This window comes from Nocardioides sp. (genome assembly GCF_036267815.1).
Lineage (GTDB): Bacteria > Actinomycetota > Actinomycetes > Propionibacteriales > Nocardioidaceae > Nocardioides.
Map to the genome: position 1 here is coordinate 1 of NZ_DATAVI010000094.1, position 48,460 is coordinate 48,460.

The following is a 48,460-nucleotide window of genomic DNA, read 5'->3' on the forward strand; positions in this document are numbered from 1 at the left end:
ATGCCGCTGTCGCCCGAAGAGTTCTACTCCCACGCCCTCGCCGCAGCCGACGATGAGCAGCGCCTACCGCTGTCCCGGATGACGGACTGGGACATCAGTCCTTTCGAGCCGGAGGGCTTGCGGGTCTCGCGGTTGCGGCGACCCGTGCTGCCCGAGCCGCCTCGTCATGGCGAGGACCCCACGGACTGCGGCTCGTGCAGGCGGCGCGACGAGGGCATCTGGCTCGACGACCGCTGGCGGCTGACCCAGATCACCGGGGTCGGCGTACCGCTCGTGCTCATGCTGCACCCACGCGAGCACCACGACCTCACAGACCTCACCGACGATCTCGCCGCCGAGCTGGGAGTCCTCACCACCCACATCACCCGGCACGTCGAGGCCCTCCCCCATATCAGCCGCTGCCACGTCTACCGCATCGGCGACGGCGGTGCCCACCTCCACGTGTGGTTCTTCGCCCGCCCCGAAGGGCAGTCCCAGCTGTTCGGGTCCTGGCTGGTGGTCTGGGACGACCTGCTGCCCGAGTACCCGTCGTCTCCGGCCGAGACGGACGCCGCGGCAGTGGCGAGTGCGCTCGCCACGTCCTACCAGGGCCAAGGCCCGGTGGGCTGACGGGTCGCGCCCTTGGAGCGCCGCGTCATTGCGTCTGGGTGGGTCAGGCATGACCTGCGGGTCTCACACGCCGCGTCGTCCGCGACGAGGCCGCGGCTTGTGGTGCCATGGTCAGATGAGCGTGACGGATCGGTGGGTCGACCTGCTCGACCCCACCGCTGAGGAACTCAGCGAGCAGGTCCCGAGCAGCATCCACGCGAGGGCGTTGGAGCAGCTGCTGGCTCCCAGCACCCACGACGACGAGCCGCGAGCCAAGCTGGAAGGGCACGGTGACTACATCTTCGGCGTCCTCCTGGTCGCCGTCGACGTCCCCGACGAGGACCTGGTGTTCTACCAGGAGCTCAACCTCTTGTTGACCCGCGAAACCCTGCTCACGGTCCGCAAGTCACCACCGGACGGGCGGCCACCATACGACCCCTCGCCGGCCCTGTCGTCCTGCCGGGGCCTCGACGCCATCGGCATGGTCGTCTACCACCTGATCGACGACGTCACCGAGCGTTTCCTGGACCTGGTCGACGCACTCACCGAGGAGATAGAGGAGCTCGAGGAAGGGATCGACCAGTGGGGCCCGGACCGCGTCCGCCGGCGCATCTCGGACCTACGTCACGACATGTTGAACATCAGGCGGACGGTGTCGCCGCTTCGCGACGCGGTCAGACAGGTCGTCGACGATCGCATCGACTTCGACGGCGAGGAGGTGTTCACCCGGGACGTCGAGCTGAACTTCGCCGCCGCCTACGACAAGCTGCTGCGAGCCACCGACGGGATCGACCTCTGCCGGGACCTTGTCGCGGGGGCTCGGGACTACCACCAGGCGAAGGTGGCCAACGACCAGAACGACGTCATGAAGGTGCTCACCGTGATCGCGTCGGTGCTGCTGCTCCCGACCTTCATCGTCGGCCTCTACGGCCAGAACTTCGTCGACATCCCCGAGCTGCACTGGCACTACGGCTACGCCTACGGGTGGGCTCTGATCCTCGCGACGACGGCCGCTCAGCTCGCGTTCTTCAGATGGAGGAGATGGCTATAGGCGATGACCGACGACAAGGCGTACCGTCCGCGTGCCCGCGAGGCACCTGACCTCTGCTGCCCCTCGGGGCGAGGGCTTCACAACGTGAGCATCGCGGTAGCGACCTCGCCCGCGGCATCGTCTCGGAGGGCAGTGCCCATGTCGTGAAGCACGACGAGCTTCGCACCCGGGATCTCGGCGGCAAGTGCCTCGCCGTTGCCCAGGGGGAAGAACCGGTCACGGGCTCCGTGCACGACCAGTGTCGGCAGTCTGAGCTCACTGAGGCGCTCGCGCCACCGAGGTGCGCAGTCGAGCCGGGCGAAGGACAGTGCCAGCTGATTGGCCTGGTGCACCGAAGAGTCTCTGGACGGGGTCCGGTCCCAGATGCGTGCCGCGGTCCGGCGCGCCTGCTCGGGGTCGTTGCCCAGTCCTTCGGCGCCATCGGCTGCGAAGGCGGCGACGGCAGCCCGGTCGGTCCAGTCCGGCATCGGGCGCGAGAGCAGCGCCTCCATGGTCGCGGCGTCGTGGTCTGGTAGATCGTCGTCGACCGGCCCGGGAGCGACCGGTCGAGTGCTCACCAGTGTCAACGCCGTGAAGGCCGCCGGATGGGTGAGTGCCGCGACCTGGCCCACCATCCCGCTCACCCCGACGCCGCCGAGATGGGCTGCCGCCGCACCGAGCTCGACGACGAGCGCCGCCGCGTCCGCGGCGAGATCACCCAGGTTGTACGCCGGCGCCTCCGGGTCGTGGGTGGTCGAGGCGCCGCAGTCGCGCAGGTCGTAGCGGACCACTCGCCGGCCAGCCGACGCCAAGCGCTCACACAGCGAGTCTGGCCACGACAACATCGTGGGCGCGCCAGCCAGCAACACCAGCGGATCCTCGTCGCGGCCAAAGCTCTCGACGCCGAGCTCGACCCCGTTCACCCGCGCGGTCTGCGCAGACTCGTACCGATCCGTTGCACCGTCACTCGTCACATCGAGTCCCTCCCGGAGATCCCCTGAAGCGCGACAGTTCCCTCACTCCGTCTGGTGGGTGGAGAACTGCTCTCTGCGCCTACGTCGAACAGGGGGCCCGCCTTTCGACGTCGATCTCGACACCTTCCGGCCCTGGGGACTGGGTAGAACCAAGTCAGGCGGCCGAGGGAAACTCCGAGGTGATGGCGACCGGGGCCAGGAAGACCTCGACCAGGGCGCCGTGCCACTCGCCGTCCCCGCCCCGCTCGGCGCCGACCAGGGCTCCCTGGAGTCCGTAGCCGAGCCGGACGATCCGGGCGAGCAGCTCGTGGGCGGCCGCCGTGGCTTCGCCCGGAGAGTCATAGGTCCGCGCGGTCTTCGCGCCGATCTGGGTGCCGGACACGGACTCGACCACGCGAGCGTCGAACGTGTCGGTGAGGAGCAGGAGGTCCAGGACGGCGTTCGAGGTCATGGCAGTGACGCTAGGGCGGGTAGGCCGCGCGGTCTGTCAGGTCCCTGACACAACGGGGGCGCCCAGTTCCGGGCCCCGGCGGCGTCGGTATCTCCGAGACCGGCAGCACGAGCCGGCAGCACCAGCCGGCGTCACCCGACCGACATCACAGGGAGCGAGTGCACATGGGCACGATCGTCGTCAGCACGAACCTGACCATCGACGGCGTCTTCGCCGACCCGACCGGTGAGGAGCAGACAGCCGCGGGCGGGTGGTTCAACCGCGTCGGGGAGGCGGACATGACCGCCTGGAGCGAGCACGAGGAGGCCGAGGTCCAGGGTGCCGCCGCTCTTCTGATGGGCGCGGCCACCTACCGCTGGCTGGCCGAGCGCTGGGCCGAGCGCGAGGGAAGCTGGGCCGACCGGCTCCGCGAGATCCCCAAGTACGTCGTCTCGGCGACGCTCGACGACCCCGGCTGGGACACCACGAAGGTGCTCACCGGACCCGTCGCCGACGCGGTTCGCGCCCTGAAGGAGGAGGTCGACGGTGAGATCGTGGTCTACGCCAGCGGCCATCTCGTCGAGGCGCTGTGGGAGCACGACCTCGTCGACCAGGTTCGCCTGGTCGTCTTCCCGTTCCTGGCCGGCGACGGACGTCGACTGCCCGGCCCGGGGCCGGCCTCGCTGATGCCGCTGGTGGGAGGCGGTCGCCTGAGCGAGAACCTCGTGCGGCACGAGTACGCCGTCAGCCGGGGCCAAGACCGGCCCGCTGGGTGAGAACGCCCCTGCCCGGCAGTGAAGCCGGACAGGGGCGCCGTCGCACCCGGTCTCGGGGTCGAGTGCGACATGCCGCACAGGCTAATGCCCGGGACGCACCTTCGCGCCACTCCCAAGGGCCCCGAGGAGAGCCGAGAGACAGCCCGAGAGAGCCCGAGAAGAAGGAGCCGAGGACAGGTCCTGGTAGTGGCCGCCGGAGCCCCCACGACGGCCACGCCACCCAGGCCCACCTGGCGTTCCCCCCCGCCAGTGATCACAACTCTAGGGAGCCCGGAAGGCCCCTGAGGGCGAATCAGGCGCAGATGGCCCGGTCGGACCGATCTGTGTCCGATCGGCCGGGGGCCTAGTCCCCCGGGTTGGCCGATGCGTCAGGCACGCGTTCGGGTGATCCCGCCGTTCGGCTGGAGCACCTGCCCGATCACTCCGCCGGAGGCGGGACCGGCCAGGAACGACACCGCACCCGCCACCTCCTCGGGCGTCTGGAGCCGCCGGGTCGGGATGAGCTGGGCGTACTGCTCGCGCATCTGGGCGAGGCTGATCCCGAGGTCGTCGGCGTCGACCTGGAGCTGCGGGGTGTCGACGTACGCCGGCGCCACGGCGTTGGTGAGGATCCCGTCCGGCCCGAGCTCGCGGCCCAGCCCCTTGGTCAGGGCGATCAGCCCCGACTTCGACGCGGCGTACGCCGTGGCGTTGGGGTGGCCGACCACGCCCCAGCCCGAGGCGATGACCACGATGCGCCCGGAGCCGCGTCGACGCATGGCGGGGATCACGGCCTGGACGAGCCGGAAGTGACCCGACAGGTTGACGTCGACCTGGTGCCACCAGCTCGCCGGGTCGGCCTCGACGAACGGGCCCATCGCCATCGCCGCGGCGTTGGCGACCAGGACGTCGACCGATCCGAGCGCCTCCTCGACCTCGGCCACGATCGACGAGGCCGCGCCGTCTGCGGAGATGTCGGCCGCGACGGCGTGCCCGTCCAGCTCGCGCGCCAGCCCGGTCAGCCGGTCGTCGAGGACGACGTCGTTGACCGCGACCGCGAAGCCGTCAGCAGCGAGCCGCTGCGCCGTCGTACGCCCCAGACCCCGGGCGGCGCCGGTGACCAGCGCGACCGGGCGGCCGGAGAGGGAGGCCATCAGATCACCGCCCCGGCGTTCGGCGAGAGCACCTCACCGCAGAACGCGGTGCCCTCGGTCACCAGGTAGTAGACCGCGCCCGCGATCTCCGCCGGCGTCACCAGCCTCCCCAGCGGCAGGGTCGCGAGGTACTCCGGCTCCCGCCAGATCGAGTCGCCCGCCAGCAGCGGGGTGTCGGTCGGGCCCGGCGCGACGGCGTTGACGCGAACGCCGGTGTGCGCCACCTCGGCGGCCAGCGACTTGATCAGCCCCAGCACGGCGCCCTTGGCGGCGACGTAGTGGAGGTCGGTCGCGCTGCCCGCGAGCGCCAGCTCCGACGAGATCGCCACCATGCTCCCGTCGCCTCTCTCCAGCAGGTGCGGGAGCACGGCCCAGGCACAGTTCGCCGTGCCGCCGAGGATCACCGCGAGCATCCGGTCCCATCGCTCGCGGGAGATCTCGGCGACGTCGATCCCCTCCTCGTAGTAGCCCGCCGCCGTCACCAGGGCGTCGATGCGCCCGTGGTCGGCCAGGACACCGCGGACCGCCTCGGCGACCGCCGGTCGGTCCGAGACGTCCGCGACGTACGCCGTGTCGGTCGCGGACTCGCGCAGGTCGAGCCCGGCCGTGGTCCAGCCGTGGTCGGCGAAGACCTGGGCGCAGGCCGCCCCGATCCCGCTGGCCGCCCCGGTCACCAGCACCACGCGGTCAGACAAGGGTGCCCCCCTCGACGTCGTCGAGCGGCTCGACCCACTGCTGGGGTCCGGGCGAGCGGGCCGGGTTGAAGACCCACGACATCACGGCGACGCCCAGGATGGCGACGACCGCGGTCATGATGATCAGCCCCCAGTTGAGGTACCACACGCCGTACAGGTCGCGCGGCCACGCGATGTTGATCGTCTCCAGCACGATCCAGACCGCGGCGACGTAGGTGACCGGTTTGCTCAGACCGCCCAGTGTGTACTCCCCCGGCGTCCACTGACCGCGCATCTTGATCAGGGCCAGGCCGACGACGGGCAGCGCGAAGGACAGGTAGAAGCCGGCGTTGCCGAAGGACAGCAGCAGTGCGTAGACCTTCGAGGTGCTGATGAACAGCAGCGGGCCGGCGATGATCGCGGTCAGGGCGATGGCGTGGCGGGGCAGGTTCTCGGGCCCGGTCAGGCGGCCGAGCACGGACTGGCCCGGCAGCACCCGGTCGCGCGCCCCGGCCCAGATCGCGCGCGAGACCGCGGCCTGGACGGCGATCAGGCTGGCGGTGAAGCCGATCGCGAGCATCGCCAGCAGTACCCGTCCGATGCCGCTGCCCATGGCGGCCTGGAGGGTGTTCGAGATCGGGTCGGCGACGGTCCCGTTCATGACCTGCGGGATCGAGGGGATGGCGAGGACGATCCCGAGGGTCGCGAAGATCACCAGGCAGCCGGCGGCGGCCAGCGAGAGCACGATCGCCTTCGGCAGCACCTTGCGCGACTCCTGCACCTCCTCGGCGATCGACCCGGCCGACTCGAAGCCGAGGAACGAGAATCCGACGAAGGCGATCGTGGTCAGGAACGGCGTCGTCAGCCAGCTCAGACCGTGACCCGTGCCGGAGGAGTGGAACAGCACCGAGAACGACTGGTGGTGGTGGAAGAAGAGGAGGCTCACCCCGATCCCGATCGAGGAGATCAGCTCGGCGGTCATGCTGACGTAGAGCAGCGTCCGTAGCAGCCGGGCACCGATCATGTTGGCGAGCGAGGCCGCGACCAGGATCAGCAGCGCGACCAGCACGACCGTCGTCTGGCTCGGCCCGTCGGCGCCGAGCGCGCCCAGCAGATAGCCGGACGACGCCAGCGCGAGCGCCGACAGGGTCAGTGTCAGCCCCCAGCCGTAGGCCCACATCGTCACCCAGCCGTAGCGGGCGCCGAGCAGGCCGCGCGACCACGCGTAGACGCTGCCCTGGAGCGGCCACTTCGAGACCAGCTCACCGAACACCGCGGCGACGAGGAGCTGCCCGACGAGCACGATCGGCAGCGCCCAGAAGAACGCCGGTCCGGCCTCGACGATGCAGATCGCGAACACGGCGTAGATGCCCACGATCGGGGAGATGTCGGAGAACGACAGCGCGAACGCCGACCTGAGGGTGAAGTCCCGAGCGGGGGTGGCCGAGTCCGGTCTGACGACGGGCTGGTGATCCATGGCATGCCTCTCGCGACGACTGGCCCGAGTGTCGTGACGACCCTCACCCGGGAGCAATCCGACCCAGGCCTGAACCTGTCAGCCGATCTTCATACTGTGGTATGAACGACCGTGGCGATCACGGTGCGACAGCTGCTCGACCAGCAGCAGGTGCAGCTCCGGCTGCGCGCCGGCGCCGCCGGGCTCGACCGCGAGGTCCGGTGGGCCCACGCCTCCGACCTCGCCGAGCCGTGGCAGTACCTCGCCCGCAACGAGGCGCTGCTCACCAACGGCACCGGGATGACCGACGACCCCGACGCCCAGGTCAGGTTCGTCGCCAGGCTCGAGCGGGCGGGGGCGAGCGCGCTCGGCTACGGCCTCGAGACCGGTCCGCCGCTCAGCACCGAGGCGGTGCGCGAGGCCGAGCGGGTGGGGCTCCCGCTGTTCACGCTGACCCGCGAGGCGCGGTTCAGCGCCCTGGCCCAGCTCGTGGCGGAGGCCAACGCCAGCCACGAACGACGCGAGCAGCACCAGGTCGCGCGGCTCTACGAGGTGCTCCAAGGCGCCCTGGCCGGCCAGGCGGGCACCGAGGAGGTCCTCGGCGAGCTCGGTGCCGAGATGGGTGCCCGGATGTTCCTGCTCGACACCACCGACGGCAGCCCGGTCTCGGGATCGCCGCCGACGGTCTTCGCCCGCGACGTCGCCGCGCTCGGTGCGAGCGCCGCCGGGCTCGCCCCGGCCCTGGTCCGGCTGTCGCCGACCGAGGGGTCGCACGGCCGGTCGGCGGTGATGGTGCCGCTGGACGACGAGCTGCCGGTCGCCCTGCTCGTCGAGGCCGCCGACCACGACCTCCCTGGCCGGACCCTGCTCCAGCACCTCGCCACGGCGGTGACCATCGAGCTCGCGCAGCCCCGGGCGGCCTGGCGCGAGCCCCAGCGCAGCTCGATCCTCGCCGACCTGCTTGCCGGACGCGTCGACGACCACACCGCGCTCGACCGGCTCGCCCACCACGGCCTCGACCCGGCGCGCTGCGTGCTCCTGGCAGCCCGCCGGACCGGCCCGCGCGGCGCGGGCCCCGCGACGTACCTGCCGATCGGGGGGTGGAGCGGCCTCCGCCACGTCGCCGCTCCCGGCCCCGGTCGTTGCCGCGTGCTGGTCGACCGCGGCGGCGACTCGCGGCTCGAGGGACTGGCGGTCTCCGGCTGGGTCGTCGGGGTCAGCGCCGTCCTCGCCGACGTCGGGCGCTTCGCGGCGGCGGATGCCGAGGCGCGGTGGTGCGCCGCAACCGCGGAGCTGCTGGGCCGGGAGGTCGTGACCGCGGGCGATGCCTCGACCTGGCCGCTGCCGGCCTGCCGGGCCGACGCGGAGCAAGCGACCCGGGCCACGGTCGGACCCCTGCACGACCACGACGCCGAGCGCGGCACCGACTACGTCACCACCATCCGGGTCTGGCTCGAGCTCGACCGCTCGTGGCAGCGTGCCGCCGACGCGCTGGCCATCCACAAGCAGACGCTCGGCTACCGGCTGCGGCGCATCGAGCAGCTCAGCGGCCGAGGCCTGACCGCAACCGAGGACCTCACGAGCTGGTGGCTCGGCGTCCGCGCCGACCAGCTGCTCCGACTGGCCCAGAGCTGGGAGTCGGACCGCCACCGCTGACCCCCCACCGACCCGGATCGCTCAGTAGCTCGCCGGGGTGATCACCCACAGCACCCGAGACGGCACCGTCGTCGGGTTGCGCCAGCGATGCGGGGTGCGACAGCCGAACGTCGCGGAGTCACCGGTGTGCAGCTGGTGCCGGTCTGCGCCGAGGTAGAGGTCGAGGGCGCCCTCGAGCACGAGCACGCACTCCTCGTCGCCGGCGTGGGTGTGCAGCCGGTCGCTGCTGCCCTGGCCCGGCTCGACCAGCGACTCGAGGATCTCCAGCCGGGTCGCCCAGCCGGGCGTCACCTGGGAGTCCAGCACGCCGCGGCTGCGCATGAGGTGCCGGTCGGCCCGGCGTACGACGGTCTCCCGCGCGTCGGGCGGCTCCTGGAACAGGGTCGCCATCGTCTCCCCCATCGCCGCGACCAGCCGGGCCAGCGTGGTGACCGTGGGGCTGACGCGGCCGTTCTCCAGCCTGCTCAGGTACGCCGGGGTGAGGCCCGCGAGATCGGCGACCTGGCGGGCCGACAAGGTCTTCTGCTCGCGCAGCTGGCGCAGCCGCGGTCCGACCTCGCCGTCACGCGAGGGACCGGCAGGCGCGGACATGCCGCGATCTTGTCACATCGAACAACGGTCCTTGACATTTCGAACAACCCAGGAGAAGGCTCGCCGCGATCACGGCCCGAGCCTGCGCCGCACGACCCGTCATCCGAGCCGCGCCGGGCCGTGATCAGGCCAGCCCCGTGTCTCGGACGCCGACCACCCCGGAGGAACCGTGTCGATCAACGCCGACGAGCTCGATGTCACCGAAGCCGCCGAACACACCCTGATCCCCATCCCGGAGAACGCTCGGACCTCGACCGTCGCCCACCAGTTCTGGATCTGGGCCGGCGCCAACATCGCCCCGATCAACTGGTTCCTCGGCTCGCTCGGCGTGATCTTGGGGCTGAGCCTGTGGCAGACCATCGGCGTCATCGTGGTCGGCAACCTGATCGGGATGGCCGTCTTCGGCTTCTTCGTCCTCATGGGCCAGCAGACCGCCGTCAGCCAGATGGTGCTGTCGCGCGCGACGTTCGGGAGGCGAGGCGCCTACCTGCCCGCGCTGTTGCAGGGCCTGCTGGCCGTCGGCTGGTGCGCCATCAACACCTGGATCATCCTGGACCTGGTCATCGCGCTGTTCGGCAAGCTGGGCATCCACGGTGGCGACGGCCTCAAGATCGCGGTCGCGATCGTGATCATGGTCATCCAGGTCTGGCTGGCCGCGATCGGGTTCCGCGCCATCGCCCGCTTCGAGCGCTGGACCGTGCCGGTGACCGTCGTCGTCCTGGTGGCGATGACGATCGTGGCGTGGACCAAGACCGACGTGCAGTGGGGCTACGCCGGTGGCGACCTGCACGGCAAGGCCCTGTGGAGCTCGCTGACGACCCTGATGACCGCGATCGGGATCGGGTGGGGCATCACGTGGTTCGCCTACGCCTCGGACTACTCGCGGTTCGTCTCGCCGAGCGTGCCGCGGCGCAAGCTCTACCTCGGCAGCGTCCTGGGCCAGTTCCTGCCCACCGTCTGGCTCGGGATCTTCGGCGCGACCCTCGCGACGGTGTCGACCGCGAAGGACCCCGGCCAGATCGTGGTCGACGCGTTCGGCGGTCTCGCGATCCCCGTGATCCTGCTGGTCATCCACGGCCCGATCGCGACCAACGTGCTCAACATCTACTCCTGCGCCCTGTGCGCACAGACCCTGGACTGGAAGGTCGACCGGCGGCTGCTCTCCTACGGGGTCGGCGTCCTGGCGACCCTGTTCACGATCTACCTCGTCCTCAACGGCGACTTCGCCGAGAACCTCGACGGCTGGCTCTCCGGCCTGGTCACGTGGGTGGCGCCCTGGGGCGCCATCATGCTGGTGAGCTACTACGGCATCCACAAGCAGAAGGTCGACGTCGCCTCGCTCTTCGAGCCGCCCGGCTCGCCGCGCGTGCCCGACATCGTGTGGGAGGCGATCATCCCGTTCGTGATCGGCATCGTGGCGACCTGGATGTTCGAGTACGGCATCCCCAGCTACCTCCAGGGCCCGATCGCCAAGCACATGGGCGGGATCGACCTGTCCTGGCTCGCGGGCTCGCTGGTCGCCGGCGTCCTGGCGTACGCCGCGATGTCCCGCCGCCGCTTCGTGGCTCCCGCCACGGTCGAAGGCGCCTGATGGGAGAGGACTCGGGCCTGCACGACGTCACGGCTCCCGCGGCGGCCGTCAGCTGGCCGGATGGCCACCGGGCGGCCGCCACCCTCGGCTTCGACATGGACGGCGAGGACGTCGCGATCACGGTCGACCCCGAGAGCCGGCACCGGCTCTCGGCCATGTCACACCAGGCGTACGGCGCCCTGACCGGCGTGCCGCGGGTCCTCGAGCTGCTGCGCCGGCACGACGTGCGCGCGACGTTCTTCTGCCCCGGGTACACCGCCGAGCGCTACCCCGACGTCCTGCGACGGGTGCGCGACGACGGCCACGAGATCGCCCATCATGGCTTCATGCACGAAGCCATGGCCGGGATGACCCGGGAGCAGGAGACGGCCGTGCTCGACCGCGGCCTGGAGGCCCTCGACCGCGTCGTCGGGCTCCGGCCGGTCGGCTACCGCGCGCCCATGTGGGAGACGACGTACGCGACGGCCGAGCTGCTGCTGGACCGCGGCTTCCTCTACGACTCGAGCCTGATGGACTCCGACGTTCCCTACGAGCTCGCCGAGCGTCCCGGCGAGGGCGCACGCAGCATCGTGGAGATCCCCGTGTCGTGGGCGCTGGACGACTGGGAGCAGTTCGCGTTCGTGCCGGAGCTGTTCGGCCCGGGTGTCATCGAGGATCCCGCCAAGTCGCTGGCGATGTGGACCGCGGAGCTCACCGAGGCCCATCGACACGGCTCGTGCTTCACCCTGACCGTCCATCCCTTCCTGAGCGGGCGGCTGGGCCGGCTGCGGGCACTGGAGACCCTGATCGAGACGATGCAGTCCATGTCCGACCTGTGGCTCGCCCCGGCCGGCGAGCTGGCCCGGCACGTGCGCTCGCTCGGCCTGACACCCCGTGTCTTCCCCCGCCCGGAGATCGAGTCATGACCGACCAGACCCCGCTCGGACCCGTCGACGGCACGAAGGTCCCGCGCTTCGCGGGATCCGCGACGTTCGCGCGACTCCCCCGCATCGACGAGGTCTCGTCGTTCGACGTGGCGCTGCTCGGTGCGCCGTTCGACGGGGGCGTCTCGTTCCGTCCCGGGGCCCGCTTCGGCCCGAGCTCGATCCGGCAGGCCAGCCGGCACCTCCGGCCGGCATACAACCCGGCGCAGGACGTCTCGCCGTACGCCGTGATCCAGGCGGTCGATGCGGGCGACGTGCCGTGCAACCCCTTCGACATCGACCACGCGCTCCAGCAGATCGACGACGGCGTCTCCGAGCTGCTCGCCGCGGGTGGCCGGCCGGTGCTGCTCGGCGGCGACCACACGATCGCGCTCGGCGGCCTGCGTGCCGTCGCTCGGAGGCACGGACCGGTGGCACTGGTCCACTTCGACGCCCATCTCGACACCTGGAACAGCTACTTCGGCGCCGACCGCACCCACGGCACGATCTTCCGGCGGGCCCACGAGGAGGGGCTCCTCGCCGGCGCGGTCAGCAGCCATGTCGGCATCCGCGGGCCGTTGTACGCCGCGCACGACCTCGTCGACGACGCGTCGTTCGGGTTCGAGATCGTGCGCGCCCTCGACATCGACCGGAGGGGGATCGACGAGATCGTCGACGGCGTGCGCCGTCGTACCAACGACGCCCCCATCTACCTCTCGATCGACATCGACGTCCTCGACCCGGCGTTCGCCCCGGGCACGGGCACCCCCGAGATGGGTGGCCTCACCTCCCGCGAGCTGCTGGCGCTGGTCCGGGCGCTGCCTCCCGACCAGATCGTCGCCGCCGACCTGGTCGAGGTGAGCCCGCCGTACGACCACGCCGAGATCACCTCGCTGGCCGCGGCGACGCTGGGCTACGAGATCACCTCGCTGATGGCCCGGGCCCGGGGCGACGCGTGATCCAGCTGCTCGTCCGCGACGTCCGGCTCCGCGACGACGCCACCGGTGAGACCAGCGCGGTCGACGTCCAGGTCCAGGACGGACGGATCCACGCGATCGCGCCGCGGGGTGCGGAGTCCGTCGAGGCCGAGACCGTGGTCGAGGGCCACGGCGCGTGGCTGACCCCGCCGTACGTCGAGCCGCACGTCCACCTCGACTCCGCGCTCACCGCGGGCGAGCCGCGCTGGAACCTCAGCGGGACACTGTGGGAGGGCATCGCCTGCTGGGCCGAGCGCAAGCCGACGCTGACCCGCGACGACGTGGTCGAGCGCGCCGAGCGGACCCTGCGGTGGTACGCCGCCAACGGCACCCTGCACGTGCGCAGCCACGTGGACGTCACCGATCCCTCGCTGGTCGCGCTCGACGCGCTGATCGAGGTGCGCGAGCGCGTGCGCGACGTGATCAACCTCCAGCTCGTGGCCTTCCCGCAGGAGGGGATCTGCTCGTTCCCCGACGGCGAGGAGCTCCTCACCGAGGCCGCGCGTCGCGGGGTCGACGTGATCGGCGCGATCCCCCACTTCGAGGACACCCGCGAGGACGGCGTGCGGTCGGTGGAGTTCGCCGTGGACCTCGCCGACCGACTCGGCCTGCGCGTCGACGCGCACTGCGACGAGATCGACGACGAGCAGTCGCGCTTCGTCGAGGTGCTCGCGACCCGGGCCGCGCGCTCGGGTCTGCGCGAGCGCGTCACGGCCAGCCACACGACCGCGATGGGGTCCTACAACCCGGCGTACAGCTACAAGCTGCACCGCATCATCGCCCGCTCGGGGATCACCATGGTGAGCAACCCGATGGTGAGCCTGCACCTCCAGGGCCGCTTCGACGACTACCCCAAGCGGCGCGGGCTCACCCAGGTCAAGGAGCTGCTGGCGGCCGGGGTGAACGTGGCGTTCGGGCACGACGACGTGATGGACCCGTGGTACCCGCTCGGCACGGCGAACCCCCTCCAGGTCGCCCTCGTCGGCACCCATGCGGCGCAGATGCTGGCCCGGGACGAGATCGAGGAGACCTTCCGGATGATCACCACGCGGGCCGCCGCCGTACTCGGGCTCGACGAGGAGTACGGCGTGCACGTCGGCCGGCCGGCGAGCTTCCTGCTGCTGCCGGCCACGGACGGGTACGACGCCGTACGCCGCCAGGTGCGCCCCACGCACGTCGTCGCGCACGGCCGGATCGTGGCCGAGACCGCACCCGCGGTGACCACGCTGACCTGGCCCGGCGAGGACCCCGCCCCGGTCACCTTCGCCCGTTGAGTTGGCCCTCCGGGCCCGTTGAGTTGGCCCTCCGGGCTCGCTCAACGAAATAGCAGACCGCCCCACCCGCTGCGCAGAACGCGCGGAGTGAGGCGGTCGTGAGGGCCGATGGCTAGGGGGGTGCCTCGGGCCCATCGCCCGACGACTCCGGTTGTCACCGACCGAGGGGGGGATGGCCGGAACGGAGAGCATCAGACGAAGTCTCAAGAGAAGGTTAAGTCGAAATGGGGTGGGATGTGAAATCTTCGCGGAATCTCAACCCTGTTCTTCGCGCGAACCCAACGGCTGTGCCTCAGAATTTTACCTTGCCATGACCCAACGCCGACTCAGCTCTCCGCGAGGTGCCGGCCCCGCTCATTCGAGCTCGAAGACGACCGAGCGCGAGGCGACATCCGCCTGGGTGAGGCGGACGTGCGCGTCGGTGCCGAGCGGCAGCGGGCCCGAGGCCGTGACCCGCGCCTCGACCGCAGGCTCCTGGATCGTGATCCGACCGCGGGACTGGTCCTTGTCGTCGACCTCGGTGACGACCGCGTCGAAGGTCTCCCCCACGTGCGGGTGCAGCACTCCGGCCTCGACCAGGTCGAGCACCATCGCCTCGTACTGCGACGCCTTGCGGCCGGCGTCCTTGAGCACGCCGGGGATCTCCGGGAGCCGGGAGATGACCCAGGCCGGAACGTCCGTACCGGCGCAGAGTGCGACGCAGATCTCGCCGGCATAGCGGTCACCCAGGCGGCGCAGCGGCGCGGTGACGTGGGCGTACTCCGAGGCCAGGGCGGCGTGGATCGGGTCTGCCGGCATGTCGCCGTTGAAGGCGACGTAGCCGCTGCCGCGAAGCAGCCGGGCGCACGCCGTGATCATCGCCGCCTCGGCCGGCTTGCGGGAGTCGAGGCCCCGGATGAAGTCGGGGTACAGCTGCTCGGCCGGCCAGTCGATGCGGAGCGCGCGGGCGACCCGGTGCAGCCGCTGGATGTCCTGGGCGCGCGGGGGCGGCAGGGTGCGGAGCAGCCCGATCCGGGCATAGACCATCAGCGACGCGGCGGCGAAGCCGGTCAGCATGGAGATCTGGGCGTTCCAGGTCTCGGCGGGGCGCATCGAGCGGAACTCCAGCGACCACGTGGTGCCGGTGACCTCGACCTCCTGCTCGGGCAGCGGCAGCGAGATGCCGCCGCGGGCCGCCTCCCGCTCGAGGCGGAGCTCGCCCACCTCCTTGAGCAGCTGAAGCACCTCGTCGGCCCTGCCGCCGTCGACGGACTCCTGCACGCCGGCGTAGTCGAGCTTCGCCCGCGAGCGCACGCGCGCCCGCTCGACGTGGACGTCGGTGCCCTCTCCGGTCTCGTCGACATGGATGGTCCACAGCAGGGCCGGTCGCACCTGGTCGGGCAGCAGCGAGGCGGCGCCCTCCGAGAGCGACGTCGGGTGCAGCGGCACCTTGGAGTCCGCGCCGTACAGCGTCTCCCCACGCTGGTGTGCCGTGACGTCGACCGGGTCACCGGGCGAGACGAACGCCGCCACGTCGGCGATGGCGTAGTGGACGACGTAGCCCGAGCCGTCGCGCTCGATGTGGAGCGCCTGGTCGAGATCCATCGAGGACGCCGGGTCGACGGTCACGAACGGGATGTCGGTGCGGTCGAGGTCGGGCAGCCTCGGAGCGGCCGCGGCTCGCGCGGCGGCCTCCTCGACCTCCGCCGGGAACTCGGGGCTCACGTCGAGCTCGGTCCGGATCTTCGCGATCCCGTCGCGCAGCGAGCGCGCGGCAACGTCGTCTCGGGCGTGGACGCGCACGACTCGGCTCGAGGACATGCCCCCAACCTTAGTGATCTAGCCTCGCCCTCGTGCTGATCCTGCTGCCGCCCAGTGAGGGCAAGGCCCATCCGCGCCGGGGCCGGCCGCTGTCGCTCGGCGGCGGCCCGTTGGACGAGGCCCGCCGCCTCGCGCTCGACGCGCTGGTCGACCTGTGCCGGGGTCCCGGGCCGGCCGCGGCCCGGGTGCTCGGCCTCGGGGCCGGCCAGGTGGACGACGTGGGCCGCAACGCCAGGATCTGGAGCCTGCCGACCGCGCCGGCCGAGCGCATCTACACCGGCGTGCTCTACGACGCACTCGGCCTGACGACACTGACGGCCTCGGCCCATCGGCGCGCGCTCGCACGCCTTGCGACGGTGTCGTCGGTGTACGGCCTGGTCGGGCCCGGTGAGCGGATCGCGCCGTACCGTCTCGCCGGAGACGTGACCCTCCCCGGCCTGGGCGGCGTCGCGGCGCACTGGCGCCGGCACCTGGGCCCGCTCGTGCGCGACCGCGCCGGCCGGGGCCTCGTCGTCGACCTCCGCTCCACGACGTACGCCGCGTTCTGGCGGCCAGCGCCCGACCTCGCCCCGCGCGTCGTGACCGTTCGGGTGCTCCACGAGGTCGGTGGCAAGCGCCAGGTCGTCAGCCACTTCAACAAGGCGACCAAGGGCAGGCTGGTCCGCGCGATCCTGGAGGACGGCCGAGACGCGAGGACGCCCACGGCCTTCGCCGGACTGCTGTCCGACCTCGGGTGGCACGTGGAGCTCGGGACGGCGGGCAGATCGGGCACCCCGCTCGACGTGGTCGTGCGCGAGCTCTGATCTCGGCGCGGGCGTCGGCGGTGACCCAGCGACAGTCCGGCGCGGAGGGCGCTCAGACAACCGCGACCGGCTGAGCTACCAGCGCTGCGGGTCGAGGAGTTGCGCGACGCCCGGCGGCTGGGCGTTGTACAGACGCAACGAGGCGCGCAGGTCGTCGCTGCCCGGCTCGCCGAAGAACGACAGCACGCTGACCGATGCGGTCGACAGCTCCATCCGGAACACCGCCGACAGCGGCGCCTGGAGGGCGTCGGAGACCAGGATCTTGATCGGCGTCACGTGGCTCACCACCACCACGGTGCGGCCGGCGTAGCGGTCAAGGACCCGGGCGAGCCCGCCGAGCACCCGCGTCGACACCTCACGGAAGGACTCCCCGCCCGGCGGCGCGGCGTCGAGCGAGCCCAGCCACGCGTCCAGCTCGCCGGGCCTCAGGTCGGCGACCTCGCCGAAGGTCATGCCGTCCCAGGCACCGAACTCCATCTCGGCGAACCCCGGCTCCTCGACCACCTCGACGTCGAGGCTGTCGGCGAGGATCTCCGCCGACTCCCGGGTACGTCGTACCGGCGACGTCACGACCACGTCGACCCCTTCGGCGATGGGGGCCAGCCAGTCCGCCACCGCGCGTACCTGGTCGCGCCCGTCGTCGGTGAGCCCGGGGTTGCTGCCCGCCAGCCCACCCGAGAAGCGCTTGTCGGCGGTCAGGCCGGTGGCGCCGTGGCGCACCACGACCAGCGTCGTCGTCGAGCCGCCGGGCGGCGACCAGCCGCGAGCCGCCGGCTCCTGTGCCCCCTCGACCGCCGAGTCGTCATACGACGACTCGGCGGGATTTGGACGTACTTTTGCGCCGACTCGGCGATCGTCGACGTAGCCACCGAAGTCATCGGCGTGGACGGTGACGCCGGAGCGCTTGCCGTCGAGGGCCTCGTTGGCCAGCCGGTCGGCGTGCTTGTTCTGCTCGCGCGGCACCCACGTGTACGTCGTGCCGAACGGCGCGAGCCGGTTGGCCTCCAGCGCCAACGGCTTCATGTCCGGGTGCTTGATCTTCCAGGCGCCGCTCATCTGCTCCACGACGAGCTTGGAGTCCATCCGGACCGCGATGTCCGCCTCCGGCGCGACGTCGAGGGCCATCCGGAGGCCCGCGATCAGGCCGCGGTACTCGGCGACGTTGTTGCTCGCCACCCCGATCGTCGTGCCGTCCTCGGCCAGGACTCGGCCGGTGTCGGCGTCCTTGACCAGCGCGCCGTACGCCGCGGGGCCCGGGTTGCCCCGGGAGCCGCCGTCGGCCTCGACGACGACGCGGCGGACCTGGCTCACTCCTAGTGCCCCGCACCGGAGGCTCGGCGCACAGTTCCGCGCCCCGAGCACGCACCTCGCTGCGTAGCCGTCGCTTGCTGGACGAGCAGGTAGACCGTCGCTCCGGCGCCTGGCGATGCACGCACCCCGAGCACGGACTTAGGCAACGCTCTTCCGGCGCGGCACACTAGAGACCGCTCTCGGAGGTGCGGACCAGGATCCGGCTGCACTCCTCACAGCGGATCACGTCGTCGGCGGCCGCCGCGCGGATCGTGGCCAGCTCGGCGTTGTCGATGCCGAGCATGCACCCGCTGCACTGCCGCGCCCGGAGCAGGGCCGCACCGACTCCGCCCTTGCTCTCCCGCAGCCGCTCGTACAGCGCGAGCAGGTCGGACGGCAGCTCGCTCACCACGGGTCCGCGGCTGGCCCCCACCTCGGCCAGCTCGTGGTCGATCTCGGCCTGCCTCTGATCCCGGGAGGCCGTGGCGGCGGCGATCTTGTCGTCGGTCTCGGTGAGCTCGGCGGCCAGCTGGTTGGCGCCGGTCTGGGCCTCCTCGACGCGCTCCATGACCTCGATCTCGTCGTCCTCGAGCGAGGAGATCCGGCGTTCGAGGGAGACCATCTCCTGCTGCATGCTCTGGATGTCCTTGGGGTTGCTGACCAGCCCCTGGTCGATGCGCTGCTGGTCGCGCAGGCGCCGGGCCTTGGCCTGCTCGACGTCCGCGTCGACCTTCGCCTGCTCCTCGCCCAGGTCGGAGACCGCGATCCGCGCGTCCTCCAGGGCGCCGTCGAGGTGGGCGCGCCGCTCGCTCAGGTCGGCCAGCACGGCGTGCTCGGCCAAGGAGTGGCGCTGGTGGCGCAGCTGGTCGGCACGTGAGTCGAGGTCCTGAAGATCGAGCAGTCGGACCTGCGCGGACGGGTCGGCCTTCACTCAGGGCTCCTCGGACGGTCGTGGGCGGGTCGGGCGGTCACCTCCGGGCCTGCCACGCGTCGGTGCAGATCGTGCTCACCCGGACCTCCACCGTATCGCCCAGCGCCTCACCCGTCCGCGCGGCCAGCTCGGGCAGCCAGGTCCACTCCGCAGCCCAGTGGCTGACGTCGATCAGGGCGGGCCCGTTCTGCTCGAGGAACTCGGACGCCGGGTGGTGGCGCAGGTCGCTGGTCACGAAGACGTCGGCGCCACTGGCCAGTGCCTCGGGGAACAGGTCGTCGCCCGCCCCGCCCATCACCGCGACCCGGCGTACGACGCGATCGAGGTCCCCGCCGACGAGCACACCGCGGGCGGTCGCGGGAAGGGCCGCCGCGACACGGTCGGCGTACTCCCCCAGCGTGGCCTCGTCGACGTCTCCGACCCGGCCGGCTCCCGTCGAGGAGACGCCGGGGTCGGCGAGCTCCACGACGTCGAAGGCGACCTCCTCGTAGGAGTGCGCGGCGAGCATCGCGCGTACGACGCGGGTGCGGATGGCGCGCGGCATCAGCACCTCGATCCGGAGCTCCTCGGTGAGCTCGTGCTGGCCGACCCTGCCGACGGTCGGGTCGGCGCCCGCCCGCGGGCGGAAGCGTCCCTGGCCGGTCACGGAGTAGGAGACGGTGTCGTAGCCGCCGACGATGCCCGCCCCCGCGGCATGCATCGCCGCCCGGACCGCCTCGGCGTCGCCCACCGGGGCGAACACCACCAGCTTGTCGTACGCCGGACCGGCCGCGCGCAGAGGACGGGTCCCACGCAGGCCGAGGGCCCGGGCCAGCGCGTCGGAGACGCCGGGGTCGCTGTGGTCGGCGTTGGTGTGTGCGGTGAGCAGGCCGCAGCCGGCCCTGGTCAGAGTCGCGAGGGTGCGGCCCTTGGGCGTGGTCTCGGCGACGCCGTGCACGCCGCGCAGGAAGAGCGGGTGATGGGTGATCAGCAGGTCGGCGTCCCATTCGGCGGCCTCGCGCGCGGTCCGCAGCACCGGGTCGACCGCAACGAGCACGCGGCGTACCTGCGAGGCCGGGTCGCCCGCGGCCAGGCCGACGGCGTCCCAGGACTCCGCGGTCCGGGGCGGGTGCCAGCCGTGGATCAGGTCCACCACGTCGGCCAGGGTCACGGGAGTCGCCACGTCGCGGAGCCTAGTCAGCCCCGGCGACATGACGACCCGCCTAGCTAGTTGACCTGCCGGTCGCGCCCCTCCCAGTACGGCGCGCGGAGCTTGAACTTCTGGAGCTTGCCGGTCGCCGTGCGGGCCAGGATCTCGCGGAACTCGACCGAGGTCGGCGCCTTGTAGCGCGCCACCCTGCCCTTGACGTAGTCGATCAGCTGCTCCTCGGTGAGCTCGGACCCCTCGGCCTTGACCACCAGCGCCTTGATCGTCTCGCCCCACCTGTCGTCGGGTACGCCGATCACGGCGACCTCGGCGACCTCGGGATGGCTGAAGATCGCGTCCTCGACCTCGATCGAGGAGACGTTCTCCCCGCCGGTGATGATGACGTCCTTCTTCCGGTCCGCGATGACCAGGTAGCCGTCGTCGTCGAGGAACCCGCCGTCGCCGGTGTGGAACCAGCCCTCTGCCAGGGCCCTCTCGGACTCCTCGGGCTGCTGCCAGTAGCCCTCCAGGCAGACGTTGGAGCGCGCCAGCACCTCTCCCTCGGCGTCGATCCTCAGGCTGACCCCGATCGCCGGCGTGCCCGCCCGGACCAGCCGGTGCGCCCGCTCCTCGGGCTCGAGGTCGTCCCACTCCGAGCGCGTGCGGTTGACCGTCAGCAGGGGCGAGGTCTCGGTCAGCCCGTAGATCTGGATGAACTCCCAGCCGAGCTCGGCCTCGACCCGGGCGACGGTCTTGGTGGGGGGAGGCGCGCCGGCGACGATGATCCGCGTCCGCGCGCGGCCCGCCCCTCCGCTGCCCGGGATGGGGCCCTCCCACGACGGCGCCGCCTCGAGGACCGCCGCCACCACGGCGGGCGCCGCGCACATCACCGTCACCCCGTGCTTCTCGATCCGGCGCAGGATCTCGGTCCCGTCGACCTTGCGCAGCGAGACCTGGGGCACCCCGCAGCCGGTCATCGCGAACGGCATCCCCCAGCCGTTGGCGTGGAACATGGGCAAGGTGTGGAGGTAGACGTCGCGGTCGCTCACGCCCGCGTGCAGCGCGAAGGTGACCGCGTTGGTCCAGATGTTGCGGTGCGTGATCTGCACGCCTTTGGGCCGGGCGGTCGTGCCCGAGGTGTAGTTGATGGTCGCGGTCGCGTTCTCGTCCGGCTCCCAGGCCCGTGGCGCGGTGTCGTGGAGGTAGAGGTCGTCGTCGTCACCGAGGACGAAGACGTGTTCGGCCTTCAGCGCCGACAGCGTGTCGCGCAGCTCGGGGTCGACGTAGACGACGCGTGCCCCCGAGTGCTCCACGATGTACTGCACCTCGTCGAACGACAGCCGGAAGTTCACCGGCACCAGGACCCGCCCGTACCCGCAGACCCCGAAGAACGACGTGAACAGCCGCGCGCTGTTGTGCGACACGAAGGCCACCCGGTCCCCGACCTCGAGCCCCAGGGCGTCGTGCTTGGCGGCCATCGCGGCGGCCAGCTCGCAGACCCGCCCATAGGTGAGGTCACCCAGCGAGGCGGCCGGCTGGTCCGGCTCGTCGGCGATGCCGAGGCGGTCGGCGTAGACCGCCACCGCTCGGTCCAGGAAGTCGGTCACGCTGAACGGGACGATCATGGGCCGAATCTAGCCCCGCGACGGCGGTCTGCGGGGGCTCGGTGGGACGGCCCCGGGTGACGGCGACCACCCGGTCAGGTTAGGCTTTCCTAACTTCCCGTGCCGGCGTGACGAGGACAAGGACAGCTGATGGGTATCGGAAAGACTCTGCTTCTTGGCTTCATCGCCGGCGTCACCATCTTGTGCGGCATGCCGCTGGGTCGGATGCGCAAGCCCAGCGAAGCCCTGCGCGTCATGCTCAACGCGCTCGCCATCGGAGTGCTGGTGTTCCTGGTCTGGGACGTGCTCTCGGCCGCCTGGGAGCCCATCGACGCCGGGCTGGCGGCGCACCACGAGTCGGGCGCGGGTCTGGGCTCGACGTTCGGGTACGGCGCGCTGTTCGTGGTCGGGCTCGGCGTCGGTCTGTTGGGGCTCCAGCGCTACGAGAGCTGGATGGGAGCCCGGGTACGCCGTGCCCGGCAGTCGGTCGGCCCCGGCGCGATGGCCCGCGAGGAGACCGCGGCGCGCGGGGTCCTCTCGTGGTCGCCAGGCAAGCAGCTGGCCCTGCTGATCGCGGTCGGGATCGGCCTGCACAACTTCGCGGAGGGTCTCGCCATCGGCCAGGCCGCGGCGAGCAGCGAGATCGCGCTCGCCACCCTCCTGGTCGTCGGGTTCGCCCTGCACAACGCGACCGAGGGCTTCGGCATCGTCGCTCCGCTCGCCGCGGAGGCCGAGGCGGACGTCGCGGCGCGGCCGAGCTGGGGGCTGCTGCTGTTCCTGGCCCTGGTCGGCGGCGGGCCGACGTTCGTCGGCACGGCGGTCGGCCACTCGTTCACCAGCGAGCCGGTCTCGGTGGTGTTCTTGACCCTTGCCGCGGGGTCGATCCTCTACGTGGTGATCCAGCTGCTCGCGCTGGCCGGGCGCAGCGCGCGCCGCGACCTGGTCTACACCGGCGTCCTGATCGGGATCCTGGCCGGCTTCCTCACCGACGCGATCGTCACGGCTGCGGGCGTCTGAGCCTCCGGCTACGGCCAGCCCTCGCTTCGGCGCATGCCGAAGCGAGGGCTGGATACGGTCGTGGGGATGGTCTCGGACACCGCGCCACCCCGCGACACGGCGTACCGCAGGCCGCTGCTGACCGTGTTCCTCGGTTGGCTGTGGGTCATGGCGGGCGCCAACCTCGCGGCCCCGTTGTACGCCGGGTACGCCGCGCGCTTCGGCTTCTCGGGGATCGTGGTGACTACCGTCTTCGCGACGTACGCCGTGACCCTGGTCGCGACGCTGCTCGTGTGCGGGCGACTCGCCGACCGGGTGGGCAGGCGACCGGTCATCCTGGCCGGCCTGGCCGTCGCCGGGGTCGCGCTCGTCGCCTTCAGCCTCGCCACCGCGACGTGGTGGCTGTATGCCGCGCGAGCGCTGCAGGGCGTCGCGGTGGGCCTGATCAGCGGTCCCGCCACCGCGGCCCTGGTCGAGCTCGACCCGCAGCGCGAGCGGGCACGGCCTGCCATGTTCGCCGGCCTCGCGCAGGCCGTCGGCAGCGGCCTGGGTCCCCTCGTGGGCGGCTGCCTCGCGCAGTGGGCGCCGGCTCCGCTGCACACCTGCTATCTGGTCGGTCTCTGCGGGACGGCCTTGGCCGCGGGCTACGCCCTGACCCTCCCGGAGCGCTCGCCCGGCCAGGAGCCCTGGCGGATCCAGTGGCCCCGCGTCCCCGACGACATCCGACCCGACTTCGCCCGGCTCGGCCTGACCGCTGGTCTGGTCTGGGCCTCGCTCGCGCTGTATCTCTCGGTGGTCCCGTCGTACGTCGCGACGCTGCTGTCCACCGACGACCTCGCTCTCCTCGGGGCCAACTCCGCCCTGGCCTGCTTCGCCTCGGCCGCGACCCAGGTGTGGTCTCGGCGACGCACGTCGACGTCGCACGGCTCCGGAAGCGACGGCCGACGCCTCCAGGCGGCCGGGCTCCTCCTGCTGGCGGCAGGACTGTCGCTGATGGTGGCTTCGGCTCTGACGCAGACGCTGGTGACCGTGCTGCTCGGCGCGCTGGTGACCGGCGTCGGCCACGGGCTCGGCTACCTGCATGCCCAGGACGAGCTGAACACCATCGCCCCCTCCGAGCGCCGGGCCGAGGTGTCGGCGGCGTTCGTCTGCTGCATCTACGTGCTCGTCGGCGGCTCCGTGATCGGCGTCGGCGTGCTCGAGCAGTCGCGCAGCCTCACCAGCGCGGTCGGCGTCGTGGCCGGGCTGCTCGTCGTCGGCGCGCTCGGCGCCGCGGGGTGGCAGGGACGGCGCCGAACCCCAGTTCTGGCGGACCGGAAGGACTCTGCAGGACCTGGTCACGACGGGTGATGGCGACTAGTCCCTCGACAGGCCGTGCATGACCCCACAACGCTATGGAGTCGGAGGGTAATGACCGCCACCCTTGCGAGTGGGGAGGGAGACCGCGCACGGTCTCCCGCATCACAGGGGGAAAGCGCACATGGTGGACTACATCCGCATCCTGCTTCAGGCACGGCTTTCGGCAAGGGACGAGCGCGGCGCATCGGCCGTCGAGTACGGCCTCCTGATCGCCGGCATCGCCGCACTCATCGTGGTGGTCGTGTTCGCGTTCGGTGGACTGCTCGCCGGGGTGTTCCAGAGCACCTGCCAGACCGTCGCCAACGGCGCCGCCAACAGCTGCTGACTCGGGCGTCTCGACGTCATCGGGCCTCGGTAGCATGGCCCGATGGCGCTGTCAGGGGAGCGCGAGAGCATCTCGCTCCCGCATCGCGTGCGGTCCGTCGACCGGGCCATCGCCCTGCTCAAGGCCGTGGGCGCGGCCGGCGGGGCGCACTCGCTGACCGCACTGGCTCGCCAGTGCGACCTCGACCGGGCGACGGCCTGGCGGCTGCTGCTCACGCTCGAGGCACAGGGGATGGTCACGCGCGACCCGCGCGACGGCTGGTTCGCCGTCGGACCAGCCGTCGCCGAGCTCGCCGCCGGCACCAGCCGATCCCTGGTCGAGACCGCGCAGCCGGTGCTCGAGCGGATCAGCCTGGAGACCGGTGAGATCGCCTGCCTGGGGGTCGTCGACGGCGACGAGCTGCACTACGTCGCGGAGGTGATCCCCGCGATCGTGCAGGACCAGTCCTGGCTGCGAGAGCCCGTCGTGCTCCATGCGTCCTCGATGGGCAAGGCGTTCCTGGCCTACCTCGACGACGACCGCGTGGCCGCACTGGTGGGTGAGCGCCCGGCGCGGTTCACCGACACCACGATCACCGAGCCCAAGCCATTCCGCCAGGAGCTGCGCCGCATCCGGGCGCAGGGGTACGCCGTGTGCCGAGGCGAGCTGGAGGACGGCTCGTGGGGCGTGGCCGCGGCGGTGCTCGGCGTCCGCGAGGAGCCGGTGGCCGTCGTGTGCCTCTGGGGGCCCGACCGCCGTGGCGACCACACCCGGCTCGAAGCCCTCGGCCGGCTGGCGCGTCGTACGGCGCGCGAGCTCAGGGCCGGCTGACGCGCCGTTCGCGACCGAGCAGCCGCAGCACCGACACGCATCCGGTGGCGACGGCGGCCCACCCCACGCCGGCGTCCAGGGCTCGGCCGCCGAGCCCGAACACGACGTGAAGCCCGAGCAGCACCACCCCTGCGACCGCGAGAACCGCGGCGAAGCTGCCGAGGGCCCCGACGATGAGCAGGGTCTGCTCGTCCTGGTCACGTGAGCTGCGCACCCCGCCATTGTGCACGGTTCGCCCAGTCCGGGTCACCGATGTCTCCCGAGCCAGCGTTGGGCGGTGAGGGTGTGCGGCACGAGAAGGTAGTCCACGCGCGCCTCGACGAGAGCGGCCCACCTCTGGTGGTTGGCCGTGTTGTAGTTCCCCACCTCGAGTCCGAGGCTGTGCGCCTCCGCGACGTACGCCGGGTCGTTGCTGCCTCCGATCACGAAGGAGTAGCCGAATGCGGCGTCCTCGCTCAGCGTCGACGGGCAGGCCGCGCTGACCTTCAGCCCGATCTCCACACCGGCTGACTGCATGGCTGCCATCCCGGTCTGGTAGCAGACGCCGTCGTAGACGCTGGGCGACCCGTAGAAGACGATGCACGAGCTCTTGCTCGCCCAGGCGGCGATCTGGTCGGGATGGTTCGGGGTGTACTTGATCTGCACCATCCCGCACATGCCCCAACGGGCGGCGTCGTAGATCAAGGTGTGCAGGGTCGGCAACGGCTGCCCCCCGTCGGTTCGCAGCCGGGCCCACTGCTGTGGGGTGACGTCGCCGATCTTGGCGTCCGGGCTCAGGCCGTGCAACGTGGCGGGGTCGACGGTGCGGCGTAGCGTCGGGTCGTGGATCACGACCGGCGGCCCGGCGTCGGGCACTCCGTCGCGACTGGCCAGGTTCCACACGTCATCCTCGAAGTCGGCGCCCTGGCGACGGTCGGCGCGAAGCGCTCGGATGGTGTCCTCGTAGGCGTTCTGCTCGCCGCGGTGACCGACGACGACGACCTTGGTGCACCAATGAGGATCCAGCACGGTCGCCTGGCAGGTCGACGATGCCTGGGCCGATGCCGGGGGCATGAGACCCGCAAGCATGAGACCCGGAAGCATGAGACCCGGAAGCATGAGACCGAGTCCGGCCAGTGACGCCAGCACGATCCGCCGCATGGCCACATCGTTGCGCTCCGCGCCAACAGCCCGCACGGCGGGGCGCGGATTTCGAGGAAGGGATCCGTGGGCGCAAAGGGACTCGAACCCCTGACATCCTCCTTGTAAGGGAGGCGCTCTACCAGCTGAGCTATGCGCCCGTTCGGCCGGCCCGGCCAGGCGCCGCACACCCTAGTGGAGCCGCGGAGTCCGTTCCCAATGGTCGCTAGACCACGAGGTTCAGCACCAGTACGCCGGCCAGGCCGAGCACCGACACCACGGTCTCCATCACCGACCACGAGCGCAACGTCTGACCGACCGTCATCCCGAAGTACTCCTTGACCAGCCAGAACCCGGCGTCGTTGACGTGGCTGAAGAAGAGCGAGCCGGCCCCGATGGCCAGCACGAGGAGTGCTAGGTGGGCGTCGGTGAGACCCGCGCCCAGCGGCCCGACGATGCCGGCGGCGGTCACCGTGGCCACGGTCGCCGATCCGGTGGCGAGCCGGATCCCGACCGCGATCAGCCAGCCCAGGAAGAGCACCGACAGGTGCGAGCCCTTCGCGGCGTCGGCGACGACGTTGGCCACACCCGAGTCGGAGAGCACCTGCTTGAAGCCACCGCCCGCCGCGACGATCAGCATGATGGACGCGACACCGGGCAGTCCCGAGCCGAGCGAGTCGTTGATCGCCTTCCGGTCCATCCCCGCGGCTCGCCCCACGGTCACCATGGCGACCAGGACTCCCACCAGCAGAGCCACGGCCGGCTCGCCCACGAAGTCGAGCACGTTGCGGATCGTCGTCCCGTCGTCGAGGGTCAGCTCCCCGATCGCGCGCACCAGCATGAGCGCGACCGGAAGCACGATGGCGAGCACGGCCAAGGCGAACGGCGGGGTCGTTCCGCCGGCTCCCTCATGGTCTGAGTCGTCGCTGTGCCCGGCTCCCTGCTTCCCGTCGTCGGCGTCGTCTCCACCGTCATCGGCCCTCCCGCCCTCGGGATCGGGAGTGTCGACGGGCACCCATCGGTCGATCACGATGGCCAGGAGCGGGCCGGCGACCACCAACGTCGGCACCGCGACGATCAGGCCGAAGATCAGGGTCAGGCCGAGCGGGGCCTTCAGCAGGGCGATCGCCGTCAACGGTCCAGGATGCGGTGGCACCAGCCCGTGCAGGATCGACAGGCTGGCCAGGGCCGGGATCCCGACCAGCATCAGCGAGACCTTCGTCCGCACGGCGACCAGCACGACGAGCGGCACCAGGATCACGACCCCGATCTCGAAGAACATCGGAAGACCGATGATCGCGGCGATCAACGCCATCGCCCAGGGCAGCGTCCGGCGGCCCACCCGGTCGACGATGGTGTCAACGATCCGGTTAGCGCCTCCGGAGTCCGCGAGCAGCTTCCCCAGCATCGCCCCCAGGGCGATCAGCAGACCCACGGTCCCGAACGTGTCGCCGACGCCGGAGATGAAGCTGTTCAGGCCGTCCTCGGGCGGCACCGCGGCGACAGCGCCCAGCACCACCGTCCCGAGGATCAGACCAAGCAGGGGGTGGAATCTGGCCCAGACGATCACCAGGATGACGGTGGCGATCGCGAGGACCGCTGCGGTCAGCAGCTGGGCGTGGCCCGCGTCGCTGAGCGGGGCGGCGAGGACGATCGGGGCGGCGAGGCTCATACCGAGACCTCGCCACTGCTCAGCCCGAGGCGTCGGAGCGCGTCGTCCAGCACGGCCTCGGGGTCGCCCTCGGCGCAGACGGTGACACCGGGCTCGTCGGGCTCGAGCGACTCCAGGGTCGCCAGCTGGCTGGGAAGCAGCGACGCGGGCATGTAGTGACCGCGGCGACTCTCCACGCGGTCACGGATGGCGTCGGCCGGGGCCACGACGTGGCAGAAGCGGACGCCGGGCCGGCCGTCGCGGAGCCGGTCGCGATAGCTGCGACGCAGGGCCGAGCAGGTGAGCACCGCGCTGGTCCCGGCCCGGGCCCTTTCGTCCAGCCACCCGCCGAGCGCGTCCAGCCACGGCCAGCGGTCCTCGTCGGTCAGCGGCTCGCCGCGTGACATCTTCTCGACGTTGGCCGCCGGGTGCAGGCTGTCGCCCTCCTGGAAGGCCCAGTGCAGACGCTGGCTGAGGCCCTCGGCGAGCGTGGTCTTCCCGCTCCCGGAGACACCCATGACGACGATGAGCTGCGGCTCAGGCACACGACCTGCGTACCCCGGCGGCCACCTGGCTACGCATCGCTACGCATCGCTCAGCCTCCCGTCACCCCACAACGCCGAGTCGTCCTATGACGACTCGGCGTGATTTCGGTGCGCTCTTGTGCCGACTCGGCGTGATTTCGGTGCACCTTTGTGCCGACTCGGCGTCGGGCCGGGGCTGAAAGCGAGGAGTCGAGAAGAAATGAGTCGAGCCGCTGGCGTCTCGGGTCACCAGCGGCTCAACGTGGAAAACAGTAGCGATCGGGGCCAGCACTTCCAAGCCTGAACAGCCATTTGATTGAAAATGGTTGCCTGGTCTAGGCCAGCTGGTGCAGCTGGGCCAGGTGGTCCCCCAGATCACGCCCGTCGGGCAGCTGGTTGTGCACCGTCCAGCGCACGATCCCGGCCTTGTCGACGACGAACGACGACCGGCGCGCGACGCCGAGCGCGTCGTCCAGGACGCCGTACGCGGACGCCACGGCTCCGTGCGGCCAGAAGTCGCTGAGCAGAGGGAAGTTGAGCCCGTCGCGGTCGGCGAACACCCGCAGGGAGTACGTCGCGTCCGTCGAGACCGCGAGCACCTCGGTGTCGAACGTCAGGAACTCGTCGAGCCGGTCGCGGATGCCGGTCAGCTCCCCGGTGCAGACGTTGGAGAAGGCCCAGGGGAAGAAGACCAGGGCGACCGCCTTGCGACCCACGAACGACGACATCGTGACGTCCTGCCCGAACTGGTCGCGCAGCGTGAAGTCCGGCGCGGGCATGCCGACGGCCAGGCCGGGCAGGTCGCCGGGCGCCGGCGGGTCAGTCGAGGTCAGCGAGCTCACGCTTGAGGATCTTGCCAGTCGCGTTGCGCGGGAGCTCATCGAGGAACACGAAGTCTCGGGGAACCTTGTAGCGCGCGAGGTTGTCCTTGACCCATTCGCGCAGCTCCTCCTCGTCCGGCGGAGCCTCGCCGACGACCACGAACGCCTTGAGCCGCTGGCCGAACCGGTCGTCGTCGACACCGATCGCGGCGACCTCGACAACGCCCTCGTGCCGCGACAGGCAGTCCTCGACCTCCTGCGGAAACACGTTCTCCCCACCCGAGACGATCATCTCGTCGTCGCGGCCCTCGACGTACAGACGGCGGTCCTCGCCGTACCTCCCGACGTCACCGGAGGCCATCAGCCCGTCCGCGATCTCCTTGCTCATCACCACGGACTCCGCCCCGTCGGAGTAGCCCTCGAAGAGCATCGTGTTGCCCACGAAGATCCGCCCGGTCTCTCCGCGCGGCACCTCTCGGCCGTCGGCGTCGAGGATCCGGACGACGGTCGCCCAGGGCGGCCTGCCGGCCGACGACGGCGCCTCCCGCAGGTCGGCCGGGGTCGCGATCGAGGCATAGGCCACCTCGGTCGACCCGTAGACGTTGTAGAGGTTGTCCCCGAAGGCATCCATCCACCGCAGCGCCAGGTCTCCCGGCAGCGCGGACCCCGAGGCCGCGGTCACCTTCAGCGCCGGCAGCCGGTAGCGCGCGAGCGTCTCGGGTGGCAGGGCCAGGATCCGCTGGAGCATGACCGGGATGACGACCAGGGAGTCGCAGCGCTCGTCGGTCAGGACCCGCAGGCACTCCTCGGGGTCGAACCGCCGGCGCAGCACCATGGTCGAGCCCAGGAGCATCGACAGCGCCAGGTGGGCGAACCCCCAGGTGTGGAACAACGGCGCGGCGATCTGCGTGCGCCACCCGTAGCGCAGCGGCAGGCGCGACATCAGCGAGACCGCGGCACCGATCCCCGCCTCGCTGCGCGGGGCGCCTTTCGGCGTGCCGGTGGTGCCCGAGGTCAGGATCACGGTCCGCGCATGGCGACCGGGCGCATCGAGGTCGGCGTCGTCGTACGCCGCGACCAGCGACTCGAGAGTCTCGCTGTCCCCGACGACGTCGCTGTCGCCGTCGACCCACCCGAGCAGCCGGACGCCGACCTCGGCGCCGCGCAGCAGGCCGGTGAACTCCTCGTCGTGGACGACGACCCGCGGGTCCTCCCGCCTCACGACGTCGACCAGCTGCGGCCCGGCGAAGGCGGTGTTGAGCAGCAGGATGTCCGCGCCGCACTTCGCCGTCGCCACCACCGCCTCGACGAAGCCCCGGTGGTTGCGGCACAGCACCGCCACCTTGTCGCCCTCGCCCACCCCGCGTTCGCGCAGCCCGCGGGCCAGCGCGTTCGAGCGCCGGTGCAGCTCGACGAAGGTCAGTGACCCGAGCTCGTCGACCAGGCCGACGCGGTCGGGATCGCGCAGGGCCATGGCGGCGAAGCCGCCGGCGGGCCCGGTCCCCCACTGCTTGACCACCTTGCCGATCCGGGCCAGGGCCAACGGCGACAGCGGGCGCAGCAGACCCGATCCGCCCAGCACCGCGGCCGGCGTACCGACGCGCCCCGCGACCCGTCCCGCGGCATGTCCGGCGAGGTGACCGGCGGAGTGCAGAGCCCGGCCCAGCCTGTCCGTGCCGGAGGCGATGCCGGGCTGGGTCACCCGGGCGTCTTCGGGGTGACGAGCCGGGTGGCCGCCCAGTCCTTGCTGACCGCAGCGGTGGTGGTCAGCGCGAGGCCCGCGATCGGGGCGGCCTCGGTGATGTCGGCGGGGTCCACCGAGTTGGCCCGACCGACCTTGGGGGTCAGCAGCCAGATCACGCCGCCCCCGACGAGATCGGTCAGCGAGTCGACCAGCCCGTCGACCAGGTCGCCGTCCTCGTCGCGCCACCACAGCAGCACGACGTCGACGACGTTGCCGTAGTCACCGTCGACCATGTCGGAGTCGATCGTGTCCTCGATGGCGACTCGCAGCTCGTCGTCGCTGTCGGAGTCCCAGCCGAGCTCCTGGACCACCATCCCCTTGGTCAGCCCCAGCCGCGAGGCGGGACCAGCCAGAGCGTCGGTAGGGGTCGAACCGCCAGCTGCGGTCGGGCTCAAGGGACTTCCTCCGTGACTGTGGTCTGCCGCCGCCCGTGCGGGCGGTGGCGTGGTGGGCAGTAGTCCACCCGACTCCGTACCCCTTCCGCAAGATGCGCCGCCCTCACGGGTCGCGGCGAGGGCCCCCGGGTGGCCACTCGGATTTCACCTCGCTGCCTCGCGTGACACGATGAACGGGTGAGCCAGACCCCCGCCACCCCCTCCGCCGAGGGCACAGCCACCGGTGTCGGTGCCGCCACCCCCGGGCACGCCTCCTCGACGGCTGCCGACGCCCCCGCCCGGGCCAGTGAGCCCGCGCCGACCAGACCCGTCATCCACGAAGGCCTGCCGACGCAGCTTCCCGACATCGACCCCGACGAGACCCAGGAGTGGCTCGACTCGTTCGACGACCTCACCGCGGCCCACGGTCGCGAGCGCGCCCGCTACATCATGCTGCGGCTGCTCGAGCGGGCACGCGAGCGGCAGGTCGGGGTGCCCGCCCTGCGCAGCACCGACTTCATCAACACGATCCCGCCCGAGCGCGAGCCGTGGTTCCCCGGCGACGAGGAGCTGGAGCGTCAGATCCGGCGACTCATCCGCTGGAACGCCGCCGTGATGGTCTCCTCGGCCAACCGCAAGGGCCTCGAGGTCGGCGGCCACATCGCGACGTACGCCTCGGCCGCGAGCCTGTACGAGGTCGGCTACAACCACTTCTTCCGAGGCAAGGACCATCCCGGCGGCGGGGACCAGCTCTACATCCAGGGCCACGCCTCCCCGGGCATCTACGCACGCGCGTACCTGATGAAGCGGCTGTCCGCCGAGCAGCTGCACCGCTTCCGCCAAGAGGTGCAGCACGGCCGCGGAGCCGGCCTCTCGTCGTACCCCCACCCGCGGCTGATGCCGGACTTCTGGGAGTTCCCCACGGTCTCGATGGGTCTGGCGGCGATCAACTCGATCTACCAGGCGCGCTTCAACCGCTACCTGCTCAACCGCGGCATCAAGGACACCAGCCAGCAGCACGTGTGGGCGTTCCTCGGCGACGGCGAGATGGGTGAGCCGGAGTCGCTCGGTGCCATCGGCCTGGCCGCGCGCGAGGAGCTCGACAACCTCACCTTCGTCATCAACTGCAACCTCCAGCAGCTCGACGGCCCGGTGCGCGGTGACGGCAAGGTCATCCAGGAGCTCGAGTCGTACTTCCGGGGCGCCGGGTGGAACGTCATCAAGGTGGTCTGGGGTCGTGAGTGGGACGCCCTGCTCGCGCAGGACGTCGACGGCGCGCTCGTCAACCAGATGAACAAGACCCCCGACGGGCAGTTCCAGACCTACTCGGTCGAGTCCGGCGCGTACATCCGCGAGCACTTCTTCGGCGGTGACGCGCGGCTGCGCAAGATGGTCGAGTCGATGTCCGACCGCGACATCGAGCTGCTGCCGCGCGGCGGCCACGACTACCGCAAGGTGTACGCCGCGTTCGAGGCGGCCAGCAAGCACGTCGGACAGCCGACGGTGATCTTGGCGCACACGATCAAGGGCTGGACCATCGACGCCCTCGAGGGCAAGAACGCGACCCACCAGATGAAGAAGCTGAACGCCCCGACCCTGAAGGCGTTCCGCGACCGGCTCGAGCTGCCGATCAGCGACCAGGACATCGACGAGCACTACGAGTTCGACGGCTCGGCGCCGTTCTACCACCCTGGCGAGGGGTCGGCCGAGCTGGAGTACCTCCGCGACCGGCGACGCTCGCTGGGCGGAGGCGTGCCCATGCGCCGGGTGCGGCCCCGACAGCTCACCCTGCCGGGCGACGCGGTGTACGACGAGCTGAAGCAGGGCTCGGGCAAGCAGAAGATCGCCACCACGATGGCGTTCGTCCGGCTGCTCAAGGACCTGATGAAGGACGAGGGCGTGGGCCAGCGGATCGTCCCGATCGCCCCCGACGAGTACCGCACCTTCGGCATGGACTCGATGTTCAGCTCCGCGAAGATCTACAACCCTGCGGGTCAGCTCTACGAGTCGGTCGACCGCAAGCTCCTGCTGGCCTGGAAGGAGTCGCCGCAGGGGCAGATGCTCCACGAGGGCATCTCCGAGGCCGGCTGCGTCGCCTCCGCCACGGCCGCGGGTTCGGCGTACGCCACCCACGGCGAGCCGATGATCCCGGTCTACATCTTCTACTCGATGTTCGGCTTCCAGCGCACGGCCGACTCGATCTGGGCGATGGCCGACCAGCTGGCGCGCGGCTTCCTGATCGGTGCCACCGCGGGGCGGACGACCCTGACCGGCGAGGGGCTCCAGCACGCCGACGGCCACTCGCCGCTGCTGGCCCTGACCAACCCGGCGGTGGTCCACTACGACCCGGCCTTCGCCTACGAGATCTCCCATATCGTCCAAGACGGGCTGCGGCGGATGTACGGGTCGAGCGAGGACCACCCGCACGGCGAGGACGTCATCTTCTACCTCACCGTCTACAACGAGCCGATCGCGCAGCCCGTCGAGCCCGAGGGACTGGACGCCGAAGGCCTGCTCCGGGGCATCTACCACCTGGCCGGGCCGCTCGAGGGGCTCCCAGGCGAGGCGCCGCGGGTGCAGCTGCTGGCCAGTGGTGTCGGGGTGCCGTGGGTCCAGCGCGCCCAGCAGCTGCTGCACGACGACTGGGGGGTAGCCGCCGACCTGTGGTCGGTCACCTCCTGGAACGAGCTCTCGCGTGAGGCGCTGGACACCGAGGAGTGGAACCTCATGCACCCACTCGAGGAGCCGCGCACGCCGTACCTCACGCAGCGCCTCCAGCCGGCCTCCGGACCGGTGGTCGCGGTCAGCGACTACATGCGCGCCGTACCGCAGTCGATCTCGCGCTGGGTGCCACAGCGGTTCCACGCGCTGGGCACCGACGGCTTCGGCCTCGCCGACACGCGAGCGGCAGCGCGTCGCCACTTCAAGGTCGACGCCGAGTCGGTGGTCTGCCAGGCCCTCGCGGCGCTGGCCGAGGAGGGCCGGATCGGGCGGGATGCGGTGCAGAAGGCGCTCGACCACTACCGGATCGACGACCCGACCGCGGTGGCCGGCGTGAAGCAGGAGGGTGGCGACGCCTGATCCGGCGCCCCTCGGTCCCCGCGGAGCCCTAGGCTGAGCCGACGCGCCTAGCCCCCGGGGGGACAGCACCACATGAGCCGGCCGACGATCCTGACCGTCGACGACGACCCGCAGGTCTCCGCCGCGCTCACACGCGACCTCAAGCAGCGCTACGGGTCGGAGTACCGCGTGCTGGCCGCGACGTCGGCCGCCCAGGCGCTCGACCTGCTGGGCACCCTCGCGTTGCGCACCGATCCGGTCGCCCTGGTCGTCAGCGACCAGCGGATGCCGGAGAAGACCGGGATCGAGCTGCTCGGCGAGTCACGCGAGCTCGCGCCGGAGGCAAAGCGGCTCCTCCTCACCGCGTACGCCGACACCGACGTCGCGATCGCGGCGATCAACGACATCGGGCTCGACTACTACCTCCTCAAGCCGTGGGACCCGCCCGAGGACCGGCTGTTCCCCGTCGTCGACGACCTCCTCGGCGACTGGCGTCGCGGACATCCCGAGGTCACCAACGACGTGCAGGTGGTCGGCGACCGCTGGTCCGAGCGCACCCACGAGCTCAAGACGTTCCTGGCCCGCAACCACGTCCCCTACCGCTGGTACGACGTGGAGCGCGACGACGAGGGCACTCGCCTCTTCGGCCTCGCGGGCAGCCTGGCCGGCGACCTGCCGTTGGTGCTGGTGCCCGACCGCGAGCCGCTGCGGGCGCCGACGCTGCTCGAGGCGGCCGCGGCCCTCGGCCTGCATGTCGAGGCCGAGCGCCCGCTCTACGACGTCTGCATCGTCGGCGGGGGTCCGGCCGGGCTGGCCGCCGGGGTGTACGCCGCGTCGGAGGGCCTGAGCACCGTCATCGTCGAGCGCGAGGCGCCGGGCGGCCAGGCCGGGCAGAGCTCGGCGATCGAGAACTACCTCGGCTTCCCCAAGGGGCTCAGCGGCTCCGACCTCGCCCAGCGCGCCCTGGCGCAGGTGTCGCGCTTCGGCGCGGAGCTCGTGCTGGCCCGTGAGGTCGTCGGGCTGGAGGCTCGCGGCACGGTGCGTGCGGTGCTCTTCGAGGGTGGGGGCGAGGTGGAGGCCAGGTCGGTCGTGGTGTCCACCGGCGTGTCCTACCGCCGGCTCGGGGCCGACGGCATCGCGGACCTCACCGGCCGGGGCGTCTACTACGGCGCCACCGCGGCCGAGGCGCCGCAGACCGCCGGCGACCAGGTCTTCGTCGTCGGTGGCGCCAACTCGGCCGGCCAGGCCGCGCTCAACTTCGCCCGCCACGCCGAGCACGTGACGCTGCTCGTGCGCGGCGCGGACCTGCTCGCGACGATGTCGACGTACCTCGTCGACCGCATCACGGCGGCTCCCAACGTCACGGTGCGGACCGGCACGGAGGTCGGCGCGGCCGGGGGCGAGGGTCATCTCGAGCGGCTGACGCTTCGTGACCGCGCGACCGGACAGGGCGAGGTGGTCGAGGCGTCGTGGCTGTTCGTCGTCATCGGCGCCTCGCCGCGCACCGACTGGCTGGGCGGCTCGGTGGCCCGCGACACCCACGGCTTCGTGCTCACCGGACCGGACGTCGTGACGTCGAGCGCCCCGTGGGCGCTGTCTCGCTCGCCGTTCGCCCTCGAGACCAGCGTCCCCGGCGTGTTCGCGGCCGGCGACGTCCGGCTGGAGTCGATGAAGCGGGTCGCCTCCGCGGTCGGCGAGGGCGCGATGTCGATCTACCTGATCCACCGCTATCTCGCCACGGTCTGACCCGGAGGTAACCCCATGGACGTCGACGAGCTGCGCGGCATCGACCTGTTCGCCGGGCTGACCGACGACCAGCTGGCCGAGCTCGCGAGCGGTGGCGACGAGGTCTCCTTCGGCCCCGGCGACGTGGTGTTCACCGAGGGCGACCGCGCGGACGACTGGTGGGTCCTGCTGTCCGGCTCCCTCGACCTGGCGCGCAAGGTCGGTCGCGAGGACGTCGTCGTAGCCCGGATGGACGTGCCCGGCCGATGGGCCGGCGGGTTCCGGGCCTGGGACGACAACGGCATCTACATGGCCACCGGTCGGGGCGCGACGCCAGGGCGCCTCCTGCGCCTGGACGCTCCGCAGCTGCGCGAGCTGGTGAACCACTGGTTCCCCCTGGCCGGCCACCTCATCGGCGGCCTGCACAGCACCGCGCGCTCCATCGAGTCGACCGTGCGTCAGCGCGACGCGCTGGTGACCCTGGGCACGCTCGCCGCCGGCCTGGCCCACGAGATCAACAACCCGGCCGCGGCGGCCACCCGCACGGTCGACGCGCTCGGCGAGTGCTGCGACGCCCTCCTGGAGGCCCTCACCCGGCTCGCGCACGACGACATCTCCGCCGCGCAGTTCAGCGCGCTCGACGAGCTGCGCCGCGAGCACGCCGGCTCGGTCGCCGCGCCGACCCCGCTGGACGCCCTCGCCATCGCCGACCGCGAGGACGAGCTCGCGGGCTGGCTCACCCGCCACGGGGTGGCCACCCCCGGTGCGTGGATCCTGGCCTCCTCGCTGGCAGCCGGCGGCGTCGACACCGCCTGGTGCGAGCGGGCGCACGTCGCGCTGGGCGACGACGCGCTGACGCCGGGCCTGGAGTGGGTCGCGGCGACCGTCACCTCGAAGAGCCTGCTGGTCGACCTGAAGGACGCCGTGCACCGCATCTCCGACCTGGTCTCGGCAGTCCGTTCCTACTCCCAGATGGACCGCGCCTCGGCGCAGCGCATCGACGTGGCCGACGGCATCGACAGCACCCTCACCATGCTCGGGCACAAGCTCAAGAGCGGGGTGTACGTCGTGCGGGAGTACGCCGACGTCCCCCGGATCGAGGCCTACCCCGGCGAGCTCAACCAGGTCTGGACCAACCTGGTCGACAACGCCGTGGACGCCATGGACGGGCAGGGCACGCTGACCATCCGCACCCGCGCCGACGGCGAGGGGGTCGTGGTGGAGATCGCGGACACCGGCTCGGGCATGCCACCGGAGGTCGTGGCCCGCGCGTTCGAGCCGTTCTTCACCACCAAGGACGTCGGCAAGGGCACCGGCCTCGGACTCGACATCGCCCGCCGCATCGTCGTCGAGCGGCACGGCGGCCGCATCGACATCGACTCCCCCGCCGCCGACGGTCGAGGCACGCGGATCCGGATCAGCCTGCCCCCCAAGCCCGTCAGCTGACGGCGGTGACCTTCTGCCTGGTCAGCGCAGGGCGCCGTAGGCCCTGGTCGGGGTGAGGCGGACGACGACGCGGCGCTCGGCCACCATGGCTCTGCGGTAGTCGTCCCAGTCCGAGTGCTCGCCGTTGACGCCCCTGAAGTACTCCACCAGCTCGTCCACGGCCGCGTCGTGCGGGTCGGTCGCGACGGCCGAGAACGACGCCTGCCCCTCGATGACGGCGTAGGACCAGAAGCTCTCCCCGTCGACCTTCAGCGCGGCCCACGGGTCGCGCCGGAGGTTGTGGTACTTCGCGCGCTCCGCCGTCGTGCTCACCCGGATCAGGCCGTCGTCGCCGACCCAGTGCACGACGTTCGACAGCTGGGGCCTGCCGTCTCGACGCAGCGTCGTCAGGACCGACTGGTGGTTGGCCCGGGCCGCAGCGACCGCGTCGTCGAGCTCCATCTCAGGATCCCTCCCCGCCCTGCGCGATCAGCGCGACGTCCTGCCACTGGTTCCAGGTCTTCAGCCGTGACTCGTAGTCCGCCGTAGCCAGGGACAGCGGCACCGCACCGAAGAACACCCGGAGCGGTGGCTCATCCGCGTCGACCACGCGCAGGATCGCCTCCCGCGTCGCGACCGGGTCGCCCGGGTCGCTCGCTCGCCGCGCCCGCGTCTCGAGGGTCACTCGGTGCACCTCGTCATAGGCCGGCAGCTGCTCGGAGGTGCTGGACGACGACCCGGACCAGTCGGTCGAGAAGGCGCCCGGCTCGACGAGGGTGACGTGCACCCCGAAGCCGGCGACCTCCTGCGCCAGAGCCTGGCTGAGCCCCTCCAGTGCCCACTTCGAGGCGTGGTAGATCCCGACGCGCGGGAACGCCGTGATCCCGCCGATCGAGGACACCTGGATGATGTGGCCGCTGCCCTGGTCGCGCAGGTAGGGCAGCGCCGCCTGCGTCACCCACAAGGCGCCGAAGACGTTGGTCTCGAGCTGCTGACGCGCCTCGTCCTCGGTGATCTCCTCGACCATCCCGAAGTGGCCGTAGCCCGCGTTGTTCACGACGATGTCGAGCCCGCCGAAGTGGTCGTGGGCCCGCGCGACCGCCGCGAAGTCCGCATCCCGGTCGGTCACGTCGAGCGCGAGCGGCAGCAGCGCCGCGCCGTACCTCTGGGCCAGGTCGTCGAGACTGGCGGTGTCGCGAGCGGTCGCCGCGACCCGGTCCCCACGCTCCAGCGCTGCGATCGCCCACTCGCGCCCGAACCCGCGCGAGGTACCTGTGATGAACCACGTCTTAGCCATACCTCGGCCAAGACGTCGTACGGCGTGTCTATTCCCCGGGCGCCAGGGCGCTCAGGCGCCGGGGGCCGCCACCGACTCGAGCGGGGTGCCGGCTGCCGGGCCCTGTCGCAGCAGGCGGCGCCACCGCGCCCGGGAGTACGACGCGGGAGCGGTGCTGCGATGGAAGTCGTCGAGGATCCGCACGAACCGCTCGGGATGGTCCTTGTGCGGGAAGTGCCCGGCGCTCGGGATCACCTCGATCCGGGCCTTCGGTGCCAGCTCGGCGGCCCGGGCGGCGTGACTGACCGGGATCACCCGGTCGTCCTCGCCCCAGACGACGAGCATCGGCATCGCCTCGGTGAGGTAGGCACGGTCGGCCATCGTGACAACCTGTCCCTGCCAGTCGATGACTGCGCGGACGACGTGCCGGATCGCGGCCCGCGCGGCCGGGTCGCGGAACGACTCGTAGATGGCCGCGACCTCGTCGAAGTCACGGAACTCCTTCAGGCCGGTGCGCGAGAGGGCCTTCAGACCAGCGGTGCCGACCTGGCGTACGCCGGGCAGGGTGAGGGCGCCCATCACCTGGTAGAAGCCGGTCGCCGTGATCGCCCGGATGGCAGCGGACACCTCGGGCCCGAGGCCGCCGGACCCGACCAGCACCAGCCGCTCGGTGCGCTCGGGGAACTGGTAGGCGAACTGCATCGCCACGCCGCCGCCCAGGCTGTGGCCGACCACGGTGACCTTGTCGACGTCGAGCACGGTGAGCAGGTCTCGCATGCCGTTGGCGAAGGCGCCGATGCTGTAGTCGGCGCGCGGCTTGTCGGACTCGCCGTGCCCGAGCAGATCAGGTGCGATCACGGTGTAGCGGCGCGCCAGCGCGTCCAGCACCGGCAGCCAGGTGCGATGCGTGCAGCCGAGTCCGTGCAGCAGCAGGAGGACCGGGCCGGAGCCCGCCTTCACGTAGGCGCGACGGTGGCCGTGGATCCTCACGTGCTGCACGGGGTGCTGGCGCATCAGCGGCGCGGCCTCCTGCTCTCGCCCGGCCGACCCGGGGCGGTCCGACGGATTCAACCAGACGTACCCCCGGTATGCCTGCCCAAAACTCGGCACGCGGACGAAATCGCACCGACTAGGGTCGGGTGGGTGAGCGTGCGCGCCGTACCAGCGAGTCCGGGTGAGCAGAGCTCGCGCGAGCGCGCGGCGGACGCCCTGCGGCGCTCCACGGGCGCCCTCAGCTCGGAGGCGATGTCGCGGATGCTCACCGACATGCCGTGGTTCGGCGAGCTCGCCGCGGAGAGCCGGTCCTGGGTGGGGCAGATCCTCCAGGCAGGCATCCAGGGCTTCGTCGACTGGTTCCGGCTCGACGACGACGACGCCTCACCCGGAGACACCGCAGCCGCCGTCTTCGGCGCCGCCCCCCGCAGCATGACCGGAGTGATCACGCTCGGCCAGACGGTCGACCTCGTGCGACTCGGCATCGAGGTCGTGGAGGCGAACGTCGACCGGATCGTCGAGACGCAGGACGCGCCGGAGGTGCACGCGGCCGTGCTGCGCTACGCCCGCGAGGTGGCCTTCGCGACGGCCGAGGTGTACGCGCGTGCCGCCGAGGTCCGCGGTGCCTGGGACGCCCGGCTGGAGGCGCTCGTCGTCGACTCGGTGCTGCGCGCCGAGGCCGACGAGTCGGTCGCGTCGCGCGCGAGTGCGCTGGGCTGGGCCGACCGCGAGGGTGTGACCGTGGTGCTGGGCTCGGCTCCGCACCCGCGCACCGAGGACCTCTTCGACCAGGTACGCCGGGTGGCCCGGGGAGCCGGGATGGACGCGCTGTGCGCGACCCAGGGCGAGCGGCTCGTGGTGATCCTCGGCGGGGTCCGCGACGACGAGACCGACAAGGCCGCCCAGGCCGTCGTCCGCTTCTTCGGCAGCGGTCCCGTCGTGGTCGGCCCGCGGGCCGACGACCTCGCCTCGGCTCACGTCTCGGCGCGGACCGCGATCACCGGCCTGAGGGCCGCCGCCGGCTGGCCGGACGCGCCTCGCCCCGTCGCCAGCGACGACCTCCTGCCGGAGCGCGTGCTGGCCGGTGACGGCCACGCGCGACGCCACCTCGTCGAGGCCGTCTACCAGCCCCTCAGCGAGGCCAGGGAGACCCTGGTCGACACGCTCTCGGCGTACTTCGGCCAGGGACAGTCGCTCGAGGCGACCGCGCGTGCGCTGTTCGTGCACCCCAACACCGTGCGGTACCGGCTTCGACAGGTCGCCGAGCTCACCGGGCTCTCGGCGACACACCCCCGCGAGAGTCTCACGCTGCAGCTGGCCCTCGTGCTGGGCCGGCAGGCGCACCGGCCCCCTGACAGCGTCTGAGGTGCGCAGGCGGGGCACCCTCGCGAATTTGTAGGATCCCTACAAATCTTCAGGGGCGAGTTCGTGCGTGCCCGAGGCGCATCCCGACCCCGCCACCCGCAAGGCTGGACCCGTGCTCGTCATCGTCGCTCCCGGCCAGGGTGCCCAGACACCCGGCTTCCTGACCCCGTGGCTGGAGGACCCGACCTTCGCCTCGCGGTTCGCCTGGCTCTCGACGGTCGCCGGGCTGGATCTGGCCCATTACGGCACCGAGGCGGACGCCGCGACGATCCGCGAGACCCAGATCGCGCAACCCCTGCTCGTGGCGACCGGGCTGATCGCCGCCCTGGAGCTGTTCCCCCATCCCGCCGACGTCTTCCGCCAGATCGGCGCCGTGGCCGGGCACAGTGTCGGCGAGCTGGCCGCGGCGGCCGGCGCGCGGGCGATCACCGCGGAGCAGGCCATGGTCCTGGTTCGAGAGCGCGGCAAGGCGATGGCCACGGCGGCAGCGACGACCGCGACCGGCATGACCGCGGTGCTCGGCGGCGACCGCGAGGAGGTCCTCGCGGCGATCGAGGCCCAGGGACTGGTCGCGGCCAACAACAACGGCCCCGGCCAGGTGGTCGCGGCCGGCACGATGGAGCAGCTGGCGGCGTTCGCCGACGACCCGCCCGCCAAGGCCCGGCTGGTCCCGCTCAGCGTGGCGGGAGCCTTCCACACCGAGCACATGGCGCCCGCGGTCGGTCATCTGGCCACCCTCGCCCGCTCGGTCTCGACCCACGATCCTCGGACGCCCTGGATCTCCAACCGCGACGGGCAGGTCATCCAGGACGGCCGCGAGATCATGCGGCGCATCGTCCGCCAGATCGCCGAGCCCGTCCGCTGGGACCTCTGCATGGAGACGATGACCGACCTCGGGGTCACCGGTCTGCTCGAGATGCCGCCGGCCGGCACCCTCGTCGGGATCGCCAAGCGTGCTCTGCCCGGCGTGGAGACCTTCGCCCTCAAGACGCCGGACCAGCTCGACGACGCCCGCGCGTTCTGTGCCAAGCACGGCGAGGCCTCGGTCATCGACACCACGCCGACCTGGCTGATGGTGGTCTCACCGGCCAAGGGCACCTTCCACCGCTCCGAGGAGGCCGGCGACGCCGACGTTCTGGAGCCCGGTGCCGCGCTGGGCGACGTCGCCAGCCTGCGCGACCGCACCGAGGTCAAGGCACCTCACGGCGGCCAGGTCGTCGAGTGGCTCGTCGAGGACGGCGACCTGGTCTCCCCCGGCCAGCCCCTGGTTCGCCTCCACCCGGTCGGAGCAGCCTGATGGCCACGATCGCGACCGAGACCGGCTCGTCGTACTCCGCGGTCCTCGGGGTCGGCAGCTACCGCCCCTCGCGGGTGATCCCCAACGCCGAGATCGTCGATGCGATCGACTCCAGCGACGAGTGGATCCAGCAGCGCTCCGGCATCCGGCAGCGTCGGTTCGCCTCCCCCGAGGAGACCGTCCAGATGATGTCGGTGGCGGCGTCGCGCAAGGCCATCGAGCGCGCCGGCATCGCGCCGGCGCAGATCGACTGCGTCATCGTCGCCACCGTCACCCATCTGCTCCAGACTCCGGCGATCGCGACCGCCATCGCCTACGAGCTCGGCACCGACCAGGCCGCGGCGTTCGACATCTCCGCCGCCTGCGCGGGCTTCTGCCACGGGCTCGCCCTGGCCGACCAGATGGTGCGCGGCGGCGCCGCGCACTACGCCCTGGTGATCGGGGTCGAGCGGCTCTCCGACCTGACCGACATGGCCGACCGCGGAACGGCGTTCATCTTCGCCGACGGTGCGGGCGCGGCGATCGTCGGGCCCAGCCAGACCCCGGGGATCGGACCGGTGGTGTGGGGCTCCGACGGCGAGCAGTTCGACCTGATCCGGCAGAAGGAGGACTGGCGCGACATCGTGGCGATGGACCGGCCAGTGCTTCCCTACCTCACGATGCAGGGCAACCCCGTCTTCCGCTGGGCGTCGTTCACGATGGCCAAGGTCGCCCAGCAGGCGCTCGACAAGGCCGGCATCGCGGCCGACGACCTCGACGTCTTCGTGCCCCATCAGGCCAACATGCGGATCATCGACGCCATGGCCCGCGCGATGAAGCTCCCGGAGCGGGTGGTCATCGCCCGCGACATCGCCGAGCAGGGCAACACCTCGGCGGCCTCGATCCCCCTGGCGCTCGATCGGATGATCGACGAGGGCCAGGCCAAGAGCGGCGACATCGCTCTGCTCATCGCGTTCGGTGCCGGCCTGGCGTATGCCGCCCAGGTCATCGCCGTTCCCTGACCGTGCTCGCGCCTGGCGTGGCGCGGACCACCACCCATCACCGATGGTGACAACAAAGGAAGAGGACCCACTCACATGGCCACCACCGAAGAGATCCGCGCCGACCTCGCCGAGATCGTCAACGAGGTCGCAGGCATCCCCGTCGAGGACGTGCAGCTCGACAAGTCGTTCGTCGACGACCTCGACGTCGACTCGCTGTCCATGGTCGAGGTCGTCGTGGCTGCCGAGGAGAAGTTCGGCGTCTCCATCCCCGACGACGAGGTGAAGAACCTCAAGACCGTGGGCGATGCCGTCTCCTTCATCGAGAACGCCCAGGGCTGAGCCGCCCGCTGGTCCCCCGGCGATCCCGGGGGGCCGCAGAGCTCGTCCGCCTCCCCCTCCACCCACGAGGAGTCACATGACTGCCCACCCTGAGCGCAAGCGTGTCGTCGTCACCGGCATGGGCACCACCAACCCCCTCGGTGGCGATGTCGCCACCACCTGGGAGGCCATGGTCAAGGGGCAGTCCGGTGTCCGCCACCTGGACGACGAGTGGGCGGCCGAGGCCCCGGTCAAGATCGCCGGCCGGATCGCGGTCGAGCCCAGCGAGGTGCTCGAGCGCGTGCGGGCACGACGCCTCGACCGCTCGTCCCAGTTCGCGATGGTGGCGGCGATGGAGGCGTGGGCAGACTCCGGCCTGGCCGATGCCGAGATCGACCACGACCGGCTCGGGGTGGCGATGGCCTCGGGGATCGGCGGCGTCACGACCCTGCTCTCCAACTACGACACGCTGCTGGAGAAGGGCCCGCGACGCGTCTCACCGCTCGCGGTCCCGATGCTGATGCCCAACGCACCCGCGGCCCAGGTCAGTCTCTACGTCGGAGCGCGCGCCGCGGTGAACACGCCGGTCTCGGCCTGTGCCTCCGGCAACGAGGGCATCTCGTTGGCGCTCGACCAGATCCGGCTGGGCCGGGCGGACATCGTCCTCGCGGGCGGCACCGAGGCGGCCATCCACCCGCTGCCGATGGCGGCCTTCGCCAACATGATGGCCCTGTCGAAGAACGCCGGTGACCCGACCACCGTCTCGCGACCGTGGGACTCCGCCCGCGACGGCTTCGTGCTGGGTGAGGGCGCCGGTGTGCTGGTGCTCGAGTCCGAGGAGCACGCCAAGGCTCGCGGCGCCCGCATCTACGCCGAGGTGCTGGGCGCGGGCATCACCGCCGACGCCCACGACATCGCCCAGCCCGACCCCGAAGGACGCGGCGGCACCCGCGCGATCCGGCGGGCGCTGGCGGAGTCGGGCATCGAGCCCTCCGACGTCATTCACATCAACGCCCACGCCACGTCGACCCCGCAGGGCGACATCGCCGAGGGCCTGATGATCCACGCGACCCTCGGCTCCCACGCCGACGACGTCGTGGTCACCAGCACCAAGTCCATGACCGGGCACCTGCTGGGCGGCGCCGGCGCACTCGAGGCGATCGCGACCGTGCTCGCCCTCCACCACCGAGTCAGCCCTCCGACGATCAACCTCGACGACAAGGACCCCCGGGTCGAGCTCGACATCCCGACGACGGCGCGCGACCTCCGCCCGGGAGACGCAGCCGCGCTCAACAACTCGTTCGGGTTCGGTGGAGCCAACGTCGCCGTCGCCTTCGGGAGCGTGTGAGCCATGACAGCCACGGTCGCCAAGCCTCCTCGGACCGAGAACCCGCGGTACCCGGTCCACCGGATCACAGCCCTGCTCGACGAGGGCACGTTCGAGGCGATCACCCCCGAGGACGACAGCGGGATGCTCGCGGCGGTCGGCCGGGTCAGGGGCCGACGAGTCGTCGTCTTCTGCTCCGACGCCACCGTGATGGGCGGGGCCATGGGCGACCAGGGCTGTCGCGTCGTGGTCGACGCCTACCACCGGGCGATGATCGACCAGGCGCCGATCATCGGGCTGTGGCACTCCGGCGGTGCCCGGTTGGCCGAAGGCGTGCTCTCGCTGCACGCGGTGGGCCGGATCTTCCAGGTGATGACCCAGGCCTCGGGCAAGATCCCCCAGATCTCGGTGGTGCTCGGCCCGGCCGCCGGCGGCGCGGCGTACGGTCCGGCCCTGACCGACGTGGTGATCCTCGGCCCCGAGGGCCGGATCTTCGTGACCGGCCCGGACGTCGTCCGCTCGGTGACGGGCGAGGACGTCGACATGCTGAGGCTCGGCGGTCCCGAGCCGCACGGCCGTCGTTCCGGCGTCGTCCACATCCTCACCGAGAGCGAGGCCGACGCGCTCGAGCGTGCCCGCACGGTCGCCTCCCTGCTGGGCGACCAGGGCGACCTGGACGTCGCCGCAGTCGAGGACCGCGACCTGTCCAGCGTTCTGCCCGAGTCCAAGAAGCGCGCCTACGACGTCCATCCCCTGGTCGAGACGATGCTCGACGAGGGCTCCATGCAGGAGCTCCACGAGCGCTGGGCCCCCAACATCGTGACCGCGCTGGGCCGCTTCGGCGGACGCACGGTCGGGGTCGTCGCGAACAACCCGCTGCGGCTCGGCGGCTGCCTCGACTCGCTCTCCGCCGAGAAGGCCTCGCGGTTCGTGCGCCTGTGCGACGCGCTGGGCGTGCCCCTGATCGTCCTGGTCGACGTCCCGGGGTACCTGCCCGGCGTCGGGCAGGAGTGGGACGGCGTCGTCCGGCGAGGTGCGAAGCTGCTCCACGCCTTCGGCGAGTGCGTCGTACCGCGGGTCACCCTGATCACGCGCAAGACCTACGGCGGTGCCTACATCGCGATGAACTCACGCGCTCTCGGGGCCACCAAGGTCTTCGCCTGGGACGGGGCCGAGGTGGCGGTGATGGGACCCGTGGCCGCGATCCGCATCCTGCACCGCCGCAAGCTCGCCGAGGTCTCCCCCGAGATCCGGCCCCAGGTCGAGGCGGAGCTGGCCGCCGAGCACGAGCGGCTCGCCGGCGGCGTGGAGAAGGCGCGGGAGATCGGCGTCGTCGACGAGCTGGTCGAGCCCACGCGCACGCGCAGCGCCATCGCCCGAGCGATCGACGACGCGGTCCAGGCCGACGGCGTCCGCCGGGGACAGCACGGCAACATCCCCCTCTGAGCACCGTGACGCGGCCTGGTGCCAGCGGCCTGCTGTGAGGCGCCCGGCGAGCGAGCTCGCTGCGGCGTTCCTTGCGGGAGGTTCCGGTCCGGCTTCGCCGGATCGGAACGTCCTCGCTCAGACCACGTGATGCAGCCAACGCACGGGGGCGCCCTCGCCCGCGTGCCGGAACGTCTCCAGCTCGTCGTCCCAGGGCTTCCCGAGCAGCCGGTCGATCTCGAGCAGCAAGGTCGTGTCACCGAGGGCCGCCTTGACCACGGCGGCCTTGAGCCGATCCTCCGGGATCATGATGTCGCCGTGCAGGCCGGTCACGGCATGGAAGACACCGAGGTCGGGGGTGTAGCTGTAGCGCCCGCCCTCGGACTGTGCGGTGGCGTCCTCCGTGACCTCGAAGCGCAGGTGGTTCCATCCGCGCAGCGCCGAGGCGATCGCCGCCGCGGTGCCGACCTCGCCCGCGAACGACAGCTCGGCCCGATAGCTGCCGGCCTGCGCGGGCTGCGGGGTCCACTCCATGCTGACGGCGGTGCCCAGCACGCCCCCCACGGCCCACTCCAGATGTGGGCACAGCGCCGAAGGCGCGGAATGCACGTACAACACGCCCCGCGTTGTCGGAGCGGGGCGGCTGGCGATGTGTGCGGTCACCGGGGCTTCTCCTTCATCAACGGCATCCGAGCGACGCCTTCCCCAGCGGGCTCAGCAGCAGATGAGGATCTACCTGTGTGACACGTGTGCAGTTATGAAGTCATTGTGGCCGATGGTGCGCAGAAACACCAGCAGGTGGCGCAGCTCACCCGAGGCGACTTTCGAGCGCCTCGGCGCGCGCCGCGGCGTCCGTGAGCTCTTGCGGGTCGACGGCGTCGGTCCGGTGGAACCACGCCAAGGCATCCTTGTCTCGCCCGGCCGCCTCCAGGGCGTCGGCGTAGGCGTAGCGCAGGCGCACCACCCAGGACTCGCGGCTCTTGGACTGTACGGGAGCAAGCTCCAGGGTCCGTACGGCTGCGTCGAGCTGACCGAGGTCGCGTCGGGCGCCGGCCTCGACCAGCGTCATCTCGGCCTTCGCCGCGGACCCGAAGTTCGCGACTGCCGGGCTCCTGGCCAGCTTCAGCGCCTGCTCGGGCTGTCCGAGCGCGCGGTGGCAGTCGGCCATGATCGGCAGGTAGTCGGTGGCGCCGTTCATCCGCTTGGCGGCGCGCAGCTCCGACAGGGCCTCGGCGTAGTGGCCGGCGGCGTACGCCGCCTCCCCGGTCGCCTCGCGCACCACGGCGAGCCGCGAGGCGCGGGCTCGAGCTGCCAGCGTGTGCTGGTAGGCGGTCTCGGGGTCGGAGTCGATCAAGGTGCCCGCCGCGGCCAGGTGGCGCGCGACCCGGAGGGCCAGACGCTCGGGCAGGCCCTTCAGCTGTGCGCTGACGCTCCGGTCGAGCTCGCGCCCGGTGATCTCCTCGGGGATCGGCGGGCCGTCGTACCTCGCCTGGTCCTCCGAGCGGGGAACGTCTTGTCGGTCAGCCGGCCGAGACCAGTCCTGGCGGCGGCCACGGCCCGCTTGCTGACGCCCCTGACCGCGCTGGTCGGCTCCGCGGCTCTGGCCGCGCTGGTCAGCTCCGCGCGGGTTGGGACGCCCACCTGGGGTGCGACCCTTCCCGGCACCCGAGGGCGTCCGTCGACCGCCGTCTGCCACGTCTGTCACTCCTCGCCGGATCGTCAGGATCGATGGGGTGCCGGATCTCGACCCCCACACACTAGCGATGGGGGCCATTAGCGAAGATGGCCCCCATCGGAGAAGTTGTTCGGCGGCGTCCTACTCTCCCACATCCTGTCGGGTGCAGTACCATTGGCGCTGGCTGGCTTAACTTCCGGGTTCGGGATGGGTCCGGGTGTTTCCTGGCCGCTATGGCCGCCGTAACGTTGTGAACCGTTGT

The 48,460-nt window shown here is 71.6% G+C and carries 45 protein-coding genes, 1 tRNA gene and 1 rRNA gene; 22 read left to right on the forward strand and 25 right to left on the reverse strand.

Translation table 11 applies throughout. The annotated features are described in order from the left end of the window. A partial coding sequence (locus VHW64_RS19040) for a hypothetical protein (protein WP_329652158.1) occupies positions 1 to 609 on the forward strand: 609 nt, incomplete at its 5' end. A 115-nt stretch (positions 610 to 724) separates the two neighbouring features. Next, on the forward strand, positions 725 to 1,639 hold the full coding sequence (locus VHW64_RS19045; protein ID WP_329652159.1) for a magnesium transporter CorA family protein: 915 nt from the start codon (positions 725 to 727) through the stop codon (positions 1,637 to 1,639). Between the two features lie 77 nt (positions 1,640 to 1,716). Here VHW64_RS19045 and VHW64_RS19050 read toward each other — a convergent pair whose 3' ends face one another. Together VHW64_RS19050 and VHW64_RS19055 are read right to left on the reverse strand one after the other, a co-directional pair. Continuing rightward, on the reverse strand, positions 1,717 to 2,541 hold the full coding sequence (locus tag VHW64_RS19050; protein ID WP_329652160.1) for an alpha/beta hydrolase: 825 nt from the start codon (positions 2,539 to 2,541) through the stop codon (positions 1,717 to 1,719). A gap of 205 nt (positions 2,542 to 2,746) precedes the next feature. Continuing rightward, a complete protein-coding gene (locus tag VHW64_RS19055) occupies positions 2,747 to 3,043 on the reverse strand; it encodes a hypothetical protein (RefSeq protein ID WP_329652161.1) in 297 nt (98 codons plus the stop codon). 164 nt (positions 3,044 to 3,207) lie between these two features. Here VHW64_RS19055 and VHW64_RS19060 point away from each other — a divergent pair, with 164 nt between their 5' ends. Further along, complete coding sequence (locus tag VHW64_RS19060) at positions 3,208 to 3,798, forward strand: dihydrofolate reductase family protein (RefSeq protein WP_329652162.1); 591 nt, start codon at positions 3,208 to 3,210, stop codon at positions 3,796 to 3,798. A 368-nt stretch (positions 3,799 to 4,166) separates the two neighbouring features. Here VHW64_RS19060 and VHW64_RS19065 read toward each other — a convergent pair whose 3' ends face one another. The 3 genes from VHW64_RS19065 to VHW64_RS19075 are packed head-to-tail and all read right to left on the reverse strand — an operon-like array spanning position 4,167 to position 7,082. Next, positions 4,167 to 4,931 (reverse strand): SDR family NAD(P)-dependent oxidoreductase, encoded by a 765-nt coding sequence (locus VHW64_RS19065; RefSeq protein WP_329652163.1) that lies wholly within the window; start codon positions 4,929 to 4,931, stop codon positions 4,167 to 4,169. Further along, positions 4,931 to 5,626, reverse strand: coding sequence for an SDR family oxidoreductase (locus tag VHW64_RS19070; RefSeq protein WP_329652164.1), 696 nt, complete (start codon positions 5,624 to 5,626; stop codon positions 4,931 to 4,933). The genes VHW64_RS19065 and VHW64_RS19070 overlap by 1 nt, the downstream gene beginning before the upstream one ends. Continuing rightward, on the reverse strand, positions 5,619 to 7,082 hold the full coding sequence (locus tag VHW64_RS19075; protein ID WP_329652165.1) for an APC family permease: 1,464 nt from the start codon (positions 7,080 to 7,082) through the stop codon (positions 5,619 to 5,621). The genes VHW64_RS19070 and VHW64_RS19075 overlap by 8 nt, the downstream gene beginning before the upstream one ends. 111 nt (positions 7,083 to 7,193) lie before the next feature. On the opposite strand from VHW64_RS19075, the gene VHW64_RS19080 reads away from it, so the two are divergent. Further along, the gene (locus tag VHW64_RS19080; protein ID WP_329652166.1) at positions 7,194 to 8,717 is read left to right on the forward strand and encodes a PucR family transcriptional regulator; all 1,524 of its coding nucleotides are present in this window, start codon (positions 7,194 to 7,196) and stop codon (positions 8,715 to 8,717) included. Between the two features lie 21 nt (positions 8,718 to 8,738). Here the strand turns inward: VHW64_RS19080 and VHW64_RS19085 are convergent, their stop codons facing one another. Next, on the reverse strand, positions 8,739 to 9,308 hold the full coding sequence (locus VHW64_RS19085; protein ID WP_329652167.1) for a cupin domain-containing protein: 570 nt from the start codon (positions 9,306 to 9,308) through the stop codon (positions 8,739 to 8,741). A gap of 169 nt (positions 9,309 to 9,477) precedes the next feature. Between VHW64_RS19085 and VHW64_RS19090 the strand changes: the two genes are divergently transcribed. From VHW64_RS19090 to codA, 4 genes are read left to right on the forward strand one after another with little or no spacing between them, the layout of a single operon-like run. Next, positions 9,478 to 10,899 (forward strand): cytosine permease, encoded by a 1,422-nt coding sequence (locus VHW64_RS19090; RefSeq protein WP_329652168.1) that lies wholly within the window; start codon positions 9,478 to 9,480, stop codon positions 10,897 to 10,899. Continuing rightward, entirely contained in the window at positions 10,899 to 11,804 is a 906-nt protein-coding gene (locus VHW64_RS19095; protein ID WP_329652169.1) for a polysaccharide deacetylase, read from the forward strand. Before VHW64_RS19090 ends, VHW64_RS19095 begins: the two co-directional genes overlap by 1 nt. Further along, positions 11,801 to 12,760 (forward strand): agmatinase, encoded by a 960-nt coding sequence (gene speB, locus VHW64_RS19100; RefSeq protein WP_329652170.1) that lies wholly within the window; start codon positions 11,801 to 11,803, stop codon positions 12,758 to 12,760. The genes VHW64_RS19095 and speB overlap by 4 nt, the downstream gene beginning before the upstream one ends. Next, positions 12,757 to 14,052 (forward strand): cytosine deaminase, encoded by a 1,296-nt coding sequence (gene codA / locus VHW64_RS19105; RefSeq protein ID WP_329652171.1) that lies wholly within the window; start codon positions 12,757 to 12,759, stop codon positions 14,050 to 14,052. The genes speB and codA overlap by 4 nt, the downstream gene beginning before the upstream one ends. Positions 14,053 to 14,406: 354 nt before the next feature. On the opposite strand, the gene VHW64_RS19110 is transcribed toward codA, so the two are convergent. Then, complete coding sequence (locus VHW64_RS19110) at positions 14,407 to 15,852, reverse strand: RNB domain-containing ribonuclease (RefSeq protein ID WP_329652172.1); 1,446 nt, start codon at positions 15,850 to 15,852, stop codon at positions 14,407 to 14,409. A 32-nt stretch (positions 15,853 to 15,884) separates the two neighbouring features. Here VHW64_RS19110 and VHW64_RS19115 point away from each other — a divergent pair, with 32 nt between their 5' ends. Next, positions 15,885 to 16,655 carry a peroxide stress protein YaaA gene (locus VHW64_RS19115; RefSeq protein WP_329652173.1) on the forward strand — a complete coding sequence of 257 codons (771 nt, stop codon included), beginning with the start codon at positions 15,885 to 15,887 and terminating at the stop codon, positions 16,653 to 16,655. A 75-nt stretch (positions 16,656 to 16,730) separates the two neighbouring features. On the opposite strand, the gene VHW64_RS19120 is transcribed toward VHW64_RS19115, so the two are convergent. From VHW64_RS19120 to VHW64_RS19135, 4 genes are all read right to left on the reverse strand, one after another. Further along, the gene (locus VHW64_RS19120) at positions 16,731 to 17,966 is read right to left on the reverse strand and encodes a bifunctional RNase H/acid phosphatase (protein ID WP_329652174.1); all 1,236 of its coding nucleotides are present in this window, start codon (positions 17,964 to 17,966) and stop codon (positions 16,731 to 16,733) included. A 166-nt stretch (positions 17,967 to 18,132) separates the two neighbouring features. Next, entirely contained in the window at positions 18,133 to 18,876 is a 744-nt protein-coding gene (locus VHW64_RS19125) for a zinc ribbon domain-containing protein (protein ID WP_329652175.1), read from the reverse strand. 37 nt (positions 18,877 to 18,913) lie between these two features. Continuing rightward, positions 18,914 to 20,038 (reverse strand): Nif3-like dinuclear metal center hexameric protein, encoded by a 1,125-nt coding sequence (locus tag VHW64_RS19130; RefSeq protein WP_329652176.1) that lies wholly within the window; start codon positions 20,036 to 20,038, stop codon positions 18,914 to 18,916. 44 nt (positions 20,039 to 20,082) lie between these two features. After that, positions 20,083 to 21,627, reverse strand: coding sequence for an AMP-binding protein (locus tag VHW64_RS19135; protein ID WP_329652177.1), 1,545 nt, complete (start codon positions 21,625 to 21,627; stop codon positions 20,083 to 20,085). Positions 21,628 to 21,756: 129 nt separating this feature from the next. On the opposite strand from VHW64_RS19135, the gene VHW64_RS19140 reads away from it, so the two are divergent. The 4 genes from VHW64_RS19140 to VHW64_RS19155 all read left to right on the forward strand — a co-directional run bounded on the left by VHW64_RS19140 (position 21,757) and on the right by VHW64_RS19155 (position 25,096). After that, positions 21,757 to 22,623 carry a ZIP family metal transporter gene (locus VHW64_RS19140; RefSeq protein WP_329652178.1) on the forward strand — a complete coding sequence of 289 codons (867 nt, stop codon included), beginning with the start codon at positions 21,757 to 21,759 and terminating at the stop codon, positions 22,621 to 22,623. Between the two features lie 66 nt (positions 22,624 to 22,689). Continuing rightward, positions 22,690 to 23,952: an MFS transporter gene (locus VHW64_RS19145; RefSeq protein ID WP_329652179.1), complete on the forward strand. Its 1,263-nt coding sequence runs from the start codon at positions 22,690 to 22,692 to the stop codon at positions 23,950 to 23,952. A gap of 130 nt (positions 23,953 to 24,082) precedes the next feature. Next, positions 24,083 to 24,286, forward strand: a complete 204-nt coding sequence (locus VHW64_RS19150) for a Flp family type IVb pilin (RefSeq protein WP_329652180.1) — start codon at positions 24,083 to 24,085, stop codon at positions 24,284 to 24,286. A 42-nt stretch (positions 24,287 to 24,328) separates the two neighbouring features. Then, a complete protein-coding gene (locus tag VHW64_RS19155; protein WP_329652181.1) occupies positions 24,329 to 25,096 on the forward strand; it encodes an IclR family transcriptional regulator in 768 nt (255 codons plus the stop codon). Here the strand turns inward: VHW64_RS19155 and VHW64_RS19160 are convergent. The 8 genes from VHW64_RS19160 to VHW64_RS19195 all read right to left on the reverse strand — a co-directional run bounded on the left by VHW64_RS19160 (position 25,083) and on the right by VHW64_RS19195 (position 31,350). Next, complete coding sequence (locus tag VHW64_RS19160; RefSeq protein WP_329652182.1) at positions 25,083 to 25,310, reverse strand: hypothetical protein; 228 nt, start codon at positions 25,308 to 25,310, stop codon at positions 25,083 to 25,085. The two genes, VHW64_RS19155 and VHW64_RS19160, sit on opposite strands and share 14 nt — an antisense overlap. A 32-nt stretch (positions 25,311 to 25,342) precedes the next feature. Continuing rightward, positions 25,343 to 26,236: a glycerophosphodiester phosphodiesterase gene (locus VHW64_RS19165; RefSeq protein ID WP_329652183.1), complete on the reverse strand. Its 894-nt coding sequence runs from the start codon at positions 26,234 to 26,236 to the stop codon at positions 25,343 to 25,345. Positions 26,237 to 26,303: 67 nt separating this feature from the next. Further along, a tRNA-Val gene (locus tag VHW64_RS19170) sits at positions 26,304 to 26,376 on the reverse strand. 65 nt (positions 26,377 to 26,441) lie between these two features. Continuing rightward, positions 26,442 to 27,887, reverse strand: a complete 1,446-nt coding sequence (locus VHW64_RS19175) for a gluconate:H+ symporter (RefSeq protein WP_329652184.1) — start codon at positions 27,885 to 27,887, stop codon at positions 26,442 to 26,444. Continuing rightward, positions 27,884 to 28,411 (reverse strand): gluconokinase, encoded by a 528-nt coding sequence (locus VHW64_RS19180; RefSeq protein ID WP_329652185.1) that lies wholly within the window; start codon positions 28,409 to 28,411, stop codon positions 27,884 to 27,886. Before VHW64_RS19180 ends, VHW64_RS19175 begins: the two co-directional genes overlap by 4 nt. A 314-nt stretch (positions 28,412 to 28,725) precedes the next feature. After that, positions 28,726 to 29,232, reverse strand: a complete 507-nt coding sequence (locus tag VHW64_RS19185) for a peroxiredoxin (RefSeq protein WP_329652186.1) — start codon at positions 29,230 to 29,232, stop codon at positions 28,726 to 28,728. Beyond that, positions 29,210 to 30,913 carry an AMP-binding protein gene (locus VHW64_RS19190; protein WP_329652187.1) on the reverse strand — a complete coding sequence of 568 codons (1,704 nt, stop codon included), beginning with the start codon at positions 30,911 to 30,913 and terminating at the stop codon, positions 29,210 to 29,212. The genes VHW64_RS19185 and VHW64_RS19190 overlap by 23 nt, the downstream gene beginning before the upstream one ends. Next, positions 30,910 to 31,350 (reverse strand): DUF3052 domain-containing protein, encoded by a 441-nt coding sequence (locus tag VHW64_RS19195; RefSeq protein ID WP_329652188.1) that lies wholly within the window; start codon positions 31,348 to 31,350, stop codon positions 30,910 to 30,912. The genes VHW64_RS19190 and VHW64_RS19195 overlap by 4 nt, the downstream gene beginning before the upstream one ends. Positions 31,351 to 31,662: 312 nt before the next feature. Here VHW64_RS19195 and aceE point away from each other — a divergent pair, with 312 nt between their 5' ends. The 3 genes from aceE to VHW64_RS19210 all read left to right on the forward strand — a co-directional run bounded on the left by aceE (position 31,663) and on the right by VHW64_RS19210 (position 37,560). Beyond that, positions 31,663 to 34,410, forward strand: coding sequence for a pyruvate dehydrogenase (acetyl-transferring), homodimeric type (gene aceE, locus VHW64_RS19200; RefSeq protein ID WP_329652200.1), 2,748 nt, complete (start codon positions 31,663 to 31,665; stop codon positions 34,408 to 34,410). 72 nt (positions 34,411 to 34,482) lie between these two features. Then, entirely contained in the window at positions 34,483 to 36,135 is a 1,653-nt protein-coding gene (locus tag VHW64_RS19205) for an FAD-dependent oxidoreductase (protein WP_329652189.1), read from the forward strand. Between the two features lie 15 nt (positions 36,136 to 36,150). After that, positions 36,151 to 37,560: an ATP-binding protein gene (locus VHW64_RS19210; RefSeq protein ID WP_329652190.1), complete on the forward strand. Its 1,410-nt coding sequence runs from the start codon at positions 36,151 to 36,153 to the stop codon at positions 37,558 to 37,560. Between the two features lie 21 nt (positions 37,561 to 37,581). On the opposite strand, the gene VHW64_RS19215 is transcribed toward VHW64_RS19210, so the two are convergent. From VHW64_RS19215 to VHW64_RS19225, 3 genes are read right to left on the reverse strand one after another with little or no spacing between them, the layout of a single operon-like run. Continuing rightward, positions 37,582 to 38,001: a PPOX class F420-dependent oxidoreductase gene (locus tag VHW64_RS19215; RefSeq protein WP_329652191.1), complete on the reverse strand. Its 420-nt coding sequence runs from the start codon at positions 37,999 to 38,001 to the stop codon at positions 37,582 to 37,584. 1 nt (position 38,002) lies between these two features. After that, complete coding sequence (locus VHW64_RS19220; RefSeq protein WP_329652192.1) at positions 38,003 to 38,836, reverse strand: SDR family oxidoreductase; 834 nt, start codon at positions 38,834 to 38,836, stop codon at positions 38,003 to 38,005. Between the two features lie 51 nt (positions 38,837 to 38,887). Further along, positions 38,888 to 39,829: an alpha/beta fold hydrolase gene (locus tag VHW64_RS19225; protein WP_329652193.1), complete on the reverse strand. Its 942-nt coding sequence runs from the start codon at positions 39,827 to 39,829 to the stop codon at positions 38,888 to 38,890. 129 nt (positions 39,830 to 39,958) lie between these two features. Here VHW64_RS19225 and VHW64_RS19230 point away from each other — a divergent pair, with 129 nt between their 5' ends. The 6 genes from VHW64_RS19230 to VHW64_RS19255 all read left to right on the forward strand — a co-directional run bounded on the left by VHW64_RS19230 (position 39,959) and on the right by VHW64_RS19255 (position 46,544). Beyond that, on the forward strand, positions 39,959 to 41,173 hold the full coding sequence (locus VHW64_RS19230; RefSeq protein ID WP_329652194.1) for a PucR family transcriptional regulator: 1,215 nt from the start codon (positions 39,959 to 39,961) through the stop codon (positions 41,171 to 41,173). Positions 41,174 to 41,285: 112 nt separating this feature from the next. Beyond that, positions 41,286 to 42,470, forward strand: a complete 1,185-nt coding sequence (locus VHW64_RS19235) for an acyltransferase domain-containing protein (RefSeq protein WP_329652195.1) — start codon at positions 41,286 to 41,288, stop codon at positions 42,468 to 42,470. Further along, positions 42,470 to 43,471, forward strand: a complete 1,002-nt coding sequence (locus tag VHW64_RS19240) for a beta-ketoacyl-ACP synthase III (protein ID WP_329652196.1) — start codon at positions 42,470 to 42,472, stop codon at positions 43,469 to 43,471. Before VHW64_RS19235 ends, VHW64_RS19240 begins: the two co-directional genes overlap by 1 nt. 75 nt (positions 43,472 to 43,546) lie before the next feature. Then, complete coding sequence (locus VHW64_RS19245) at positions 43,547 to 43,792, forward strand: acyl carrier protein (RefSeq protein ID WP_151081886.1); 246 nt, start codon at positions 43,547 to 43,549, stop codon at positions 43,790 to 43,792. Positions 43,793 to 43,868: 76 nt separating this feature from the next. Further along, entirely contained in the window at positions 43,869 to 45,119 is a 1,251-nt protein-coding gene (gene fabF, locus VHW64_RS19250) for a beta-ketoacyl-ACP synthase II (RefSeq protein ID WP_329652197.1), read from the forward strand. A 3-nt stretch (positions 45,120 to 45,122) separates the two neighbouring features. Next, the gene (locus VHW64_RS19255; protein ID WP_329652198.1) at positions 45,123 to 46,544 is read left to right on the forward strand and encodes an acyl-CoA carboxylase subunit beta; all 1,422 of its coding nucleotides are present in this window, start codon (positions 45,123 to 45,125) and stop codon (positions 46,542 to 46,544) included. A 117-nt stretch (positions 46,545 to 46,661) separates the two neighbouring features. On the opposite strand, the gene VHW64_RS19260 is transcribed toward VHW64_RS19255, so the two are convergent. The 3 genes from VHW64_RS19260 to rrf form a co-directional block, all read right to left on the reverse strand. After that, positions 46,662 to 47,186, reverse strand: coding sequence for a DUF3145 domain-containing protein (locus tag VHW64_RS19260; protein WP_414690543.1), 525 nt, complete (start codon positions 47,184 to 47,186; stop codon positions 46,662 to 46,664). A gap of 145 nt (positions 47,187 to 47,331) precedes the next feature. Then, positions 47,332 to 48,219, reverse strand: a complete 888-nt coding sequence (locus VHW64_RS19265; protein ID WP_329652199.1) for a tetratricopeptide repeat protein — start codon at positions 48,217 to 48,219, stop codon at positions 47,332 to 47,334. Positions 48,220 to 48,326: 107 nt separating this feature from the next. Next, positions 48,327 to 48,443 (reverse strand): 5S ribosomal RNA (gene rrf / locus VHW64_RS19270). Between the last annotated feature and the right edge of the window lie 17 nt (positions 48,444 to 48,460).

What these genes read in the sequence shown, in the direction of transcription:
- VHW64_RS19255 (WP_329652198.1), top strand. Translation starts at nt 45,123, where the DNA reads ATGACAGCCACGGTCGCCAAGCCTCCTCGGACCGAGAACCCGCGGTAC.
- VHW64_RS19110 (WP_329652172.1), bottom strand. Translation starts at nt 15,852, where the DNA reads ATGTCCTCGAGCCGAGTCGTGCGCGTCCACGCCCGAGACGACGTTGCC.
- VHW64_RS19240 (WP_329652196.1), top strand. Translation starts at nt 42,470, where the DNA reads ATGGCCACGATCGCGACCGAGACCGGCTCGTCGTACTCCGCGGTCCTC.
- speB (WP_329652170.1), top strand. Translation starts at nt 11,801, where the DNA reads ATGACCGACCAGACCCCGCTCGGACCCGTCGACGGCACGAAGGTCCCG.
- VHW64_RS19215 (WP_329652191.1), bottom strand. Translation starts at nt 38,001, where the DNA reads ATGGAGCTCGACGACGCGGTCGCTGCGGCCCGGGCCAACCACCAGTCG.
- VHW64_RS19150 (WP_329652180.1), top strand. Translation starts at nt 24,083, where the DNA reads ATGGTGGACTACATCCGCATCCTGCTTCAGGCACGGCTTTCGGCAAGG.
- VHW64_RS19220 (WP_329652192.1), bottom strand. Translation starts at nt 38,836, where the DNA reads ATGGCTAAGACGTGGTTCATCACAGGTACCTCGCGCGGGTTCGGGCGC.
- VHW64_RS19140 (WP_329652178.1), top strand. Translation starts at nt 21,757, where the DNA reads ATGGGTATCGGAAAGACTCTGCTTCTTGGCTTCATCGCCGGCGTCACC.
- VHW64_RS19065 (WP_329652163.1), bottom strand. Translation starts at nt 4,931, where the DNA reads ATGGCCTCCCTCTCCGGCCGCCCGGTCGCGCTGGTCACCGGCGCCGCC.
- VHW64_RS19205 (WP_329652189.1), top strand. Translation starts at nt 34,483, where the DNA reads ATGAGCCGGCCGACGATCCTGACCGTCGACGACGACCCGCAGGTCTCC.
- VHW64_RS19075 (WP_329652165.1), bottom strand. Translation starts at nt 7,082, where the DNA reads ATGGATCACCAGCCCGTCGTCAGACCGGACTCGGCCACCCCCGCTCGG.
- VHW64_RS19210 (WP_329652190.1), top strand. Translation starts at nt 36,151, where the DNA reads ATGGACGTCGACGAGCTGCGCGGCATCGACCTGTTCGCCGGGCTGACC.
- VHW64_RS19155 (WP_329652181.1), top strand. Translation starts at nt 24,329, where the DNA reads ATGGCGCTGTCAGGGGAGCGCGAGAGCATCTCGCTCCCGCATCGCGTG.
- VHW64_RS19135 (WP_329652177.1), bottom strand. Translation starts at nt 21,627, where the DNA reads ATGATCGTCCCGTTCAGCGTGACCGACTTCCTGGACCGAGCGGTGGCG.
- VHW64_RS19225 (WP_329652193.1), bottom strand. Translation starts at nt 39,829, where the DNA reads ATGCGCCAGCACCCCGTGCAGCACGTGAGGATCCACGGCCACCGTCGC.
- VHW64_RS19085 (WP_329652167.1), bottom strand. Translation starts at nt 9,308, where the DNA reads ATGTCCGCGCCTGCCGGTCCCTCGCGTGACGGCGAGGTCGGACCGCGG.
- VHW64_RS19175 (WP_329652184.1), bottom strand. Translation starts at nt 27,887, where the DNA reads ATGAGCCTCGCCGCCCCGATCGTCCTCGCCGCCCCGCTCAGCGACGCG.
- VHW64_RS19060 (WP_329652162.1), top strand. Translation starts at nt 3,208, where the DNA reads ATGGGCACGATCGTCGTCAGCACGAACCTGACCATCGACGGCGTCTTC.
- VHW64_RS19095 (WP_329652169.1), top strand. Translation starts at nt 10,899, where the DNA reads ATGGGAGAGGACTCGGGCCTGCACGACGTCACGGCTCCCGCGGCGGCC.
- VHW64_RS19045 (WP_329652159.1), top strand. Translation starts at nt 725, where the DNA reads ATGAGCGTGACGGATCGGTGGGTCGACCTGCTCGACCCCACCGCTGAG.
- fabF (WP_329652197.1), top strand. Translation starts at nt 43,869, where the DNA reads ATGACTGCCCACCCTGAGCGCAAGCGTGTCGTCGTCACCGGCATGGGC.
- VHW64_RS19145 (WP_329652179.1), top strand. Translation starts at nt 22,690, where the DNA reads ATGGTCTCGGACACCGCGCCACCCCGCGACACGGCGTACCGCAGGCCG.
- VHW64_RS19165 (WP_329652183.1), bottom strand. Translation starts at nt 26,236, where the DNA reads ATGCGGCGGATCGTGCTGGCGTCACTGGCCGGACTCGGTCTCATGCTT.
- VHW64_RS19055 (WP_329652161.1), bottom strand. Translation starts at nt 3,043, where the DNA reads ATGACCTCGAACGCCGTCCTGGACCTCCTGCTCCTCACCGACACGTTC.
- VHW64_RS19245 (WP_151081886.1), top strand. Translation starts at nt 43,547, where the DNA reads ATGGCCACCACCGAAGAGATCCGCGCCGACCTCGCCGAGATCGTCAAC.